Source organism: Roseateles sp. (assembly GCF_965229315.1).
In the GTDB taxonomy this organism is placed as follows: Bacteria; Pseudomonadota; Gammaproteobacteria; order Burkholderiales; family Burkholderiaceae_C; genus Pelomonas.
On record NZ_CBDDJA010000001.1, the window covers coordinates 843,018 to 898,494 of the forward strand.

Annotated in this window: 47 protein-coding genes and 1 riboswitch (2 of these 48 only partly in view); of the genes, 29 read left to right on the top strand and 18 right to left on the bottom strand. The window is 69.9% G+C overall.

Going from position 1 to position 55,477, the window contains the following annotated elements; translation table 11 throughout:
- A protein-coding gene (locus ACO07H_RS03920) for an FAD-dependent monooxygenase (RefSeq protein WP_422011322.1) crosses the window boundary here: on the bottom strand, positions 1–704 show its 5' portion. It extends 478 nt beyond the left edge of the window; only the first 704 of its 1,182 coding nucleotides appear in the window; it begins with the start codon at positions 702–704; its stop codon lies beyond the left edge, outside the window.
- Positions 705–817: 113 nt separating this feature from the next.
- On the opposite strand from ACO07H_RS03920, the gene ACO07H_RS03925 reads away from it, so the two are divergent.
- From ACO07H_RS03925 to ACO07H_RS03935, 3 genes are all read left to right on the top strand, one after another.
- Positions 818–1,798, top strand: coding sequence for a potassium channel beta subunit family protein (locus tag ACO07H_RS03925; protein WP_422011324.1), 981 nt, complete (start codon positions 818–820; stop codon positions 1,796–1,798).
- 72 nt (positions 1,799–1,870) lie between these two features.
- Entirely contained in the window at positions 1,871–5,011 is a 3,141-nt protein-coding gene (locus ACO07H_RS03930) for a ligand-binding sensor domain-containing diguanylate cyclase (RefSeq protein ID WP_422011327.1), read from the top strand.
- Between the two features lie 111 nt (positions 5,012–5,122).
- A complete protein-coding gene (locus ACO07H_RS03935; protein ID WP_422011329.1) occupies positions 5,123–8,263 on the top strand; it encodes a ligand-binding sensor domain-containing diguanylate cyclase in 3,141 nt (1,046 codons plus the stop codon).
- Between the two features lie 7 nt (positions 8,264–8,270).
- On the opposite strand, the gene ACO07H_RS03940 is transcribed toward ACO07H_RS03935, so the two are convergent.
- Entirely contained in the window at positions 8,271–8,885 is a 615-nt protein-coding gene (locus ACO07H_RS03940) for a hemerythrin domain-containing protein (protein WP_422011331.1), read from the bottom strand.
- Positions 8,886–9,013: 128 nt separating this feature from the next.
- Here ACO07H_RS03940 and tkt point away from each other — a divergent pair, with 128 nt between their 5' ends.
- The 3 genes from tkt to gap all read left to right on the top strand — a co-directional run bounded on the left by tkt (position 9,014) and on the right by gap (position 13,246).
- Positions 9,014–11,032, top strand: a complete 2,019-nt coding sequence (gene tkt / locus ACO07H_RS03945) for a transketolase (RefSeq protein WP_422011333.1) — start codon at positions 9,014–9,016, stop codon at positions 11,030–11,032.
- A gap of 150 nt (positions 11,033–11,182) precedes the next feature.
- On the top strand, positions 11,183–12,166 hold the full coding sequence (locus ACO07H_RS03950; RefSeq protein ID WP_422011335.1) for a hypothetical protein: 984 nt from the start codon (positions 11,183–11,185) through the stop codon (positions 12,164–12,166).
- 81 nt (positions 12,167–12,247) lie between these two features.
- Positions 12,248–13,246, top strand: a complete 999-nt coding sequence (gene gap, locus ACO07H_RS03955; RefSeq protein ID WP_422011337.1) for a type I glyceraldehyde-3-phosphate dehydrogenase — start codon at positions 12,248–12,250, stop codon at positions 13,244–13,246.
- A gap of 55 nt (positions 13,247–13,301) precedes the next feature.
- Here the strand turns inward: gap and selD are convergent, their stop codons facing one another.
- The gene (selD, locus tag ACO07H_RS03960) at positions 13,302–14,390 is read right to left on the bottom strand and encodes a selenide, water dikinase SelD (RefSeq protein ID WP_422011339.1); all 1,089 of its coding nucleotides are present in this window, start codon (positions 14,388–14,390) and stop codon (positions 13,302–13,304) included.
- Positions 14,391–14,514: 124 nt separating this feature from the next.
- Between selD and ACO07H_RS03965 the strand changes: the two genes are divergently transcribed.
- Genes ACO07H_RS03965 through ACO07H_RS03975 form a run of 3 tightly spaced genes read left to right on the top strand, consistent with a single transcriptional unit; the run spans position 14,515 to position 16,623 of the window.
- On the top strand, positions 14,515–14,868 hold the full coding sequence (locus ACO07H_RS03965) for a GntR family transcriptional regulator (protein ID WP_422011341.1): 354 nt from the start codon (positions 14,515–14,517) through the stop codon (positions 14,866–14,868).
- Positions 14,865–15,734 (top strand): ABC transporter ATP-binding protein, encoded by an 870-nt coding sequence (locus ACO07H_RS03970; protein WP_422011343.1) that lies wholly within the window; start codon positions 14,865–14,867, stop codon positions 15,732–15,734. The genes ACO07H_RS03965 and ACO07H_RS03970 overlap by 4 nt, the downstream gene beginning before the upstream one ends.
- Before the next feature lie 25 nt (positions 15,735–15,759).
- Positions 15,760–16,623, top strand: coding sequence for a hypothetical protein (locus ACO07H_RS03975; protein WP_422011345.1), 864 nt, complete (start codon positions 15,760–15,762; stop codon positions 16,621–16,623).
- Between the two features lie 65 nt (positions 16,624–16,688).
- On the opposite strand, the gene ACO07H_RS03980 is transcribed toward ACO07H_RS03975, so the two are convergent.
- From ACO07H_RS03980 to corA, 3 genes are all read right to left on the bottom strand, one after another.
- A complete protein-coding gene (locus ACO07H_RS03980) occupies positions 16,689–17,561 on the bottom strand; it encodes a ferritin-like domain-containing protein (protein WP_422011347.1) in 873 nt (290 codons plus the stop codon).
- A 13-nt stretch (positions 17,562–17,574) separates the two neighbouring features.
- Positions 17,575–18,498 (bottom strand): MerR family transcriptional regulator, encoded by a 924-nt coding sequence (locus tag ACO07H_RS03985; protein ID WP_422011349.1) that lies wholly within the window; start codon positions 18,496–18,498, stop codon positions 17,575–17,577.
- 487 nt (positions 18,499–18,985) lie between these two features.
- Positions 18,986–19,975 (bottom strand): magnesium/cobalt transporter CorA, encoded by a 990-nt coding sequence (gene corA, locus ACO07H_RS03990; protein ID WP_422011351.1) that lies wholly within the window; start codon positions 19,973–19,975, stop codon positions 18,986–18,988.
- 420 nt (positions 19,976–20,395) lie between these two features.
- Between corA and hpf the strand changes: the two genes are divergently transcribed.
- The 4 genes from hpf to ACO07H_RS04010 all read left to right on the top strand — a co-directional run bounded on the left by hpf (position 20,396) and on the right by ACO07H_RS04010 (position 24,118).
- Positions 20,396–20,737: a ribosome hibernation-promoting factor, HPF/YfiA family gene (gene hpf, locus ACO07H_RS03995; protein WP_373714942.1), complete on the top strand. Its 342-nt coding sequence runs from the start codon at positions 20,396–20,398 to the stop codon at positions 20,735–20,737.
- Positions 20,738–20,984: 247 nt separating this feature from the next.
- Positions 20,985–21,455, top strand: coding sequence for a PTS sugar transporter subunit IIA (locus ACO07H_RS04000; RefSeq protein WP_422011354.1), 471 nt, complete (start codon positions 20,985–20,987; stop codon positions 21,453–21,455).
- Positions 21,456–21,576: 121 nt separating this feature from the next.
- Complete coding sequence (gene hprK, locus ACO07H_RS04005) at positions 21,577–22,533, top strand: HPr(Ser) kinase/phosphatase (protein WP_422011356.1); 957 nt, start codon at positions 21,577–21,579, stop codon at positions 22,531–22,533.
- Between the two features lie 169 nt (positions 22,534–22,702).
- Entirely contained in the window at positions 22,703–24,118 is a 1,416-nt protein-coding gene (locus ACO07H_RS04010; RefSeq protein WP_422011358.1) for a nicotinate phosphoribosyltransferase, read from the top strand.
- Here ACO07H_RS04010 and fur read toward each other — a convergent pair whose 3' ends face one another.
- On the bottom strand, positions 24,119–24,568 hold the full coding sequence (gene fur / locus ACO07H_RS04015; RefSeq protein ID WP_422011360.1) for a ferric iron uptake transcriptional regulator: 450 nt from the start codon (positions 24,566–24,568) through the stop codon (positions 24,119–24,121).
- Between the two features lie 154 nt (positions 24,569–24,722).
- On the opposite strand from fur, the gene ACO07H_RS04020 reads away from it, so the two are divergent.
- The 9 genes from ACO07H_RS04020 to ACO07H_RS04060 all read left to right on the top strand — a co-directional run bounded on the left by ACO07H_RS04020 (position 24,723) and on the right by ACO07H_RS04060 (position 34,560).
- Positions 24,723–25,241 carry an outer membrane protein assembly factor BamE gene (locus ACO07H_RS04020; protein WP_422011362.1) on the top strand — a complete coding sequence of 173 codons (519 nt, stop codon included), beginning with the start codon at positions 24,723–24,725 and terminating at the stop codon, positions 25,239–25,241.
- Positions 25,241–26,005 carry a 4-hydroxy-tetrahydrodipicolinate reductase gene (gene dapB, locus ACO07H_RS04025; RefSeq protein WP_422011364.1) on the top strand — a complete coding sequence of 255 codons (765 nt, stop codon included), beginning with the start codon at positions 25,241–25,243 and terminating at the stop codon, positions 26,003–26,005. The genes ACO07H_RS04020 and dapB overlap by 1 nt, the downstream gene beginning before the upstream one ends.
- Before the next feature lies 1 nt (position 26,006).
- Positions 26,007–26,645, top strand: coding sequence for a MotA/TolQ/ExbB proton channel family protein (locus ACO07H_RS04030; RefSeq protein WP_422011366.1), 639 nt, complete (start codon positions 26,007–26,009; stop codon positions 26,643–26,645).
- 108 nt (positions 26,646–26,753) lie between these two features.
- On the top strand, positions 26,754–27,179 hold the full coding sequence (locus tag ACO07H_RS04035) for an ExbD/TolR family protein (protein ID WP_422011368.1): 426 nt from the start codon (positions 26,754–26,756) through the stop codon (positions 27,177–27,179).
- Between the two features lie 40 nt (positions 27,180–27,219).
- Positions 27,220–29,880: a leucine--tRNA ligase gene (gene leuS, locus ACO07H_RS04040; RefSeq protein ID WP_422011370.1), complete on the top strand. Its 2,661-nt coding sequence runs from the start codon at positions 27,220–27,222 to the stop codon at positions 29,878–29,880.
- 5 nt (positions 29,881–29,885) lie between these two features.
- Positions 29,886–30,374, top strand: coding sequence for an LPS assembly lipoprotein LptE (gene lptE, locus ACO07H_RS04045; RefSeq protein ID WP_422011372.1), 489 nt, complete (start codon positions 29,886–29,888; stop codon positions 30,372–30,374).
- Complete coding sequence (gene holA, locus ACO07H_RS04050) at positions 30,374–31,444, top strand: DNA polymerase III subunit delta (protein WP_422011374.1); 1,071 nt, start codon at positions 30,374–30,376, stop codon at positions 31,442–31,444. The genes lptE and holA overlap by 1 nt, the downstream gene beginning before the upstream one ends.
- A 50-nt stretch (positions 31,445–31,494) precedes the next feature.
- Positions 31,495–32,082, top strand: coding sequence for a methylamine utilization protein (locus tag ACO07H_RS04055; RefSeq protein WP_422011376.1), 588 nt, complete (start codon positions 31,495–31,497; stop codon positions 32,080–32,082).
- A gap of 84 nt (positions 32,083–32,166) precedes the next feature.
- Positions 32,167–34,560, top strand: a complete 2,394-nt coding sequence (locus tag ACO07H_RS04060; RefSeq protein WP_422011378.1) for a putative bifunctional diguanylate cyclase/phosphodiesterase — start codon at positions 32,167–32,169, stop codon at positions 34,558–34,560.
- 164 nt (positions 34,561–34,724) lie between these two features.
- On the opposite strand, the gene ACO07H_RS04065 is transcribed toward ACO07H_RS04060, so the two are convergent.
- The 3 genes from ACO07H_RS04065 to thiL are packed head-to-tail and all read right to left on the bottom strand — an operon-like array spanning position 34,725 to position 36,715.
- Entirely contained in the window at positions 34,725–35,222 is a 498-nt protein-coding gene (locus ACO07H_RS04065) for a CinA family protein (protein WP_422011380.1), read from the bottom strand.
- Between the two features lie 6 nt (positions 35,223–35,228).
- On the bottom strand, positions 35,229–35,768 hold the full coding sequence (locus ACO07H_RS04070; RefSeq protein WP_422011382.1) for a phosphatidylglycerophosphatase A: 540 nt from the start codon (positions 35,766–35,768) through the stop codon (positions 35,229–35,231).
- Positions 35,765–36,715 (bottom strand): thiamine-phosphate kinase, encoded by a 951-nt coding sequence (gene thiL / locus ACO07H_RS04075; RefSeq protein WP_422011384.1) that lies wholly within the window; start codon positions 36,713–36,715, stop codon positions 35,765–35,767. The genes ACO07H_RS04070 and thiL overlap by 4 nt, the downstream gene beginning before the upstream one ends.
- A gap of 99 nt (positions 36,716–36,814) precedes the next feature.
- Between thiL and ACO07H_RS04080 the strand changes: the two genes are divergently transcribed.
- The 3 genes from ACO07H_RS04080 to ACO07H_RS04090 all read left to right on the top strand — a co-directional run bounded on the left by ACO07H_RS04080 (position 36,815) and on the right by ACO07H_RS04090 (position 40,214).
- Entirely contained in the window at positions 36,815–39,112 is a 2,298-nt protein-coding gene (locus tag ACO07H_RS04080; RefSeq protein ID WP_422011386.1) for an NADP-dependent malic enzyme, read from the top strand.
- A 233-nt stretch (positions 39,113–39,345) separates the two neighbouring features.
- On the top strand, positions 39,346–39,768 hold the full coding sequence (locus ACO07H_RS04085) for a ribonuclease domain-containing protein (protein ID WP_422011388.1): 423 nt from the start codon (positions 39,346–39,348) through the stop codon (positions 39,766–39,768).
- Between the two features lie 50 nt (positions 39,769–39,818).
- The gene (locus tag ACO07H_RS04090; RefSeq protein WP_119039032.1) at positions 39,819–40,214 is read left to right on the top strand and encodes a barstar family protein; all 396 of its coding nucleotides are present in this window, start codon (positions 39,819–39,821) and stop codon (positions 40,212–40,214) included.
- Positions 40,215–40,447: 233 nt separating this feature from the next.
- On the opposite strand, the gene rsmA is transcribed toward ACO07H_RS04090, so the two are convergent.
- The 3 genes from rsmA to ACO07H_RS04105 are packed head-to-tail and all read right to left on the bottom strand — an operon-like array spanning position 40,448 to position 44,812.
- Positions 40,448–41,212: a 16S rRNA (adenine(1518)-N(6)/adenine(1519)-N(6))-dimethyltransferase RsmA gene (gene rsmA / locus ACO07H_RS04095; protein WP_422011390.1), complete on the bottom strand. Its 765-nt coding sequence runs from the start codon at positions 41,210–41,212 to the stop codon at positions 40,448–40,450.
- Positions 41,213–41,246: 34 nt separating this feature from the next.
- Positions 41,247–42,557: a peptidylprolyl isomerase gene (locus ACO07H_RS04100; protein ID WP_422011392.1), complete on the bottom strand. Its 1,311-nt coding sequence runs from the start codon at positions 42,555–42,557 to the stop codon at positions 41,247–41,249.
- A complete protein-coding gene (locus tag ACO07H_RS04105) occupies positions 42,554–44,812 on the bottom strand; it encodes an LPS-assembly protein LptD (RefSeq protein WP_422011394.1) in 2,259 nt (752 codons plus the stop codon). The genes ACO07H_RS04100 and ACO07H_RS04105 overlap by 4 nt, the downstream gene beginning before the upstream one ends.
- A 189-nt stretch (positions 44,813–45,001) precedes the next feature.
- On the opposite strand from ACO07H_RS04105, the gene ACO07H_RS04110 reads away from it, so the two are divergent.
- Positions 45,002–45,553, top strand: a complete 552-nt coding sequence (locus tag ACO07H_RS04110) for a hypothetical protein (RefSeq protein WP_422011396.1) — start codon at positions 45,002–45,004, stop codon at positions 45,551–45,553.
- A 60-nt stretch (positions 45,554–45,613) separates the two neighbouring features.
- On the opposite strand, the gene ACO07H_RS04115 is transcribed toward ACO07H_RS04110, so the two are convergent.
- Both ACO07H_RS04115 and ACO07H_RS04120 read right to left on the bottom strand, forming a co-directional pair.
- A complete protein-coding gene (locus ACO07H_RS04115) occupies positions 45,614–46,561 on the bottom strand; it encodes a LysR substrate-binding domain-containing protein (RefSeq protein WP_422011398.1) in 948 nt (315 codons plus the stop codon).
- Between the two features lie 11 nt (positions 46,562–46,572).
- Positions 46,573–48,048, bottom strand: coding sequence for a M20 family metallopeptidase (locus ACO07H_RS04120; protein ID WP_422011400.1), 1,476 nt, complete (start codon positions 48,046–48,048; stop codon positions 46,573–46,575).
- A 173-nt stretch (positions 48,049–48,221) separates the two neighbouring features.
- On the opposite strand from ACO07H_RS04120, the gene ACO07H_RS04125 reads away from it, so the two are divergent.
- The 3 genes from ACO07H_RS04125 (at position 48,222) to ACO07H_RS04135 (ending at position 51,568) form a co-directional block, all read left to right on the top strand.
- Complete coding sequence (locus ACO07H_RS04125) at positions 48,222–49,565, top strand: hypothetical protein (protein ID WP_422011402.1); 1,344 nt, start codon at positions 48,222–48,224, stop codon at positions 49,563–49,565.
- Positions 49,562–51,289: an MORN repeat-containing protein gene (locus ACO07H_RS04130; protein ID WP_422011404.1), complete on the top strand. Its 1,728-nt coding sequence runs from the start codon at positions 49,562–49,564 to the stop codon at positions 51,287–51,289. Before ACO07H_RS04125 ends, ACO07H_RS04130 begins: the two co-directional genes overlap by 4 nt.
- Positions 51,290–51,382: 93 nt before the next feature.
- Positions 51,383–51,568 carry a hypothetical protein gene (locus tag ACO07H_RS04135; RefSeq protein WP_422011406.1) on the top strand — a complete coding sequence of 62 codons (186 nt, stop codon included), beginning with the start codon at positions 51,383–51,385 and terminating at the stop codon, positions 51,566–51,568.
- Between the two features lie 167 nt (positions 51,569–51,735).
- On the opposite strand, the gene metW is transcribed toward ACO07H_RS04135, so the two are convergent.
- The 3 genes from metW to sppA all read right to left on the bottom strand — a co-directional run.
- Positions 51,736–52,311, bottom strand: a complete 576-nt coding sequence (gene metW, locus ACO07H_RS04140; protein WP_422011408.1) for a methionine biosynthesis protein MetW — start codon at positions 52,309–52,311, stop codon at positions 51,736–51,738.
- Between the two features lie 73 nt (positions 52,312–52,384).
- On the bottom strand, positions 52,385–53,569 hold the full coding sequence (metX, locus tag ACO07H_RS04145; RefSeq protein ID WP_422011410.1) for a homoserine O-succinyltransferase MetX: 1,185 nt from the start codon (positions 53,567–53,569) through the stop codon (positions 52,385–52,387).
- Positions 53,570–53,652: 83 nt separating this feature from the next.
- Positions 53,653–53,728: riboswitch (SAM riboswitch) on the bottom strand.
- 56 nt (positions 53,729–53,784) lie between these two features.
- Positions 53,785–55,477, bottom strand: partial view of a signal peptide peptidase SppA gene (gene sppA, locus ACO07H_RS04150; protein ID WP_422011412.1) — the 3' portion only. Its footprint extends 179 nt past the window's final position; only the last 1,693 of its 1,872 coding nucleotides appear in the window; its start codon lies off the right edge, out of view; the stop codon is at positions 53,785–53,787.

The following is a 55,477-nucleotide window of genomic DNA, read 5'->3' on the forward strand; positions in this document are numbered from 1 at the left end:
GCCTGCGGCAGGCACCACACCAACGCCGCGCGAGGGCCTTGCGCGTCGTCCGGCAGCGGCAGCAGCGCCAGCGGGCCGTTGCGCGTGAAGCGCTCGATGGCCAGGCCCTGCAGGCCCGGCGCGGCCAGGCGCACGGTGCCCACCCACGCGTTCTGGTGATAGTCCCGCGTGATGGCCTTGCGGTCCTGCTCGGCGAACACGCCGCCCTCGGCGACGACGGCCAGGTCGAAGCTGTCAACCACCGGGCCTTCGCCGCAGTCCAGCGCCACACCGCCGGCCTGCGAGCGGATGGCGTGCACCGGTGTCGCAAAGCGCGTGAACAGCTGCCTGGGCCGCTGCGCGGCGACGTCCAGCCAGCGCTGCTGCAGCGGCGCGACCAGCGCGCCATAGGGCAGCACCGCGCCGAGCTGCGGCAGGCCTTGCTCGGCCGCGCGTATCCACACCTCGCCGGCGATGGGCGCCGGCGGCGCCTGGCTGACGTGCACGGTCTGGATGGCCTGGGCCGCGTCGGGCTGCCAGGCGTGCAGGCGCTGCAGCAGCCGGATGCTGCCGAGGTTCAGCGCCAGCGTGCGCGCGTCGCCGCGGATGTCGCGGTCCAGCGCGCGGGTGTCGAAGAGATGGATGTCGGCGCCGGCCAGGCGCTCGGCGGCCAGCAGGGCGAGGGCGAGGCCGGCGGGGCCGGCGCCGATGACGGCGAGTTTCATGCCCTCAACGATACCGGGGCAAACGGCCCGGCCCGGCAAGCGCCAGCGCACGCGCTTAAGCTGCGGCCCCTCGCGCTGCGCTGCGGCGCCCTTTCTTCGTCACAGGACTCCCCATGCAATACCGCCGTCTCGGCCGCGCCGGCCTCCAGGTTTCCGAGCTCTCGCTGGGCTCCTGGGTCACGTACCACAACCAGGTCGACACCAAGGCAGCCACCGAGATGCTGGCCGCCGCCTTCGACGCCGGTGTCAACTTCTTCGACAACGCCGAGGTCTATGCCCAGGGCGAGAGCGAAGTGGTGATGGGCCAGGCCTTCAAGGCGCTGGGCTGGAACCGGCTGGACTACATCGTCTCCAGCAAGTTCTTCTGGGGCCTGGCGCGGGACGGCGTGACGGTCAACCGCAAGGACACGCTGAACCGCAAGTACCTGATGCAGGCCGTGGATGCATCGCTGAAGCGTTTCCAGCTCGACCACCTGGACCTGATCTACTGCCACCGCCCCGACCCGCACACGCCCATCGAGGAGACCGTCTGGGCGATGAGCGACATCATCCGCCAGGGCAAGGCGCTGTACTGGGGCACCAGCGAGTGGTCGGCCGGCGACATCCGCGCCGCGTGGGAGATCGCCGAGCGCCACCACCTGCACAAGCCGGTCGTCGAGCAGCCCCAATACCACCTGTTCCACCGCCGCAAGGTCGAGCAGGAGTTCGCGCGCCTGTACGACGACATCGGCCTGGGCCTGACCACGTGGAGCCCGCTGGCCTCGGGCCTGCTGACCGGCAAGTACCGCCACGGCGTCCCCGAGGGCAGCCGTGCGTCGCTGGAGAGCATGGCCTGGCTGCGCGACAACGTGCTGGACAAGGCCAAGAACGACGCCGTCGCCAAGCTGGGCGACATCGCCGCGGAGCTGGGCTGCAACACCGCGCAGCTCGCCATCGCCTGGGCCAACCGCAACCCGCGCGTGTCCACCGTCATCCTGGGCGCCAGCCGCATCGGGCAGCTGCACGACAACCTCGCCGCGCTGGCCGTCACGCCCAAGCTCACGCCGGCCGTCGTGGAGCGCATCGACGCCATCACCAAGCCGCTGTCGCAGTAAGTTTTTCCCGTTTCGGGACGCCTTGGGCGGGCGGTCCGGGATGGCGGCCTCCGGCTGGCTGAGAATGCCCCCATGAGGGTCGTCATCAGAAGAGGGTGGGCAGCCTTGCTGGTCGCCATGGGCCTGTCGGGCCTGGCGCAGGCTGTCACACCGAGGTTCGAAGCGGTGGGAGAGGTCGATTCGTTGCGGGACCGCGCCGTCTCGGCACTCGCCATGGACGCGCGCGGCTTCCTGTGGGTGGGCATGCCGGACGGGCTGCAGCGCTTCGACGGCTATCGGTTCCGCCGCTACCCGCTGCGCGACCCGGGCGACGGCGTCGCCGTCGACCAGTTCGTGCGCAGCCTGATGGCCGACCCGCGCGGTGGCCTGTGGGTGGCCGCCGGCAACAGCGGCCTGGCCTGGCTGGACACGGCGTCCGGCCAATGGACGCGCTGGGCGCGTGCCGAAGGCGCCCCCGTGGACGCCCGCGCGCCGGCCTCCAACGCCGTGCGCGCGCTGGCGCTGGAACCCGACGGCAGCCTGTGGGTGGGCACGCAGGGCGGCCTGTCGCGGCTGGACCCGCAGCGCCGCGGCTTCTCGCACCTGCGCGGCACCGCCTCGGGCCTGCCGGACGACCGCATCGCGTCGCTGCTGCTGGACCGCCACGGCACGTTGTGGATAGGCAGCTGGCGGGGCCTGGCCCGCAAGCGCGCCGGCAGCGAGCGCATCGAGCCGGTCGAACTGGGCCTGGCCCTGCCGCATATCACCCTGCTGGCCGAGACGCGCGATGGCCGCGTGCTCGTGGGCACCGGCCAGGGCGACCTGCGCATGCTGTCGGCAGACGACGGCCGCGCGCTGCCCTTCGCCGCGCGTGCCGGCGCCAGCGACGGCGCCTGGCCCGTGCTGTCCATGGTCCAGGCCGACGACGACGAACTCTGGCTGGGTGGGCGCAATGGCATCGAGCGCCGCAAGGCCGGCGATGGCGCGCTGATCGAGCGCCTGCCGCCCGAAGGCAGCAGCCCGGCGCCCGTGCCGCGCAGCGAGGTGCGCGCGCTGATGCGCGACCCCGCCGGCCTGATCTGGGCCGGCAGCTATGGCTCGGGCCTGATGCGCCACGTGCCGCCGTTGCCGGGCCTGGCCGTCGTGCAGAACGAGGGCGAGCGCTGGCGGCGCTTCGGCGACCTGGACGTGCGCAGCGTGCTGCAGCTGGACAACGGCCGCATCTGGCTGGGCACCCAGGCCGCCGGCGTGCTCGTGCTGGACGCCGCGCTGCAGCCCGTGGGCGAGATCCTCAACGCCGCGGGCCGCCAGGGCGCGCTGGGCCGCATCGGCGCGATGGCGCAGACCCCCGACGGCATCTGGCTGGCGGCGGAGTCCCAGCTGATGCGCTTCGACACGCAGGGCCGCTGGCGCCAGACGCTGGACGGCAGCCGCTCGACCGTGCGCCGCATGCTGGCCACGCGCGACGGCACGCTGTGGCTGGGCACCACCGACGGCCTGTGGCGTCTGCGCCGGGGCGCGACGGAACTGCAGCCCGTCATGCTGGGCAGCCGGCGCAGCAGCGGCGAAGTCAATGCCATCCTGGAGATGCCCGACGGCAGCCTGTGGGCCGGCGGTGCGGCCGGCCTGCTGCGGATCGCCGAGCCCGGCGCCGCGCAGCCCACGGCCGATGCGCCGCCCACGCCCGGCCTCGTCGGTCGCACCGTCGTGGGCCTCGGCGTGGACGGCCAGGGCCGGCTGTGGGTGGACACCAGCGCCGGCCTGCATCAACGCGTCGGCGAGGACGCCCAGGGCGTGCGCTTCGAGGGCTTCCCGGCCGCGTCGGGGGACGACGTCATCGGCGTCTTCGGCGCCAACCTGCTGGCCGACGCGCAGGGCCGCATCTGGACGCACCGCGGCTATTTCGACCCGAGCAGCGGCGAGCGGCTGGAACTGGGCGCCGTGGACGGCGCCGACATCGGCACCGGCTGGTTCCGCGCCTACACGCGGCTGGCCGACGGGCGCTTCCTGTTCGGCGGCGCGCATGGCCTGCTGGTGCTGCAGCCCGAGCGCTTCACGCGCTGGACCTACCAGCCGCCGGTCGTCGCGACCGAGCTGCGCCTGGGCGGCGCCAACCAGCCCGTGCCGGCCCAGGGCCAGCCGCTGGTGCTCGCGCCGGGCGACCGCAGCTTCAGCATCGGCTTCGCCGCGCTGGACTTCAGCCGCCCGGCCAACCTGCGCTACCGCTACCGCCTGGAAGGCCTGGACAGCGACTGGCTGGAGGCGGGCCCCACCGCCCGCCGCGCGGCCTACACCAACCTCGACCCCGGCCGCTACGTGATGCGCGTGCAGGGCAGCAACCGCCAGGGCGACTGGAGCCCGCGCGAGCTGCGGCTGGACGTGCAGGTGCAGGCCGCCTGGTGGCAGACGCGCTGGCTGCAGGTGCTGGCCGGCCTGGCCGTGCTGGGCCTGGTGCTGCGGGCGTTCCGGCTGCGCACGCGGCTGCTGCTGAAGCGCCAGCGCGTGCTGGAGGAGGCGGTGGCCTCGGCCACCGCCGCGCTCAACGCCAAGTCCGCCGAGCTGGAGGAAGCCAGCCTCACCGACCCGCTGACGGGCCTGCGCAACCGCCGCTTCCTGGAGCAGCAGCTGCCCGGGGACATCGCGCTGGCCGTGCGCCGCCACGAAGGCGGCGAGCTCTACGGCCACCCGTCGCGCCCCACGCCGCTGGACGCCAACGGCGAGATGCTGTTCTTCCTGATCGACGTGGACCACTTCAAGCGCATCAACGACGAGCACGGCCACATGGCCGGCGACGCGGTGCTGATGCAGATGCGCGGCCGGCTGGGGCAGGTCTTTCGCGCCTCCGACCATCTCGTGCGCTGGGGTGGCGAGGAGTTCCTCGTCGTCGCCCGCGACACGCCGCGCACGCGTGGCGCCGAGCTGGCCGAACGCGCCCGCCAGTGCATCGCCGGCCAGCCGTTCACGCTGGACGGCGGCGCGCAGCTGTCGCTGACCTGCTCGGTCGGCTTCATCGCCTTCCCGCTGTGCGTGAGCCTGCCGCGCGCGCTGGACTGGCGCGCCGCCGTGGACCTGGCCGACACCGCGCTCTACCAGGCCAAGCGGGATGGCCGCGACGCCTGGGTGGGCCTGCTGGACGCCAGCGCCGCCAGCGAGGCCGAGCTGCGCCAGGACGCCCGGCTGCCGCTGGCGGACTGGGCCGCCAGTGGCCGGCTGCGGCTGCAGCATTCGCGCTGACACGGCTTGAAGCCCCTCGCCCGGTTCCGGCCGGCGGGCGGCACCGGACTACTCGTTACCCCGTAGCCGCCGCGCCGCGGTGCTGACTTCATCAGGCGCCAGAATGTCTGCATGAAATTCGTGACGAGGTGGGGGGCCGCGCTGCTGGCTGCCGCGGGGTTGTGCACGGCCGCGATGGCGGTCGTGCCGCGCTTCGAGCCCATCGGCGATCCGGGTGCGGTTCGGGACAACGTCGTGTCGGCGCTGGCGCTGGACGCGCGCGGCCTGCTGTGGGCCGGCTCGCCCGAAGGCCTGCTGCGTTTCGACGGCTATGCCTTCCGCCGCTACCCGCTCAGCGCCCCGGACGGGCAGCTGCTGCCCGAGCAGTTCGTGCGCGCCATGCTGCCCGACCCGCGCGGCTGGATGTGGGTGGCCGCCGGCAACAGCGGCCTCGTGCGCCTGGACCTCGCCACCGGCCGCTGGGCCCGCTGGGCGCGCGACGGCAGCTCCGCCGACGACACCGCGCCCGCCGCCAACACGGTGCGCACGCTCGCGCTGGAAAAGGACGGCACGCTGTGGCTGGGCGGCAGCGGCGGCCTGGACCGCTTCGACATCAAGACGCAGCGCTTCACGCACCACCGCGGCCGCGAGGACGGCCTGCCCGACCCGCGCGTGCAGACGCTGCTCCTGGACCGGCAGGGCACGCTGTGGATAGGCACCTGGCGCGGCATCGCACGCAAGGCCGCCGACGGACCCATCGAGACGCTGGACGTGAACCTGGGCGACCAGCTCGTCACGCTGATCACCGAGACGCTGGACGGTCGCATCGTCGTCGGCACGGCGCAGGGGCAGTTGCGCGCGCTGTCGCCCGCGGGCGAGGCGCTGCCCTTCAGCCCCGGTGCCGAACCCGGCAAGGCAGCGGGTGCGACGTCCGGCGTCTCGCCCGTCATGGCGATGGCGCAGCCGGACGACGGCGAGCTGTGGTTCGGCGATGCGTCCGGCCTGTCGCGCCGGCGTGCGTCCGATGGCGAACTGATCGAGCGCCTGCCCGCCACCGGCGTGGCCGCGGCGCCGCGCAGCGACGTGCGGGCGCTGCTGCGCGACCCCTCCGGCACCATCTGGGCGGGCAGCTTCGGCGGCGGGCTGATGCGCCACGTGCCGTCGCTGCCCGGCCTGTCCATGGTGCGCGAGGCCATCGGCGCGCAGCCGCCCGCGCTGGACGTGCGCAGCGTGCTGCAGCTGCACAGCGGCGAGGTCTGGCTGGGCACGCTCAGCGGCGGCATCGAGCGGCGCGACCGCCAGCTCGACCCCATCGCCCGCATCGCGCCGGGCACCAACGGCCTGCCGCCAGGGCGGGTCAACGCGCTGGGGCAGTCCCGGGACGGCTCCGTCTGGGTCGCCATCGACACGCAGATGCTGCGCTTCGACCCTCAGGGCCACTGGAAGGAGACGCTGCGCAGCGGCAACGCCGTGCCGCGGCGCTTCCACCCGACCGACGACGGGGCGCTGTGGATCGCGACGCTGGACGGGCTGATGCGCTGGACGCCGGCGCACCCGACGATGCGCGCCATTGCGACCGCCGGCCTGGTGGGCGGCACCGGCGAGGTCAACGCCTTCGCCACCCTGCCCGACGGCAGCCTGTGGGCGGGCGGCGCGGCGGGGTTGTTCCGCGTCGCCAAGCCGGGCGCCGAGGAACCCGTGGCCGAGTGGGTGCCCGCCACCGGGCTGACCGGCCAGACCGTGCTGGGCATGGCCGTGGACGCCCAGGGCACGCTGTGGGTGGACACCGGCACCGGCCTGCACCGCCTGAAAAGCAGCGATGGCAAGCAGGCGCATTTCGAGGCCATCGTCGCGTCCGACGTGGGCGGCGCGTTCGGCGCCAACCTGCTGTTCGACAAGCAGGGCCGCATCTGGTCGCAGCGCAACATGTACGACCCGCGCAGCGGTGAACGCCGCGAGCTGGGCGCCGCCGACGGCGCGGACCTGGGCACCGGTTGGTTCCGCGCCTACGCCCAGCTGGACGACGGCCGCATGCTGTTCGGCGGCGCGCGCGGCCTGCTGGTGGTCGACCCGGAACGCTTCGCGCCCTGGGTCTACAAGCCGCCGCTGGTGGTCTCCGAGCTGCGCATCGACGGCGAGGAGCGCGCGCTGCAGGACGCCAGCCCCGTCGTGCTCGCGCCCGGCGAGCTGGCCTTCAGCCTCGCGTTCGCGTCGTTGGACTACAGCCAGCCCGGGCGCAACCGCTACCGCTACCGGCTCGAAGGCCTGGACACCGGCTGGATCGAGGCCGGTGCGCTGAGCCGCACGGCCACCTACACCAACCTCTCGCCGGGCCACTACAAGCTGCACGTGCAGGGCAGCAACCGTGACGGCGCCTGGAGCGAGAGGGCGCTGCAGATCGACGTGCGCGTGCAGGCCGCCTGGTGGCAGTCGCGCTGGGCGCTGGCGCTGGCCGTCATCGCCGGCTGCCTGCTGGTGGCCGGCATCGTCACGATGCGCACGCGGCTGCTGCTGCGCCACCGCCGCGTGCTCGAAGCCCGCGTGCGCGAGCGCACCCGGGCGCTGGAGGTCGCGACGGCCGAGCTGGCCGCCAAGTCCGTCGAGCTGGAGGAGGCCAGCCTCACCGACCCGCTGACCGGCCTGCGCAACCGCCGCTTCCTGGACCGCCAGATGCCCGCCGACGTGGCGCTGGCGCTGCGTCACTACGAGCCACCTGCCGTCATGCACGCCGGCGCCGAGAGCGAGCAGGACCTGCTGTTCTTCCTCATCGACATCGACCACTTCAAGCGCATCAACGACGCCCACGGCCACATGGCCGGCGACGCCGTGCTGACGCAGATGCGCGGCCGGCTGGAGCAGGTCTTCCGCGCCACGGACTACCTGGTGCGCTGGGGTGGCGAGGAGTTCCTCATCGTCGCCCGCGGCACGCCGCGCGGCCGCGCCGTCGAACTGGCCGAACGCGCCCGCCAGGCCCTGGCGTCGCAACCCTTCGACCTGGACGGCGGCTACCGCCTGGCGCTGAGCTGCTCGGTGGGCTTCTCGGCCTTCCCGCTGAGCCCACGCTGGCCGGCGGCGCTGGACTGGCGCACTGCCATCGACCTGGCCGACGCCGCGCTCTACCAGGCCAAGGAGCTGGGCCGCAACGCCTGGGTGGGCCTGCTGGAGGCCGACGCCGCCAGCGAGGACGAGCTGCGCCAGGACGCCCGCAGCCGGCTGGACGAGTGGGCCGCGACCGGGCGGCTCAAGCTGGCCACGTCCACGGCCATCGCGTGAACGGGCGCTAAGCCGCCACCAACGCCGGCGCCCAGCCCAGCGGCGCCGGCAGCACCGCCAGGATGCGCTGGCGCAGCGGCGCGTAGGCCTCGTCCACCGGCTGGCCGGCGCGCGGCGCGAGCGGGTCCTGGTGGCTGCCGAAGGCCTCGTCCAGGTCGGCCCAGTCGTCGGCGCTCAGCAGCTCGGCGGCGAGCGGCAGCACCTCGACTTCCTCGCGGCGCATGTGGCGCAGGTAGCGCGATGTGTAGACCTTGAGCTGCTGCTCGAACTTGTCGCGCCGCGGCTCACCCATCTGTTCCCACGCCAGCAGGCTGTGCTGCAGCTCGCGGATGGCCCGCTCGCCCTGGGCGTGGTCGGCATCCAGCGCGTCCAGCGTCTCGCGCAACTCGGGGGCGAGCGCGCGCAGCTTGGGGAACAGCAACTCGCTCTCCTTCCTGTGGTGCAGCCGCTCGGGAAACTCGTCGACATAGAACAGCATCGCCCGCAACGCGCCGAAGTCGGGCGGCGTGCCGGCGCGGCGCTGGGCGTCGAGCAGCAGCGGCAGCGTCCGCAGCATGGCGGCCAGCGCGTCGTGCTCGGCGCGGATGACGCGCACGGCCAGGGGCATTGGGGGCGTGGGCATGGCGCGAGCATGGGCTCCTGCCGCGCGCGATGCCTTGCGCTGGATCAAGGACAGGCGCCCGTGCGCCCGTGCGCGGCACCCCCCGTAAAATCCCTGGTTTTGCCCAACCGCCCAAGAAAGCCCCGGCCATGACTGCATCGACCGCCTCCCCCACTCTCATGGCCAACGCGATCCGCGCACTCGCGATGGACGCGGTGCAGGCGGCCAACTCCGGCCACCCGGGCGCACCCATGGGCATGGCCGACATCGCCGTCGCGCTGTGGGGCAGCCACCTGCAGCACAACCCGGCCAACCCGCACTGGGCCAACCGCGACCGCTTCGTGCTGTCCAACGGCCACGGCTCGATGCTGGTCTACGCGCTGCTGCACCTGACGGGCTACGACCTGCCCATCGAGGAGCTGCGCAACTTCCGCCAGCTGCACAGCAGGACGCCGGGCCACCCGGAGGTCGGCATCACCCCCGGCATCGAGACGACCACCGGCCCGCTCGGCCAGGGCGTGACGAACGCGGTGGGCCTGGCGCTGGCAGAGAAACTGCTGGCGCGCGACTTCAACCGCGACGGCCACACCATCGTCGACCACCACACCTATGTGTTCCTGGGCGACGGCTGCCTGATGGAAGGCATCAGCCACGAGGCCGCGTCGCTGGCCGGCGCGTGGAAGCTGAACAAGCTGATCGCCATCTACGACGACAACGGCATCTCCATCGACGGCCAGGTCGCGCCCTGGTTCGCGGACGACACGGCCAAGCGCTTCCAGGCGTACGGCTGGCAGGTCATCGGCCCGGTGGACGGCCACGACGTCGATGCCGTCGACGACGCCATCGGCCAGGCCAAGCAGAGCACCGACAAGCCCACCCTCGTCATCGCCAAGACCCACATCGGCAAGGGCTCGCCCAACCGCGCCAACACCGCCAAGGCCCACGGCGAGCCGCTGGGTGCTGAGGAGATCAAGCTGACGCGCGAAGCCCTGGGCTGGACGCACGAGCCCTTCTCGGTGCCGGCCGAGGTCTACGCCGCCTGGGACGCCAAGGACCGCGGCGGCAAGCTCGAAGCCGCCTGGGACGAGCGCTTCGACGCCTACGCCGAGGCGCACCCGGAGCTGGCCGCCGAGTTCCAGCGCCGCATGGCCGGCGTGCTGCCCGAGAACTTCGCGCAGATCGCCGTGGACGCGGTCGTCAAGTCGCACGCCGAGGCGCAGACCGTGGCCAGCCGCAAGGCCAGCCAGATCGCGCTGGAAGCCTTCACGCTGAAGCTGCCCGAGATGCTGGGCGGCAGCGCCGACCTGACCGGCTCCAACCTGACCAACACCAGCTCGACGCCCAACCTGCGCATCGCCGCCGACGGCACGCCCAACAACGGCCGCCACATCAACTACGGCGTGCGCGAGTTCGGCATGGCGGCCATCATGAACGGCGTGGCGCTGCACGGCGGCTTCATCCCCTACGGCGGCACCTTCCTGACCTTCAGCGACTACAGCCGCAACGCCATCCGCATGGCCGCGCTGATGAAGATCCGCGTCATCCATGTGATGACGCACGACTCCATCGGCCTGGGTGAGGACGGCCCGACGCACCAGTCCGTCGAGCATGTCGCGTCGCTGCGCCTGATCCCGGGCCTGGACGTCTGGCGCCCGGCCGACACCACCGAGACCGTCGTCGCATGGACGATGGCGCTGGGCAACGCGCAGCGCCCCAGCCTGCTGGCGCTGTCCCGCCAGAACCTGGCCTACTCGCCCAAGACCAACGTCGACGAGATCGCCAAGGGCGCCTACGTGCTGGCCGAGCCCGCCAAGGGCAAGCCCAAGGCCGTCATCATCGCGACGGGCTCGGAAGTGCAGCTGGCCATGGCCGCCAAGGCGCTGCTGGCCGAGGAAGGCGTCAAGGTGCGCGTGGTGTCCATGCCCAGCACCAGCGTGTTCGACCGCCAGGACAAGGACTACAAGAAGCACGTGCTGCCCAAGGGCCTGCCGCGCGTGGCCGTCGAGATGGGCGTCAGCGACTTCTGGTGGAAGTACGGCGTGGACGCCGTCGTCGGCATCGACACCTTCGGTGAATCGGCCCCGGCCGGCGTGCTGTTCAAGCACTTCGGCTTCACGCCGGAGAACGTGGCGGCGACCGTGAAGGCGGTGCTGAAGAAGCAGAAGTGATGCCGCGGCCTGCACGGGCCACGTGATGAACCAGGGCCGCTGTTGCGGCCCTGATCGTTTCTTGGCGTGAGGAGTACCCGAACACCACCGTCGGACGGCATCCGTCCTGCGTTACAACGCCGGCTGCATCAAAAAGCAGGGAGGCACAGGATGCGCAGATTCGGATGGGCCGTGCTGTGGGCGCTGGCGGCCTCAGGCGCGGCAGCGCAGACGGCAGTCGTGCAGAAGAGCGAGGCGCAGCGCCTGGCCTGTCTCGTCAAGCCGGCCCGGGAGCCGGCCTACCCCGCGCGTGACAAGCTGGACCGTGCCGTCGGCGGCATGCGCGTGCTGCTGAAGTTCACCCAGCCCGATGCGGCCCCGACGGTGGAGGTGCTGTTCAACGCCGCCCGCGAGGACATGCAGGACGCCGTGTACCGCTACCTGCGCGGCTACCGGCTGCCGTGCCTGACGGCGGCGGACGGCGCCGTCACGGCGGTGCAGGAATTCAGCTTCTCCAACACCGACCGCGATGCGACGCCGCTGGACGCCACGCGACGCGACGGCGACACGCCGATGTGCATCGTCATGCCGCGCCGCGACCCGCCCGGCTACCGCAGCTTCATCCCGCCGGACGTCGAGCATGTGGTGGCCGCCATCACCTTCAGCGGCGACGGCCAGCAGGCGCCGGAGGTCAGGTTCGTCTACTCGACCGGCAACGACCGCTTCGAGGAGCAGGTGAAGGCCTATGTGGCCGACTACCGCATGCCCTGTCGCAAGGCCGGCGCGGCGCCGCAGATGCTGCAGCAGCAGTTCAGCCTGTTCCCGATGGACCGGTCGCGCTACGGCTGGAAGCAGGAGGCCTTCGGCCTCGCGAAGTTCCTCGGCATGACGCGCGAACCCGGCAAGCTCCAGGCCCACCACGACTTCAACACCATGGGCTGCCCGTTCAAGGTGCGCTACTCGGTCTACGGCGGCTCGGTGCCCAACGAGGCCACGGTGGCCGGCAAGCCCGACCCGAACAAGCAGCCCTTCCTGGCCTGGCTGTCCAGCCTGGAACTTGCCTTCAAGAATGAGCGCCAGGCGCGGGATTTCTTCGGCACGCAGCTGCAGATCGATGTGCCGTGCACGGTGTTGAGCCTGACGGGCGACCGCTGAAACCGCCTCGGAACCAGCCCCTCCCGCGGATCGCCGAGAATGCCGGCCGACGAGAATTTTTCATCCTCCGGAGACTCTTCCATGACCATCAAGATCGGCATCAACGGCTTCGGCCGCATCGGACGCATGGTGTTCCGTGCCGCGCACGCCAACTTCAAGGACATCGAAGTCGTTGCGATCAACGACCTGCTCGAACCCGACTACCTGGCCTACATGCTCAAGTACGACAGCGTGCACGGCAAGTTCGACGGGGAAGTCTCGGTGGACGGCAACACGCTGGTGGTGGACGGCAAGCGCATCCGCCTGACCGCGGTGAAGGACCCGTCCGAGCTGAAGTGGGCCGAAGCCGGTGCCGACGTGGTCATCGAAGCCACCGGCATCTTCCTGGACAAGGCCGGCGGCGAGAAGCACCTGGCCGCGGGCGCGAAGAAGGTCATCTTCTCGGCCCCAAGCAAGGACGAGACGCCGATGTTCGTGTTCGGCGTGAACCACGCCAAATACGCCGGCGAAGCCATCATCTCCAACGCGTCGTGCACCACCAACTGCCTGGCGCCTCTCGCCAAGGTGCTGAACGACAAGTGGGGCATCAAGCGCGGCCTGATGACCACCGTGCACGCGGCCACCGCCACGCAGAAGACCGTGGACGGCCCGAGCAACAAGGACTGGCGCGGCGGCCGCGGCATCCTGGAGAACATCATCCCCAGCAGCACCGGCGCCGCCAAGGCCGTCGGCAAGGTCATTCCCGAGCTGAACAAGAAGCTCACGGGCATGAGCTTCCGCGTGCCGACCAGCGACGTGTCGGTGGTCGACCTGACCGTCGAACTGCTGAAGGAGGCCAGCTACGAAGAGATCTGCGCCGAGTTCAAGGCCCAGAGCGAAGGGGCGCTGAAAGGCGTGCTGGGCTACACCGAGGACAAGGTCGTCGCGACCGACTTCCGTGGCGACCCGCGCACGTCCATCTTCGACGCCGACGCCGGCATCGCGCTGGACGGCACCTTCATCAAGCTGGTGTCCTGGTACGACAACGAGTGGGGCTACTCGAACAAGTGCCTGGAGATGGTCCGCGTCGTCGCTAAGTGACGCGCTGACGTTTCCCCGATGACCTGCAGGGCGCCGCGAGGCGCCCTGTGTCGTTTCAGGCCTGCACCTGCAGCGCGTGACCCTGCCGGGGCAGCACGCGGCCCACGACGGCCGCCGCGTCGAAGCCATGGCGGGCGAATGTCGCCAGCACGGCGTCCACGGCCGACGCGTCGCACGACACCAGCAGGCCGCCGCTGGTCTGCGGGTCGGTCAACAGCGCGCGGTCCTCGGCGGCGAAATCGGCCGGCAGGCCCACGTCCTGGCCATAGCCCGCCCAGTTGCGCCCCGAGGCGCCAGTGACGAAGCCGCGCGTTGCCAGCTCACGCACGCCGGGCAGCAGCGGCACGGCGCGCCAGTCCAGTTCCACCGTGCAGCCGGCGCCACCACATGCGGCACGCGCCAGCTCCAGCCCGTGGCCGGCCAGGCCGAAGCCGGTCACGTCCGTCAGCGCATGCACGCCGGGCAGCGCGGCCAGGTCCGGGCCCGGCGTGTTGAGCTGGGTCGTCGTGGCGATCATGCGGGCATAGCCTTCGTCGCCGAGCTGGTCCTTCTTCAGCGCCGCGCTCATGACGCCCACGCCCAGCGGCTTGCCGAGGATGAGCACATCGCCCGGCTGCGCATCGGCATTGCGCTTGACGTGCCTGGGGTGCACCAGCCCCAGCGCGACGAGGCCGTAGATGGCCTCCACCGAGTCGATCGTGTGGCCGCCGGCGATGGGGATGCCCGCCGCGCGGCAGACCGACGCGCCGCCTTCCAGCACGCGGGCGATGGTCTGCGTGGACAGCACGTTGATCGGCATGCCCACCAGCGCCAGCGCCAGGATGGGCCGGCCGCCCATCGCGTAGACGTCGCTGATCGCGTTGGTCGCGGCGATGCGGCCGAAGTCGAACGGGTCGTCGACGATGGGCATGAAGAAGTCCGTCGTCGCGATCAGCGCCTGCTCGTCGTTGAGCTGGTAGACGGCCGCATCGTCCGAGGTCTCGATGCCCACCAGCAGCTCCTTGGGCACCGGCAGCGCCGTCGTGCCCTTGAGGATCTCGGACAGCACGCCCGGCGCGATCTTGCAGCCGCAGCCGCCACCGTGGGACAGCGAGGTGAGGCGGGGTTCGGTGCTCGGAGGGGGGGAGGCGGCGGGCGTGTTCATGCCCATCAGCATATCGACGCTGAACGGCTCATCCCCCGAAATCTGCAGCCTGTCGCGCCGCGCTGGGCCGGCCCCGGGGGAGGAGATATGGTGTGCTACATCAGCAACACACCCCGGAGCGCGCATGACTCCCACCTGGACTGACCAGGCGCCGATCTACCAGCAGTTGGCCGACCGCCTGGCCGTGCAACTGCTCGACGGCAGCCCCCTGGAAGGCGAGGCCCTGCCTTCGGTGCGGCAGCTCGCCAGCCAATACGTCATCAACCCGTTGACGGTGACGCGGGCGCTGCAGGCGCTCAGCGACCACGGGCTCATCGAGTCCCGCCGCGGCCTGGGCATGTTCGTCACGTCGGGCGCCCGCAGCCGGCTGCTGCAGCAGGAGCGCGAGCAGTTCCTGCAGAAGGACTGGCCCGCGCTGCGCGCCAAGCTCAAGCGCCTGGGCCTGAGCGCCAAGGATCTGAACTGGGAGTCGACATGAACCTCATCGAAGCCAAGAACCTGACGCTGCGCTACGGCAGCAAGATGGCCCTGAACGACGTTTCCATCACCGTGCCCCAGGGCCGCGTGGTGGGCTTGCTGGGGCACAACGGCGCGGGCAAGACCTCGCTGATGAAGGCCCTCGTCGGCCTGCTGCCGGTGCAGGGGGACCTCAGTGTGCTGGGCCACAAGCCCACGCGGGACCGCCAGACCCTGCTGACCGAGCTGAGCTACATCCCGGACGTGGCCGTGCTGCCGCGCTGGGCGCGGGTGCACGAGCTGATCACGCTGATGGCGCAGCTGCAGCCCAAGTTCTCGGCCGAGCGGGCGCGCGCGCTGCTCAAGCGCACCAGCGTGGGCGAGAAGGACAAGGTCAAGAGCCTGTCCAAGGGCATGGTGGCGCAGACGCACCTGGCGCTGATCGCCGCCATCGACGCCAGGCTGATGATCCTGGACGAGCCGACGCTGGGCCTGGACGTGGTGTCGCGCAAGAGCTTCTACGAGATGCTGATCGACGAGTGGTGCGACGGCGAGCGCAGCGTGCTGATCTCGACCCACCAGGTGGAAGAGGTGGAGGCGCTGCTGAGCGACGTGATCATGCTGGACGAGGGCCGCGTGGCGCTGGCGATCAGCCTGGAGGACATCGACCGCCGCTTCGTGGCACTGAACCACGACCCGGCGGCTGCCGACGCGATGGCCGCCGCCCACCCGCTGCTGCGCTACCGCGAGCAGGGCCGCACGACGGCGCTGTTCGACGGCGCGCCGCCGGACCACATCGCGAGCCTGGGCCAGCGCGTGCGCCCCAGCCTCGTGGACCTCTTCATGGCGCTGACCCGCAACCCGGCGCTCAACGGCAAGCAGGCCTGAGCCTCATTCAGAAGGAGAAGACGTCATGAACCACATCCCGACCCTGCTGCTGCGCGAGTGGATGCAGCACAAGCGCGGCTGGCTGATCGCCGCCTTTGCGCCGCCCCTGCTTTTTCTGGCCATGCTGCCGTTCGGCCAGGTCAAGGGCCTGCCGATGGAGCAGGCCGAGTTGCTGTCGCTGGTGATCCTGGTGGTCAGCGCGTGCGCGGGTTACGCGATCTGCCTGGTCGTCGGCCTGTTCCAGTTGCCGGGCCTGGCACGGCGCGACCAGCAGGACCGCTCCATCGAGTTCTGGCTGTCGCTGCCCGGGCGGCCGAGCGAAAGCGTGGCGGCGACCGTGCTGGCCCATGCCTGGCTGGTGCCGCTGGGCGGCGCGGTCGTCGGCATGCTGTTCGGCCTGCCGATCGCGGTGTCCGTGCTGGCGAGCAAGGCGGACCTGAACGCCGCGATGTCGGTGCACTGGAGCGAGGTGGTCACCGCCGCGGCGCCGCTGCTGGCGCGGGGCGTGATCGGCACGGTGCCGCTGATGCTGTGGCTGGCGCCCGTGATCTTCACGCTGATGGCGGCGTCGGCCTGGCTGAAGCGCCTGGGCGTGCCGGTGGTGCTGGTGGGGGGCACCGTGGCCGTGGCCGTGCTGCACAAGGTCTACGACTTCGACTGGCCGCTGGTGATGCTCCAGCGCCTGAACGAGAACATCAACCACGCGCTGGTCTACGACGGCCCGGGCCTGATGCGTGCGCTGAAGTCCGACGTCGGCCTGTGGAACTGGGCCCTGCATGACCTCGGCCAGACGCTGGCCGACCTGGCGACGGCGGACTTCTTCGGCTGGATGGTCGTGGCGGTCGCGGGCTTTGCGCTGGTGGTGGCCAAGCGCTCACGCGGGGGTTGACCGGGACAGCCGCCCGACAAGAAAAAAGGGGCCCAAGGGCCCCTTTTGTCATGCCGCCGGGTTCATCACACCGGCTTGCCGACCAGCGCGTCGGGCGACGCGGGCTTCACGAGGCGCGCAGCCACTTCCTTGCGGAAGCGGTTGAGCTCCTGCACGGTCGCGAAGCTGCGGTCCATCAGCAGGCTCATGTTGTGCAGGATGCGCTCGACGACCTTGTTCTCCCACACGGCGTCGAACTGGATCTGCTTGTCCAGCCAGTGCTCCAGCCATTCGGGGTCGGGCAGGCGGCTCTGGATGGTGTCGCGCGGGAACAGCTTGGCGTTCACGTGCAGGTTGGTGGGGTGCAGCGCCTGCGCGGTGCGGCGGGCGCTGGCCATCAGCACGCCGACCTTGGCGAAGGCGGCGCGCGCCTCGTCGCCGAACTTGGTCATCGCACGCTTCATGTAGCGCAGGTAGGCGCCGCCGTGGCGGGCCTCGTCGCGCGACAGCGTTTCGTAGATGGCCTTGATGACCGGCTCGCTGTGCCACTCGGCTGCGCGGCGGTACCAGTGGTTGAGGCGGATCTCGCCGCAGAAATGCATCATCAGCGTCTCGAGCGCCGGCGCGGGGTCGAAGTCGAAGCGCACCTCGTGCAGCTCTTCCTCGGTGGGCACCAGGTCGGGGCGGAAGCGCCTGAGGTACTCCATCAGCACGAGGCTGTGCTTCTGCTCCTCGAAGAACCAGACCGACATGAAGGCCGAAAAGTCGCTGTCCTCGCGGTTGTCGCGCAGGAACATCTCGGTGGCAGGCAGCGCCGACCACTCGGTGATGGCGTTCATCTTGATGGTCTGCGCCTGTTCATCGCTCAGCAGGCTGGCGTCGAACTTGTCCCACGGAATGTCGCGGTCCATGTTCCAGCGCACGGCTTCGAGTTGCTTGAACAGTTCGGGGTAAAGCATGTCGGGTCCTCGTTTAGAGGCGGGATTCTAAAAGTTCGCGCCAGCGTGCGAGCTCCGGCCCGACGTCTGAAAGGTCATTCAGCGGGCGCAAGCCCTGCAGACCGGGGGGTGGCCGCAGCACGCCACCGCGGGCGGCGGCCCAGATCTCGACGTGGCGGGGCAGCAGTTCGCGCAGCCCGGCCAGCCCTTCGAGCACGGCCTTGCCGGACAGGCGGCCACTGAATGTCAGGGCAACGATGTCGGCTTCGCGAGCGATGGCCGCGAGCGGGAGCTGGGCCGGCGGCAACTGCACGCCCAGCGGCAGGCAGGCGGCCCCCTCCAGGCACAACAAAGCGTGCAGCATCGCCAGGCCCGATGCGTGGTCGTCGCCAGGCAGCGTCGACAGCAGCACACGCGGCCCGCCCGCCTCAGGTGTCAACGCACCCACGGCTTGGCGCAGCACCAACTGCAGCGATTCACCGAAAAGGCGCTCCTGAAAAGGCTGCAGTTCGCCACTCACCACGCGATCGCCGATGCGCATCGCGAGTGGCGCGAACACCGCGCACACCGCGCCCGGCAGGCCTCGGCGCAACACCGCTCGCGACAACGCCTGCTGCAGCCCCTCGCCACCGTGGGCCTGCAGCAGCGCCATGCAGGCGGCCACCTCGGGCGCCTCGGTATCCAGGCCGGGCGCGAAGGGTGCCGGCGCCACCAGCGCCAGCAACTCCTGCAACGAGGCCGCGACAACGCGCCCCGGCCGGTGGCCTGCATCAAGCAGCCGCTTGACGAGGCGCAGCCGCTGCACCTGCTCGGGCGAGTACAGCCGCTCGCCGGACGCGTCACGCCCGGGTGCCGGGAAGCCGTAGCGGCGCTCCCAGACGCGCAGCGTCTCCTTGCCGATGCCCGTGTCGCGCTCGACGGCAGCGATGCCGACGCAGCCCGCCGGCGCGTCAGCCATGGTTGAGTGAACAGAATTTCGACAACATGGGCATGTCAGCGCGCTGAACACCAAATCTCGACTCTATTCGAATGGACAAACCTTCGACATGTTGCGCCCGCACGCCCGTCAACAGGGCGTTGGCGATACTGTTTGTAAATCGCATCGCGACCATCTAAAACAGATCGGCAGGCTGACACACAGCCTCAACAATCGTCGCCCAAACCCGGTACAGCCGCGTGGAACTTTGTGCGATTGGCGGACTCTCAGGGTACACACACAGTGAAAACCCGAGGAGCTCTGCCCCTCACCCGATTCAGGTCGCTCTACCTCTCTGAAACAAGAGCAGCAATCTCGGAGCCGTTCTCCTCCTCCTCCCTCCCTCCCTCGTTGGCTCCGGGGCGTTCAGCGACCGCTTTTATGAAGCAGGGCCTGCGTCACGCGACGCAGGCCCTTTTCTTCGGCCGTGCTGCACAACCGGCCGCGGGCGAGGCCCGGAGGGTGGGACTTACTTCAGCCAACCCTTGCGGCGGAAGTAGATGAACGGCGCCGCCACAGAGGCGACCATCAAGGCCAGCGCGAACGGGTAGCCCCAGGGATGATCCAGTTCCGGCATGTGCCGGAAATTCATGCCGTAGATGGACGCGATCAGCGTGGGCGGCAGCAAGGCAACGCTGGCCACCGAGAAGATCTTGATGATCTTGTTCTGGTTGATGTTGATGAAACCGACGGTCGCATCCATCAGGAAGTTGATCTTGTCGAAAAGAAACGCCGTGTGGGAATCCAGCGAGTCGATGTCGCGCAGGATCTGGCGCGACTCCTCGAACTGCTCGGCGTTGAGCATGCGGCTGCGCATCATGAAGCTGACTGCACGGCGCGTGTCCATCACGTTGCGGCGGATGCGCCCGTTCAAGTCTTCCTCGCGTGCGATGGCCGCCAGCACGCCGCCGGCCTCGGCGTCGGTCACGTTGCTCTTCAGCACGCGGGCGCTGACCGCTTCCAGCTTGTCGTAGATGCCTTCCAGCACGTCGGCCGAATACTCGGCATCGGCGTCGTAGAGCTTCAGCAGCACGTCCTTCGCATCCTCGATCAGCGCCGGGATGCGCCGCGCCCGCAACCGCAGCAGCCGGAACACCGGCAGGTCCTCGTTGTGGATCGAGAACAGCACCTTGTTGAACAGGATGAAGGCCACCCGCACGTTGCGCGCCGATTTGCCGTCCGGGCCATCGTCGCCCTCGATCAGGAAGTCCGAGCGGATGTGCAGCTCGCCGTTGTCTTCCTCGTAGAAGCGGGCCGATTCCTCCAGGTCCTCGTCGACGATGTCCTCGGGGATGGTCAGCCCGAAACGGTCGCGGATCCAACCCTTCTCCTCGGCGCTGGGGCTCTCCAGGTCCACCCAGACCGGGCGCGACTGGGCCAGGTCTTCAGCGGTTTCGATTTCTTCCTGGAACAGCCCGCCCTTCAGGCGGCCGTTGTCCAGTGTGAACACATTCAGCATGCATCGTCTCCAGCAGCGCTGGCACAGGGACGACGGCGTGCGCCGTCCGGGGTGGCGGGGGTCAGGTCAACCGTCTCACTCCGGGCGGGCGCGGTGCTCAGTTCTCAAGAGAAGAGGCCGTGCGGCGGGAGTGGACGGTCACCGAGGGTGATCGCTGTCCAAGAAGGGCTCCGTTGGGGGGATAGCTGAAGATTATTGCACCGCTGGGAGATGTGAAAGAAGCCGCAATATCAAGGCACCGAAGGGCACAAAACCTCACCGTCATCCTCTTGTCACGAGGTCACTTCGCGCGCAAACTGAGCCCGTCGATTCCCCACTCCCATCCCAACTCTGCTACCTGAAAAGACCCCCCTCTCCTCCCTCACCTTTCTCAGTTTTCTGGTTCCGTTTTCCCCGACCCATCCTCTGAAAGGAGGCTTTATGAATCTGACGATCAGTGGCCATCACCTCGAAGTCACGCCGGCTCTGCGCGAGTACGTGCTCACCAAGCTGGATCGTGTGACCCGCCATTTCGACCAGGTCGTTGACATCAACGTCCTGCTGACCGTGGAGAAGCAAAAGGAGAAGGAGCGCCGCCAGCGTGCCGAAGTCACGCTGCATGTGAAGGGCCGCGACATCTTCGTCGAGCAGTCCCACGAAGATCTTTACGCGGCGATCGATCAGTTGATGGACAAGCTGGATCGGCAGGTGTGCCGCCACAAGGACAAGGTGCAAGACCACCATCACGCCTCCGCCAAGCGCCTGGAGGTCCCGGCGCCCTGAGCCCACGCGGCTCACGCGATAGCGGCCTGCGGGCCGCTTTTGTTTTGCGATGCGCAATCCACGGTGATCGGCTGTTGCTGCGGTGCCGCAAAAACCCGCATTCGGGGGTCTGCAGGCGCGTTTTGCACGGGTCTAGGGTCAACCGCCCACCCCAAAACGCGTGACAGTTCCATAATCCGCGGCTCTGATTGACCCACGCCCGGTTCCGGCCGCGCCCCATGGCGCCCCCGACGCCCGGCCCCAACCCATGAACCGTCTCGCCGCCATCCTGCCCGCCGACAACGTGTCGGTGAATGTGGATGCGTCCAGCAAGAAACGCGCTTTCGAGCATGCAGGCCTGCTGTTCGAGAACCACCACCAGATGGCGCGCGCGCTGGTCACCGACAACCTGTTCGCACGGGAGCGTCTGGGCTCCACGGGCCTGGGGCACGGCGTCGCCATCCCGCACGGTCGCGTCAAGGGCCTGAAGAACCCGCTGGCCGCGGTGCTGCGGCTGCAGCAGCCGATCGGCTTCGATGCGCCCGACGACGAGCCCGTCAGCCTGCTGATCTTCCTGCTCGTGCCGGAAGCCGCCACGCAGCGGCACCTGGAAATCCTGTCCGAGATCGCCGAGATGCTGTCCGACCGCGAACTGCGCGAGCACCTCAAGACCGAGCCGGACGCCGCCACGCTGCACAAGCTGATCGCCGCCTGGGAACCCCTCAAGTCCGTCGCGTGATGCGCGGCATTTCGGGCCGAGCGCCGGGCCGCTCCCAAGCCGGCCCGTCTGGCGATGTGCTCGTGGCTCGACGCCGCGAGCATCGCCACCCGCTCGGTGTACCCGCAGGACCACGGCTCGCATGAAACCGACCTCCATCAGCGCCGAGCGACTCTTCGAGGAGCACCGCGAGGCCCTGCGCTGGGAATGGATCGCCGGCCACGCGCATCCCGAGCGCCGCTTCGACGAAGCCGCCGTGCGCGATGCGCAAAGCGCAGCCGACCTGGTCGGCTACCTGAACTACATCCACCCGTACCGGGTGCAGATCGTCGGTCGGCGCGAGGTGGCCTACCTCAGCCAGGAAAGTGCCGAGACCCAGGACCGCCGCATCTCGCGCATCGTCACGTTGGAGCCCCCGGTCCTGATCGTGGCCGACGACTCCGTGCCGCCGCCGCGCATGGTGGCCATGTGCGACCGCGCCGAGATCCCGCTGTTCCGCACGGCCGAGTCCGCCGGGCACGTCATTGACCTGGTGCGCGGCTACCTGTCGCAGCTGTTCGCCAACCGCACGACGCGCCACGGCGTGTTCATGGACATCCTGGGCCTGGGCGTGCTGCTGACGGGCGAGTCGGGCCTGGGCAAGAGCGAACTGGGCCTGGAGCTGATCTCGCGCGGCCACGGCCTCGTCGCCGACGACGCGGTGGACTTCTTCCGCATCTCGCAGACCGCCATCGAGGGCCGCTGCCCCGAGCTGCTGCTGAACCTGCTGGAAGTGCGCGGCATCGGCCTGCTGGACATCAAGTCCATCTTTGGCGAGACGGCGGTGCGCCGCAAGATGCGCCTCAAGCTCATCGTGCACCTGGTGCGCAAGGAGACGATGGAGCGCGACTTCGAGCGCCTGCCCTACGAACCGTTGTACGAAGACGTGCTCGGCATGCCGGCGCGCAAGGTCGTCATCGCGGTGGACGCGGGCCGCAACCTGGCCGTGCTCGTGGAAGCCGCCGTGCGCAACACCATCCTGCAACTGCGCGGCATCGACACGTACAAGGAATTCGTCGAGCGCCACCAACGCGCCATCGACAACGGTTCCATCGATTGAACGTGAGCCCCTCGCCCAGTCTTGCCGCGCTGAACGCGGGCACGCCTAGCCGGTCCCCCTGGGGGACGGCGATGTTTGCGGCATTGAGCCGCAAGCACATCGCCTGCGGGCCGGCTTGGGGCGGCCCGGCGCCAGTCCGCGGTTTCATGCATGGCGACATAGGCCTTTGATGGCGTTGAACGGATTCGGCGACATCGCCCGGCTGCTCATCCTCAACACGGACAGCTACAAGGCCAGCCACTGGCTGCAATACCCGCCGCACACGACCACCGTGTTCAGCTACATCGAGGCGCGCGGCGGCACGCTGCCCTACACGGTGTTCTTCGGCCTGCAGGCGCTGCTGAAGGAGTACTTCACCCGGCCGGTCACGGCCGACGACGTGGTGCTGGCCGCCGAGGTCTGCGCGGCCCATGGCGTGCCGTTCCATCGCGAGGGCTGGCAGCACATCGTCGACGCGCACGCGGGGCGGTTGCCGGTGCGTATCCGTGCGGTGCCCGAGGGCCTGGTCGTGCCGGTGGGCCACGCCCTCGTCACCATCGCGAACACCGACCCGGCCTGCTGGTGGCTGACCAGTTTCCTGGAGACGGCGCTGCTGCGCATCTGGTACCCGACGACCGTGGCCAGCCACAGCCATGCGACGCGCCGCCTCATTGCCGACGCACTGCAGCGCACCGGCTCGCCCGAAGGCCTGCCCTTCAAGCTGCATGACTTCGGCGCGCGGGGCGTGTCGTCGCTGGAGTCGGCGATGCTGGGCGGCATGGCCCACCTCGTGAACTTCCAGGGCACGGACACGATGACGGCGCTGCTGGGCGCGCGCGCCTACTACGGCGAGCCCATGGCGGGCTTCTCCATCCCGGCCGCCGAACACAGCACGATCACGGCCTGGGGCCGCGACGGCGAACTCGACGCCTACCGCAACATGCTGCGGCAGTTCGGCAAGCCCGGCGCGCTGCTGGCCGTGGTGTCGGACTCCTACGACCTCGACGCCGCCGTGACGCAGCTCTGGGGCGGCGCGTTGCGCGACGAAGTCATCGCCAGCGGTGCGACCGTCGTCATCCGCCCGGACAGCGGCGACCCGACCGCCGTGGTGCCGCGCACGGTGCAGTCGCTGGACGCGTCCTTCGGCAGCGACGTGAATGCCAAGGGCTACAAGGTGCTGCGGCATGTGCGCGTCATCCAGGGCGATGGCATCACGCGCCAGTCCATCGCCAGCATCCTGGCGGCGCTGCAGGGCGCGGGCTATTCGGCCGACAACATCGCCTTCGGCCAGGGCGGCGCGCTGCTGCAGCAGGTCAACCGCGACACGCTGGGCTTCGCCATGAAGGCCTCGGCCGCTGAAGTGAACGGCGAATGGCGCGATGTCTTCAAGGCGCCCGTCACCGACCCCGCCAAGCGCAGCAAGGCCGGGCGGCTGACGCTGCTGCGCCGCGACGACGCGTTCGCCACCGTCAGGCTGGATTCACCCGGCTGCCGTGAAGCGCTCGCCGAAGGTGCGACCGAGGTGCTGCGCACCGTCTTCGAAGACGGTCGCCTGCTCGTGGACGACAGCTTCGCGGCGATCCGCGCCCGCGCCGCCGGCCATTGATCAACCGGCCTTGTTCGGGCAGTTGACCTTGACGCAGCTGGCATAGAGCGCCAGCGAGTGCTCCTGCAACTGGAAGCCGCGCTCACTCGCGATCGCGTGCTGACGCTCCTCGATGCTGGTGTCGAAGAACTCCTCGACCCGTCCACAGGTCAGGCAGACGAGGTGGTCATGGTGGTGCCCCTCGTTGAGCTCGTAGACGGCCTTGCCGGTTTCGAAGTGGTTGCGGCTGATCAGCCCCGCCTGCTCGAACTGCTGCAGCACGCGGTAGACCGTGGCCAGGCCGATGTCGGCGCCTTCGCCCAGCAGCGACTTGTAGACATCCTCGGCCGTCATGTGACGCTGCTGGGTGCGCTGGAAGATCTCGAGGATCTTGATGCGCGGCAGCGTCGCCTTGAGGCCGCTGTTCTTGATGTCGCTGGACTGGTTCTTGGCGGAAGGGGTGCTGGGCATGGAGCGCGGGCCGGGGCCGGGAAGGGGCCCCGCTAGAATCCGCCGATCATAGCCAGCCGAGCCTTCGGCCGGTGTTACCCGTCCCCTCTCGAGCCGCCCCATGCGTCCCCTGCTTGCCTCTTTCCCGCTGCTTGCGCTGCTTGGCGGCTGCTCCATGCTCCCCTCCTGGGCCACGCTGCCCACCGTCACCGGCGAGAAGGTGCTGGGCGTGCTGACGCCCTACCGCGTCGAGGTCGTGCAGGGCAACGTGCTGACCAAGGAGATGGTCGCCAAGGTCAAGCCGGGCATGCCCAAGGCCCAGGTGCGCGACCTGCTCGGCTCGCCCCTGCTGACCGACGTCTTCCACGAGTCGCGCTGGGACTACGTCTTCACCATCCGCCGCCAGGGCGCCGAGCCGCAGCAGCGCCTCGTCGTCGCGCAGTTCGACGGCGACAAGCTGAAGTCGCTGGACGTGCCCGAAGACCTGCCGACCGAGATCGAGTTCGTGGCCTCGGTCAACACCTTCCGCCCCGCCAAGCGGGAGCTGAAGATGGCGCTCAGCGAAGCCGAACGCAACGCGCTGCCGCCGCCCAAGAAGAGCGCCGAGGCCGCGCCCACCGCAGCCGCCGAAGGCCCGGCGCCCGGCCGCACCTATCCGCCGCTGGACGCCGCGCCGGCCAAGACGGGGTCGTGATGCAAGTGGCTGCCAGCGGCACGGCGCCGTTGAAGGTCGCCATCACCGGCGCCTCGGGACGCATGGGCCGCATGCTGATCGAGGCCGTGCAGGTGGCCGGTGACGCCACGCTGCACGCGACGCTGGACAAGGGCGACGACGTGCGCACGGCGCTGGCCGGCGCCGACGTGCTGATCGACTTCACCCGCCCCGAGGCGACGCTGGCCCACCTGGCCGTCTGTGCCGACCTGGGCGTGAAGGCCGTCATCGGCACCACCGGCTTCGACGACGCCCAGAAGGCCGAGATCGCCCGCTTCGCCGAACGCACCGCCATCGTCTTCGCGCCCAACATGAGTGTGGGCGTCAACGTCGTGCTCAAGCTGCTGGACCTGGCCGCCCGCGCGATGGACGAGGGCTTCGACATCGAGATCATCGAGGCCCACCATCGGAACAAGGTCGATGCGCCCAGCGGCACCGCGCTGCAGATGGGCCAGGTCGTCGCCGATGCGCTGGGCCGGGACCTGAAGCAATGCGCCGTGTACGGCCGCGAAGGCGTCACCGGCGTGCGTGACCCGTCCACCATCGGCTTTGCCACCGTGCGCGGCGGCGACATCATCGGCGACCACACCGTGCTGTTCGCCGGCACCGGCGAGCGCATCGAGATCAGCCACAAGGCCAGCAACCGCGGCATCTACGCCCAGGGCAGCCTGCGCGCCGCGCGCTTCCTGGCCGGCCAGACGACGGGCCTGTTTGGCATGAACGACGTGCTGGGGTTCGGTCGCTGACATGCTGAGCACCTTCTGGGCCCAGAGCGACGTCATCGGCCGCGCCGTGGCCCTGGTGCTGCTGGTCATGTCAGTCAGTGCCTGGGCGCTGATCCTGTGGAAGACCTGGCTGCTGCGCCGCGCCCGCCACGGCCTGGCGCGCGCCGTGCCGGCGTTCTGGGCTGCAGCCGGCGTGATTGAAGGCCGCAGCGCGCTGCAGAGCTTCGACACCGAACAGTTGCTGCTGCCGCTGCTGGACGCGGCCACGGCCGAAACCCGCAACGCCACACTGGACGCCGCTGGCAAGCGGGAATCCCGCCTGACGCGCCGGCTGCGCGACGCGCTGCACGCCGTGCTGGCCCGGTTGCAGTTCGGCCAGGTCGCACTCGCGTCCATCGGCGCAACGGCGCCGTTCGTGGGCCTGTTCGGCACCGTCTGGGGCATCTACCACGCGCTGCTCAGCATCTCGGCGGCGGGCAACCTCACCATCGACAAGATCTCCGGCCCGGTCGGCGAGGCGCTGGTCATGACGGCCGCGGGCCTGGCGGTGGCCATCCCTGCCGTGCTGGCCTACAACGTCTTCGGCAAGCTGGTCGCGTCCTGCGAGGCCGACCTGGAAGGCTTTGCGCACGACTTGCGCGAACTCCTCGACCACGACTGAAGACATGAAGCCCCCACGCTCACTGCGTTCACTGCCCCAGGGCACCGGTAGGGGCCTCTTCGTGGCCCTTGGGGCGCATCGGCGCCTTCGGGCGGCCGGGCAGCGCTGATGGCATTCGGCCGGCTTGAACGCACCGACGCCGCTCGGCCGATGAGCGACATCAACATGACGCCGCTGATCGACGTGATGATGGTGCTGCTGGTCATCTTCATGATCGCGGCGCCGCTGATGACGGCCTCGCTGCGGCTGGACCTGCCCCGCAGCGAAGCCGCGACGCCGAGCGACGCGCCGAGCGCCGTCGCCGTGGCGATCACGCCCGACGGCAGGCTGCACCTCGGCGACGAGGAACTGGACGCGAAAGCCTTCCAGCAACGCATCGCCGAACTCGGCCGCGCCAACGCGCAGATGGAGGTGCAACTGCGCGCCGACCGCGCCGTGCCCTACGGCCAGGTGGCCGAGCTGATCGGCTGGGTGCAGGCCGCCGGGCTGAACCGCATCGCCTTCGTCGCGCAGGCGGCCGCCTCCGCCCCCTGAGCGAAAGGTCGCCACGGGGGCGACCCATACAATTTGGCGCATGAACGCCAAGACCGAAGCGCCCAGCTACAACCCGAACGAGATCGAAGCCGCCGCACGTGCCTACTGGACGGAGCGCGACGCCTACCGCGTCACTGAAGTACCGGGCAAGCCGCACTTCTACGCCTGCTCCATGCTGCCCTACCCCTCGGGCAAGCTGCACATGGGCCATGTGCGCAACTACACGATCAACGACATGCTGGCCCGCCAGCTGCGCATGAAGGGCTACAACGTCCTCATGCCCATGGGCTGGGACGCCTTCGGCCTGCCGGCCGAGAACGCCGCGATGAAGGGCAAGCTGCCGCCCGCGCAGTGGACGTACTCCAACATTGCCCACATGAAGGGCCAGATGCAGGCCATGGGCCTGGCCATCGACTGGAGCCGCGAGGTCGCGACCTGCCAGCCCAGCTACTACAAGTGGAACCAGTGGCTGTTCCTGAAGATGCTGGAAGCCGGCATCGCCGAGCGCCGCACCCAGGTCGTCAACTGGGACCCGGTGGACCAGACGGTGCTCGCCAACGAGCAGGTCATCGACGGCCGCGGCTGGCGCTCGGGCGCGCTGGTGGAGAAGCGCGAGATCCCGGGCTACTACCTGAAGATCACGCAGTACGCCGAGGAGCTGCTGTCGGCGGTGGCCGACCCGGCGGACCCGAACTACCTGAGCGGCTGGCCCGAGCGCGTGCGGCTGATGCAGGAGAACTGGATCGGCAAGAGCCAGGGCGTGCGCTTCGCCTTCCCGCATTCCATCGAAGGCGGTGGCGGGCGCCTCTGGGTATTCACGACCCGCGCCGACACCATCATGGGCGTGACCTTCTGCGCCGTGGCACCCGAGCATCCGCTGGCCACCATCGCCGCGAAGACGAAGCCCGAGGTGGCCGCGTTCATCGAGGAATGCAAGGCCGGCGGCACCACCGAGGCCGAGCTGGCCACGCAGGACAAGAAGGGCGTGCCCACGGGCCTGTTCGTCACGCACCCGATCACCGGCGCGCAGGTCGAGGTCTGGGTCGGCAACTACGTGCTGATGAGCTACGGCGACGGCGCCGTCATGGGCGTGCCGGCGCACGACGAGCGCGACTTCGCGTTCGCGCTGAAGTACCAGCTGCCGATCAAGCAGGTCATCGACGTGGAAGGCCAGGCTTATGACGACAAGACCTGGGCCGAGTGGTACGGCGACAAACAGAAGGCGCGCTGCATCAACTCCGGCGTGCTCGACGGCCTGGGCCATGTGGACGCGGTCAACAAGGTCGCCGAGCTGCTGGCCGCGCAAGGCCTGGGCGAGAAGAAGACCACCTGGCGCCTGCGCGACTGGGGCATCAGCCGCCAGCGCTACTGGGGCACGCCGATCCCCATCATCCATTGCGACGATTGCGGCGTGGTGCCCGTGCCCGAGAAGGACCTGCCGGTCGTGCTGCCGGACGACCTGATTCCCGACGGCAGTGGCAACCCGCTGAACAAGCACGCCGCCTTCCTGAACGTCGCCTGCCCCACCTGCGGCAAGCCCGCCAAGCGCGAGACGGACACGATGGACACCTTCGTGGACTCGTCGTGGTATTTCATGCGCTATTGCGATCCGACCAACGAGCAGGCCATGGTCGCGGACGGCACCGAGTACTGGATGGGGGCTGACAAGGCCAACCCTGGCCGGGTTGGCATGAACCAGTACATCGGCGGCATCGAGCACGCCATCCTGCACCTGCTGTACGCGCGCTTCTGGACCAAGGCGATGCGCGACCTGGGGCTGGTGACGATCAGCGAACCGTTCGAGAAGCTGCTGACGCAGGGCATGGTGCTCAAGGGCGCTTTCTTCCACAAGCCCGAGGGCGGTGGCAAGGACTACTACTGGGACCACGAGATCGACGTCATCCACGACGACAAGGGCGGCATCGCCGGGGCGACGCTGAAGAAGGACGGCACGCCGCTCGAGTACGAGATGACGACCATGTCCAAGTCCAAGAACAACGGCGTGGACCCGCAGGCGCTCATCGACCAGTACGGCGCCGACACGGCCCGGCTGTTCGTCATGTTCGCGAGCCCGCCGGAGCAGACGCTGGAGTGGAACGACGCGGCCGTCGAAGGCGCGCACCGCTTCCTGAAGCGCGTGTGGAACTTCGGCGTGCGCAACGCCGACGCGATCAAGACCGGTGGCAAGGATTTCGCCGCGCTGAATGGCGACGGCAAGGCGCTGCGCCGCGAGGTGCACAACGTGCTCAAGCAGGTCAGCTACGACTACGAGCGCATGCAGTACAACACCGTCGTCTCCGGCGCGATGAAGCTGCTGAATGCGCTGGAAGGCTTCAAGGCTGAGGGGCAATCGGCCGCCATCCGCGACGGCTTCTCGGTGCTGCTGCGCGTCCTGTACCCAGCCACGCCGCACATCGCCCACCAGCTCTGGCAGGACCTCGGCTTTGCCGCCGAACTCGGCGACCTGCTCGACGCGCCCTGGCCCACGGTGGACGAGGCCGCGCTGGTGCAGGACGAGATCGAGCTGATGCTGCAGGTCAACGGCAAGCTGCGCGGCTCGGTCAAGGTGCCGGCCGGCGCCGACAAGGCCGCCATCGAGGCCGCCGCGCTGGCCAACCCCGAGTTCGCCAAGTTCAGCGAAGGCCGGGCGCCCAAGAAGGTCGTCATCGTGCCGGGCCGCCTCGTCAACGTCGTCGTCTGATCGCAATGCAACGCCGACATCTCCTGCTGCTCGGCAGCGCGGCCCTCGCCGGCTGCGGCTTCGAGCTGCGCAAAGAGCCGGAACTGCGCTTCCAGACGCTGGCACTGACGGGCTTCGCGCCCGACTCGCCGCTGGCCGCGGGCCTGAAGCGACAGATCAAGCGCACGCCGGTGCAGCTGGTGGAAGATCCGGCGCGCGCGCAGGTCGTGCTGGAGGCCACGCATGAGGTGCGCGACCGCACCGTCGTCGCGTCCACCAGCGTGGGCCAGGTGCGCGAATGGCAGCTACGGCTGCAGTTCGACTACCTGATCCGCACGGCCTCCGGCGAACTGCTGGTGCCCAAGGTGGAGCTGCGCCTGAACCGCGACATGAACTACACCGAGAGCGCCGCGCTGGCCAAGGAGCAGGAGGCCGCCAACCTGTACGGCGCGATGCACTCCGACGCCATCGCGCAGGTCATGCGCCGCCTGGCCGCGGTGAAGCCGCAGAGCTGATGCAACTCCGCACCGAGGCGCTGGCGGCCCATCTGGGCAAGGGCCTGGCCCGCATCTACACCGTCCACGGCGACGAGCCGCTGCTCGCGCAGGAGGCGGCCGACCAGGTGCGCGCCGCGGCACGCGCGCAGGGGTTTGGCGAGCGGCAGATCTTCACCGTCGCCGGCGCCCACTTCGACTGGGCCCCGGTGCTCGCCGCCGCGCAGGCGATGAGCCTGTTCTCCGAACGACAGTTCATCGAGATCCGCATCCCGGGCGGCAAGCCGGGCAAGGACGGCTCCGAGGCGCTGCAGCGTTACGCACAGGCCGCGCCCGAGGACGTGCTTACCCTTGTCACGCTGCCGCGGCTGGACAAGACCCAGCTCTCCAGCGCCTGGTTCACCGCGCTGGACGGCCACGGCGTGTCGCTGCGCGTGGAGCCCGTCGAGCGCCGCCTGCTGCCGGCCTGGCTGGCCCAGCGGCTGCGCGCCCAGGGGCAGTCCGTGCCCGAAGGCGAGGACGGCCAGAAGGCGCTGGCCTTCTTCGCCGACCGCGTGGAGGGCAACCTGCTCGCCGCCCACCAGGAGCTGCAGAAGCTCGCTTTGCTGCACCCCCGGGGCGAACTGACGCTGGCGCAGATCGAGGCTGCCGTGCTGGATGTCGCGCGTTTCGACGTCTTCAAGCTCAGCGAGGCCGTGTTGTCGGGCGGCGTCCCGCGCCTGCTGCGCATGCTGGACGGCCTGGAGGCCGAGGGCGAGGCCGCCGTGCTGGTGCACTGGACGCTGTCCGAGGACATCCGCGCGCTGGCCCGCGTGCGCACGGCGCTGGACGCCGGCAAGCCGCTGCCGCTGGCGCTGCGCGAAGCGCGCGTCTGGGGCAACAAGGAAAAACTGCTCGAACGCGTCGCGCCGCGCCTGAACGCCGCGCAGGCCGGCATGCTGGTGCAGGCGGCGCAAGTCTGCGACGGGCTGGTGAAGGGCCTGCGCCACCCAGACTGGCCCAGCGCCCCCTGGGCGGCACTGCGGCGGCTGGCGCTGATGCTCGCCGAGGCTGCAAGCGGTAAAACTGGGGTGGTTCTGGCCGCTCGCTGAGTCCGCGCGGGCCTGATTCGGCTATCGTCTGGGGCAGGAGCCTTGCCGCCATGCCGACCATCCGCCCCCTCTGCCTCATCGTCCTGTCGTTGAGCCCGCTTGCCGCGCTCGCCGTGCCCGTGACCGTGCAATTGCGCGGCCCCGGTGGCCAGCCGCTTGCGAACGCCGCCGTGGCCGTGGAGGTCAAGGGCCGCACCGGCAAGACGACCACGGCCAAGGCCGACATGGGCCAGCGTGACCGGCAGTTCACGCCGCAGCTGCTCATCGTGCAGACCGGCACGGCGGTGAACTTCCCTAATTTCGACACCGTGCGACACCACGTCTACTCGATCTCGCCGATCAAGGTCATCGACATCAAGCTGTACTCCGGCACGCCGACCGAGCCCATCGTCTTCGACAAGCCGGGCGTCGCGGCGCTGGGCTGCAACATCCACGACCGCATGAGCGCCCACGTCATCGTCGTCGACACGCCGCTGTTCGCGCGCACCGATGACAAGGGCCAGGCCACGTTCGACCTGCCGGTCGGCGAGCACGTTGCCAAGGCCTGGCATGACGGCCAGAAGTCGCAGACGCTGCAAAGCCTCAAGCTCGACGTGCACGCGGGCGGCGGCACCAGCGTGCTGACGCTGGCCGACTGACATGAGTCGCCCCGCACGCCCGCTTCGCTCACAGCCCGCCGAGGGGTCGCTTCAGCGGCTGCGGGCGGCCGGGCCCCACTGACGATGCACTGGCCGGTCTGGCTGAACCTGCGCCACCTGCAGGGCCGCATCGTGGCCCTCTTCCTGGCCTTGCTGCTGGTCGTGCAGATCATCAGTTTCAGCGCCATCCGCGCCAGCATCACGCACAACGCCGAGGAATCGCTGGCGGCCGAGCTGCAGACCGGCGAACGCGTGCTGCGCCGCCTGCTGGACCAGCGCGCCGGCAAGCTGCGCGACGCGGCCGAGCTGCTGGCCAAGGACTACGGCTTTCGCACGACCATCGGCCTGTCCGTGGCCGAGGCCGACACCGTCGAGACGATCAAGGACGCCCTCGTCAACCAGGGCGAGCGCGTGGGCGCCTCGGTCGTGGCCTACTTCGACGACCAGCTCCACCTCGTGGCCGCCACGCGCGGCGATGCGGCCCCGTTCGGCACGGCGCTGCAGCAGCTCGTCAACAGCAAGGACGGCAGCGCGCTGGCGGTCCAGGGCGACCATGTCTACCAGGTCGTCGCCGTGCAGGTGCGCACGCCGGCACCGGTGGGCTGGGTGTTGATGGGCTTCGCGCTGGACCGCGAGGTGCTGGACGACCTGAAGGCGCTGTCGGAGCTGGACAGCGTCGCGCTGCTGCAGACGCAGAATCAGCCCTGGCTGGCGCTCGTCGGCAACCTCGGCCCGGACGCCTCGGCTGCGCTGAAGGCGCGGCTGGACACGGCCCCACCTGCCGGCGGCGTGCTGGAGCTGGCCGGCGAGCGCATGCGCGCTCGCTTCGTGCCGCTGCTCGCAGGCGAGCAGCGGCTGGGCGTGCTGCTGCTGCGCTCGCTGGATGCGGCGCTGGCGCCCTACCAGCAACTGCAGCTCATCCAGCTCGGCCTGACCGTGCTGGGCGTGGCGGTCTTCGCCCTCGTCAGCGTGCTGCTGGCACGCGGCATCAGCGGCCCGATCACGGCGCTGTCGGGCTCCGCGCGCCGGCTGGAGGAGGGCGACTACGACACGCCCGTGCCCGCGTCGTCGCAGCTCGAAGAGGTGCACAAGCTCGCCGTGGCGCTGGAGAGCATGCGCGAAGGCATCCGCCGCCGCGACGCGCTCGTCAACAACCTCGCCTATGTCGACCAGCTCACGCTGCTGCCCAACCGTGCGCGCTTCGCCGAGTTCCTGCAGCACCACCTGACCAACAGCGACACGCCGGGCGCCGTCCTGATGCTGGACCTGGACCGCTTCAAGCATGTCAATGACGTGCTGGGCCACGAGGTCGGCGACCGGCTGCTGCAAAGCGTGGCCGAACGGCTGCAGGCGCTGTGCGCGCCGGCCCATTCGGTGCTCGCGCGGCTGCTGGGCGACGAGTTCGCCATCCTGCTGGCGCAGACCGACGCGCGCGAGGCCAGCGAGGCGGCGCTGGCCATCCTGAAGGACTTCGAGCGCCCGCTGCAGATCGACAACGAGACCATCGACCTGGGCGCCGGCATCGGCATCGCGCTGTTCCCCGAGCACGGCCACGACGTCAACCTGCTGCTGGGCCGGGCCGAGCTGGCCATGTACGCGGCCAAGACCCGCCAGTGCGGCAGCCTCATCTACCACGCGCAGCTGGATGCCGGCAGCCAGGAGTCGCTGTCGTTGCTGACGGAACTGCGCCAGGCCGTCGAGAACGACGAGTTGCGCCTGTTCCTGCAACCCAAGATCGACCTGCAGCGCGGGCGTGTGGTCGGCGCCGAGGCGCTGGTGCGCTGGCAGCACCCGACGCGGGGTCTGGTGCCGCCGATGCAGTTCATCCCGTTCGCGGAGCAGACCGGCTTCATCCGCATGCTGAGCGCGTGGGTGTTGTCGGGTGCCGCCAAGTTTTCGCGCGAGGCCCTGGACGCCGGACTGGCCCTGCGGCTGTCCGTCAACCTGTCCACGCGCGACCTGATGGACCAGGACCTGCCGGGCAAGATCGAAGCCATGCTCGCGCCGCTGGAAGTGCCGCCCGCGGCGCTGTGCCTGGAGATCACCGAGAGCGCCATCATGGACGACCCGGAACGGGCGCTGTCGACGCTGGAGCACCTGCACGCGATGGGTTTCAAGCTGTCCATCGACGACTTCGGGACCGGCTACTCGTCACTGGCCTACCTGAAGCGGCTGCCGGTGGACGAGCTGAAGATCGACAAGAGCTTCGTGCTGGCGATGGAGCGCGACCTGGACGACGCGCGCATCGTGCGCTCCACCATCGAGCTCGCGCACAACCTGGGCCTGAGCGTCGTTGCCGAGGGCCTGGAAACCGCCAAGGCCTGGGCCATGCTGTCGCGGCTGGGCTGCGACGAAGGCCAGGGCTATTACATCTGCAAGCCCATGCCGCAGGAGCAGTTCATCGCCTGGGTGCAGTCCTGGCAGGCGCCCGACATCTCCGCGGTCACCGCGGAGAGCCTGATGGCCAAGCTCGGCTGACCTGGACAGCCCCTCGCCCAGTTTTGCGCCGGCTGGCCGCCGGCAAGCCTGATCGATCTCCCCTGGGGACGGCGATGCTTGCGGCATCGAGCCACAAGCACATTGCCAGAGTGTGCCGGCTCGGGAGCGACCCGGCGCTCGGCCCGCGAGCGACGAGGTCGCAGTCAGTTATCTCTGTCTTCCAGCGCTTCGCAAAGCGCCGCCAGCCCCGCCGTCACCGTCTGCACGCGCACCGCATGGCGGTCGCCGCCGAAGTTCTCGCGCCAGACCCGGGCCGGCCGGCCCGCGTGCACCAGCGCCAGCCACACGGTGCCGACCGGCTTGGCCTCGCTGCCGCCCGTGGGCCCCGCGATGCCGGTGACCGACAGGGCCCAGTCGATGGGCGCATGCGCCAGCAGGCCGCGCGCCATGTGCTCGGCCACCTCGGCGCTGACCGCGCCGTGCAGCGCGATCAGGCCCTTGGGCACGCCCAGCAGTTCGGCCTTGGCCTCGTTGCTGTAGCTGACGACGCCGCGCTCGAACCACGCGCTGGAACCCGCCAGGCTGGTGCACGCCGCCGCGATGAGGCCGCCGGTGCAGGACTCGGCCGTGCCGATGCGCTCGCGCCGCTGCATCAGCGCCACGGCGATGCGGTCGATCAGTTCATGGTCGTCGGCCCACATGGCATCTCACCCCATCAAGACCCGGTACAGCGCGATGACCACCAGCGTACAGCCCGCGGCCACGAAATCGTCGAACAAGATGCCGAAGCCCTGCGCCCAGCCGATCCGGTAGCTGCCGTCGGCACCGCGCCCGGGCTTGAACAACCGGTCCGCCCAGCCCACCGGCCCGGGCTTGGCCGCGTCGAAGAAGCGGAACAGCCCGAAGGCCACGGCCTGGCCGACGAACCCGGTCGGCGCGATCAGCCACAGGATCAGCCAGAAGGCCACGATCTCGTCCCAGACGACGGCGCTGGGGTCTGGCGTGTGCAGGTCGCGCGCGGTGACCGTGCAGGCCCACCAGCCGACCAGCGTGCCGCCGCCGATCAGCAGCGCCCAGGCCACGTCGCTCATCCACGGCGCGATGAGGGCGAACGCGGCCCAGGCCCACAGCGTGCCGACGGTGCCGGGCGCCTTGGGCGCCAGGCCGCTGCCGAAGCCCAGCGCGATCCAGCGTGCCGGGTGGCGCCACATGAAGGCCATGGTCGGCCGAACGGGTGCGGTGCTCATGCGCTGAAATGGTCGAAGCTGCGCAGGCCGTGCTCGACCGCAGCGCCGCGCCCATCCACCACCCGCAGCCCCGGCTGCGCCTCGATGACGCCGATGCGCGTCAGCCGCACGCCCACGTCAGGCAGCACGGCGCCGGGTGGCGCGGTGAAGACGAGTTCGTAGTCGTCACCGCCGGCCAGCAGGCATTCGCGCTGCAGCGCGGGCGACTGCGCGGCCAGCACGGCGCTGCGCGGCAGCGCGTCCACATCGAGGCGCGCGCCCACGCCGGACGCCGCGAGGATGTGGCCCAGGTCGCCCAGCAGGCCGTCCGAAAGGTCGATGGCGGCCGTGGCGATGCCGCGCAGCGCCTGGCCCAGCGCGAGCCGCGGCGCCGGACACTCCATGGCTGCGCGCACCGTCTCCAGGCCCAGGCCGTCCAGCGCCACCGTGCCGCGGAAGACCTCCAGCGCCAGGCGCGCATCGCCCAGCTTGCCCGACACCCAGATCTCGTCGCCCACCCGCGCGCCACGGCGCAGCAGCGCCTGCCCGGCCGGCGCTTCGCCGAAGACCGTGACGCACAGGTTCAGCGGGCCCTGCGTCGTGTCGCCACCGATCAGCGGGCAACCGCTCGCATCGGCCAGCGCCAGCAAGCCGCGCGAGAAGCCGGCCAGCCAGGCCTCGTCCGCGCGCGGCAGCGCCAGCGCCAGCGTGAAGCCGCGCGGCGTCGCCCCGCAGGCGGCCAGGTCGCTGAGGTTGACGGCCAGCGCCTTGTGGCCCAGCCGCGCCGGATCGACGGTGGACAGGAAATGCCGGCCCTCGACCAGCATGTCGCTGGACACCAGCCAACGCGCGCCCGGCGTCGGCACGAGCACGGCGCAGTCGTCGCCGATGCCGACGTCCACGCCGGCTTCGGCACCATCAGCCGCAGGGCGCTGGAAGAAGCGCCGGATCAGATCGAACTCACCCATGCCGCGATTGTCTCTGTCCATGCGCTGTGGACATCCACAGCGACCCTGGCGGGCTGCGGTGGCATCATCCCAACCCCGTCGGCCTTTGTGACCCCCGCCATGTCCAGCTCAGAAGAAAAACGCGCCCAGCTCCGCCAGGCCGCCCTCGAATACCACGAGTTCCCGACGCCGGGCAAGATCGCGATCGCACCGACCAAGTCCCTCGTCAACCAGCGCGACCTGGCGCTGGCCTACTCGCCCGGCGTGGCCGCCGCGTGCGAGGAGATCGTGGCCGACCCGGCCAACGCCTTCCGCTACACCTCGCGCGGCAACCTTGTCGCCGTCGTCTCCAACGGCACGGCCGTGCTGGGCCTCGGGAACATCGGCCCGCTGGCGTCCAAGCCGGTGATGGAAGGCAAGGGCGTGCTCTTCAAGAAGTTCGCCGGCATCGACGTCTTCGACCTGGAAGTGGCCGAGAACGACCTGGACAAGCTGGTGGACTGCATCGCCGCGCTGGAGCCCACGTTCGGCGGCATCAACCTGGAAGACATCAAGGCGCCGGACTGCTTCTACGTCGAGCGCAAGCTGCGCGAGCGCATGAAGATCCCGGTCTTCCACGACGACCAGCACGGCACGGCCATCGTCGTCGGCGCGGCCTTCCTGAACGGCCTGAAGGTCGTCGGCAAGGACATCAAGGACGTCAAGCTCGTCACCTCGGGCGCGGGCGCGGCGGCGCTGGCCTGCCTGAACCTGCTCGTGAAGCTGGGCCTGCCGCGCCAGAACATCTGGGTGACGGACCTGGCCGGCGTCGTCTACGAAGGCCGCACCGAGCTGATGGACCCGGACAAGGCCGAGTTCGCGCAGAAGACTGAAGCGCGTTCGCTGCGCGACGTCATGAAGGGTGCCGACGTGTTCCTGGGCCTGTCGGCCGGCGGCGTGCTGAAGGCCGACGTGGTGGCGACGATGGCCGCCAAGCCGCTGATCTTCGCGCTGGCCAACCCGACGCCGGAGATCCTGCCGGAAGAGGTGCAGTCGGTGCGCAGCGACGCCATCATGGCCACCGGCCGCACCGACTACCCGAACCAGGTCAACAACGTCCTGTGCTTCCCCTACATCTTCCGCGGCGCGCTGGACTCGGGCGCCACGACGATCAACGTCGAGATGGAGATTGCCGCCGTCCACGCGATCGCCGACCTGGCACAGGCCGAGCAGAGCGAGGTGGTCGCCGCAGCCTACGTGGGCGCCACGCTGAGCTTCGGGCCTGAGTACCTGATCCCCAAGCCGTTCGACCCGCGGCTGATGATGCGCATCGCACCGGCCGTGGCCAAGGCGGCCGAGGATTCGGGCGTCGCGGCCCGTCCGATCACCGACTGGGACGCCTACCGCGAGAAGCTGCAGAGCTTCGTCTACGCGTCGGGCAACACCATGAAGCCCATCTTCTCCGCGGCCAAGCGCGCGCCCAACAAGCGCGTCGCCTATGCCGAGGGCGAGGAGGAGCGCGTGCTGCGCGCCGCGCAGGTCGTCGTCGACGAAGGCCTGGCGCGCCCGACGCTGATCGGCCGCCCGGGCGTCATCGCCGAGCGCTGCGAGCGCTTCGGCCTGCGCCTGCAGCAGGACCGGGACTACGACGTCGTCAACGTCGAGAACGACCACCGCTACCGCGACTACTGGCAGACCTATCTCAGCATGACCGAGCGCAAGGGTGTGACCCAGCAGCTCGCCAAGATCGAGATGCGCCGCCGCCTGACGCTGATCGGCGCCATGCTGCTGCACAAGGGCGAGGTCGACGGCATGCTGTGCGGCACCTGGGGCACGACGGCCACGCACCTGCAATACATCGACCAGGTCATCGGCAAGCGCGCCGGCGTGAAGACCTATGCCTGCATGAACGGGCTCATCCTGCCGGGCCGCCAGGTCATGCTGGTGGACACCCACGTCAACTACGACCCCGATGCCGCGCAGCTCGCCGAGATCACCGTCATGGCCGCTCAGGAGATGTGCCGCTTCGGCCTGGCGCCCAAGGCCGCGCTGCTGTCGCACAGCAACTACGGCACCAGCAACTGCCCGTCGGCCGTGAAGATGCGTGACACGCTGGCGCTGCTGCAGCAGCTCGCGCCCTGGCTGGAAGTCGACGGCGAGATGCACGGCGACACGGCGCTGGACGCCGCCTACCGCAAGCAGATCATGCCCAACAGCCCCCTCAGCGGCGAGGCCAACCTGCTCGTGCTGCCCAACATCGACGCCGCCAACATCTCCTACAACCTGCTGAAGACGGCCGCCGGCGGCGGCATCGCCATCGGTCCGGTGCTGCTCGGCGCGGCCAAGCCGGTGCATGTGCTGACGCCGTCCGCCACCGTGCGGCGCATCGTCAACATGACGGCGCTGACGGTCGCCGACGCCAACGCGGCGCGCGGCTGAGCCAGGCGAGCGACGCGGATGAACACTCCGAAAGCGCCCGGACTCCCCCAATTGACAGAAGTTTTCATCTCGGAAACTCCGTCATGAAACCGTCAAGAACGGCCTGAAACAAGCACTTGGCAAGATGTGAGCGCAGGCTCACATGGCCCTGGTCCAGGGGTGGACGGCCGTTGCCGGCTTGAGCTTTTTAGGGGGTTTCGGTACCATATCGGTTTTCGAAACAGGGTAAACCCGTGTTTTTGTTCTCGTGGCTTGCGCGCTCTGGCGCCTCGGCGGCACTGTCCGCCCTGCTGCTCACCGGCCTGGCCGGCGGTGCGCTGGCCAAGGAAGCAGCACCCACCGCAACGCCCGCTCTGGCCGAAGTTTCGCTGAGCGAGCTGCCTGTCCAGGCTCAGGAAACGCACCGGCTCATCAGGTCCGGCGGTCCGTTTCCTTATGCCAAGGACGGCGTGGTGTTCGGCAATCGCGAGCGCCTGCTACCCGGCAAGGCTCGCGGCTTCTACCGCGAATACACGGTCAAGACCCCTGGCGCACGCACGCGGGGCGCCCGCCGCATCATCTGCGGCGGCACGCCGCCGACAGCGCCCGAGGTCTGCTACTACACCGGCGACCACTATGCCAGCTTCAAGCGCATCCGCGCCGGGCTGGCACCGTGAGCGCCGCAGGAATCGAAACCGTTTTGTGACTTGAAAGGAGGAACGCGACCATGCTTTTGCAGACCGTCCGTCCCAATATCGTGCAGGCCATTCGGGCCTACCGGGTCGAGGACTTGATGCAGGCCGCCCACGAAGCGGGCCAGCATTTCCTGTATGCCAACCTGTCGGAGGCGCAGTCCAAGCAAGACGTGCTCGATGGGATCGCGCAGGCGTTCCTCTTTCCGGCGCATTTCGGCAAGAACCTGGACGCGCTGCATGACTGCATGACCGACCTCGTGCACAAGTCGGGCAGCCAGCCCGGCTTCGTCGTCGTGCTGGAGCAGTTGCCAGACAACGTGCGCTTCGACCGGGAGGCGCGCGAGCAGTTGCTCGATGTCTTCCGCGACACGGCCGACTACTGGGCCGACAGGAAGATCGCCTTCCGCTGTTTCTATTCTTTTCAGTAGCCCGCTCCCAAGAAAACGGGTCATGGGAGCGGGCTACTGAGGTGGCCCCGGTGATTGAAAAGCCTGCGCCGAAAAGCGCCAAGGCGGCAATTGGCAACCCCAACTTCGGCATGAACATGCCGATGATGTGCAGCGCCTTCGACACGTCGATGTGGCTCAACGCAGCCTGAACATCCGCGTGTCCAAAGAGAACGGGACCCTCGGGTCCCGTTTTTGTTGAGCGCGCCCAGTGCTCAGCCTTTGACTTCCAGCGCCAGCGCGACGAACTCGGCCACAGGCACTTCCTCGGCGCGGCGCTGCAGGTCGAAGTGGCCTGCGTAATTCCGCTCGGCGAGCCAGCGGCCCAGGCTGTGGCGCAACAGCTTGCGGCGCTGCGAGAAGGCGCTGGTGACGAGCGCGCCGAGCAGCTTGGCATCCAGCGCCGGCGGCGTTGTCAGCGGCACCATGCGCACGATGGCCGAGTCCACGCGCGGCGGCGGGTCGAACGCCTGCGGCGGCACGTCCAGCACCGACTCGATGTCGTAGCGCCACTGCAGCATGACCGACAGCCGCCCGAAGTCCTTGTTGCCCGGCGCTGCGGCCATGCGGGCCACGACTTCCTTCTGCAGCATGAAGTGCTGGTCCACCACATCGTCCACCGCGTCCAGCAAGTGAAAGAGGATGGGCGTGGAGATGTTGTACGGCAGGTTGCCGACGACACGCAACTTCGCGCCCTTGGCGGCGGCCAGCGCCTTGAAGTCCACCTTCAGCACGTCCGACTCGATGACTTCGACGTCGTCGCGCTGGCGCAGCCGTGCGGCCAGGTCGCGGTCCAGTTCGATGACGGTCAGCGGCTGGTGGCGCTTGAGCAGCGGCAGCGTCATCGCCCCCAGGCCCGGGCCGATCTCGACCAGCGTCTCGCCCGCGCGCGGGTCGATGAGGTCGACGATGGCTTCGATCAGCGCCTTGTCGGTCAGGAAATGCTGGCCGAAACGCTTGCGGGGGATGTGCTGGCTCATGCCGGCCTGCGCGGCTGCGGCTGCGGCCGGTGCATCAGTCCTGCCATTCCCGGACTTCGACGAAAGCCTTGTTGCGCAGGTCCTTGACCCACTCCTGGTAGGCCTCGTCATACTTCTGCTCGCGCAGTGCGCCACGCGCCTGTTCGCGCAGCTGCTTCAACTCCACCTCAACGGAGCGGCGCTCCAGCACCTGGATGAGGTGCACGCCGAAACGCGACATGACCGGGCCGGAGATGCCGTTCAGCGGCAGCGCGTTCATCGCTTCCTCGAACTCCGGCACGAAACCACCGGCGCCCATCCAGCCCAGGTCGCCACCTTCCGGGGCGCTGCCGTCCTCGGAGTTGGCGCGGGCCAGGTCTTCGAAGCGGGCCTGGCCGGCTTCGATCTGGCGCTTCATCTCGGCCAGGCGGCGCGCGGCGACTTCAGCCGTCAACTGCGCCGACGGGCGCAGCAGGATGTGGCGGGCATGGGTCTGCAGGCTCTGCGTCAGCGACGCCGCGCCCTGGCGCTCGACGACCTTCAGGATGTGAAAGCCCGCGCCGCTGCGCACCAGTTCCGGCGCGACCTCGCCGGTCTTCAGCTTCTGCACGGCGGCCACGAAGATGTCGGGCAGGCGGTCGGCCGGGCGCAGGCCGATTTCGCCGCCCTTGGCCTTGTTGCCGTCCTCCGACACCTCGCGCGCCACCTTGGCGAAGTCCTCACCCGCCTTGACGCGGGCCAGCGCGGCCTCGGCGCGCGCACGCCGCTCGGCCACGACGCCGTCCGGCGCGCCTTCGGGCACCGTCACCAGCACCTGGGCGAGGTTGATCTGGCCGCCCTGCTCCAGCGCCGCGCGCTTCTTGTCGAGGTAGTCGTCGATCTCGGCGTCGGTGATCTTGATGCGGCCCTGCACTTCGCGCTCGCGCACGCGCTCGGTCATCATCTGGTCACGCAGGTTTTCGCGAAAGCTCTTGAAATCGGTGCCGTCGGCTTTCAGCCGCTCGCGCAGCTTGTCCATCGTCAGCTTGTTCTGTGCAGCGACGTTGGCCACCACGCGGTCCAGCTCCGCCTCGTCGATGCGCGGGCCGTTCTCGCGGGCGTAGGTGACGAGCACGCGGTCCTCGATCAGCGCGTCCAGCGCCTGCTTGCGCAGGCCGCTCGTCTCGGGCATGACCTCGCCGCGCTGGCGGGCCTCGGCGCGCAGCCGCTCGGTGCGCTGGACGACCTCGCTGGCAGCGACGACGTCCTGGTTGACGACGGCGGCAATGTAGTCCCCCGGCTGCAGCGTGGGCGTCTGGGCTTGGGCCTGGAAGGCGGCCAAGGCCAGCGTCACAGCAAGGATGAGGGGGTCGAAGCGATGCATCATGGTAGGAAATCAGAACTCGGCGAGCGGTCGGAGCTCAGCGCCCGGTAGCCGGGCACATTGTCCTTCAAGACCTTGAGGGCGTTCGAGCCGAGCTGGGACAGGCCGACCAGCTCCAGCTGCAGCATGAGCCGCGTGTTGGTTTCGGCCCGGCCCGTGGACAGCCGCTCCAGGCCGAAACGCAGCACCCAGCAGCCGGCGTCGTACTCGAAGCCGGCCACCGAGTCGGTCAGCCGCTTGTCGCGCAGCGAATACTGCACGCGCCCGGCGCTGTACCAGGCGCCGCCGCAGCTCGCCTGCGAGCGCTGCGTCACCGGCTGGCCGTAGATCGGCCACTGCCAGGCCAGCTCGACCTGCTCGCTCTGCGCCCGCGCGTAGCGGTAGGCGACGCTGACGGTCTTGAACGGCCCCGGCGCATAGCGCGCCCGCATCACGGAGCGCACGGAGCGGTTGGTTTCCGGGTTGAACTCCAGCGTGCCGTCCGCCCACCAGCGGTCCTGCAGATGGGCGGCGGCCGCCAGCAGCAGGTCGGAGAAGCGCTGCGTGACGGGCTGGCCGTCCGGCGTGATGAGCTGGTCGCGGAACAGGAAGCGCTGCACCACGCCCAGCCGCAGCACCTCTTCGCCCTGCGTCGTGTTGACCCAGCGGCTGGTGGCGCCCACGCTCAGCGCGTGCAGGTCCGACACCCGGTCCACGCCCGAAAACGGGTTGTCGGTGTAGATGGAGTCGAAGTTGAAGTCCTTGGCCGCCGCGTCGAAGTTGGGCAGGTTGGACTGGTCGCGAAACGGTGTGTTCACGTACAGCAGGCGCGGCTCCAGGCTCTGGCGCATGTCGCGGCCGAACAGCGTCGTGTCGCGCTCGAAGACCCAGCCATGGTCGATGCTCAGCGTCGGAATCACGCGGCCCATGCGGGTGCGGCCATCGGCCTGCGGGCGATCCAGGTCGTAGGCGGCCGCGTTGACGGCCACGCGCGGGATCAGCCACCACGCCTCGCCGCCCAGCGGCGCGGACACATGGCCCAGCGCATGCACGCGCTGGCCGCCACGCGGCTGCCCGGCCAGCGCCGAGCCGGGCAGGTCGAAGCGGTTGTATTCCAGCTCCAGCCCGCCCTCCAGCCGCGCCTTGCGACCCCAGGGGCGGAAGCTGTCGAGCACCGCTTCATCGGCCGCCGTCGTCACGCGCATGCCGATCTGCGGGCTGCGCTGGTAGGGCGAATCGAACTGCGCGAGCGGGTCGGCGCCCTGCAGCGTCTGCCAGTGCTGCAGGCGCGCGTAGGTGTCGATGACGCCCCACGACAGCTCGCGCTGGCGGCTGATGTTGAGGTCGCTGGACAGCAGGCGCGGCGTCTGGCTCTCGACGCGGCGCGACATGTCCTTCCAGTAGTCGTCGTCCGAGACCCGCTCGCTCTTCAACCGGTAGCGCCAGTCGCCCAGCTTGCCGTCGTTGTTGAACTTCAGGCTCCAGCGCGAACTGCCGAAGACGCGGTCGCTGGGCAGCAGGTCGACGTTGATGCGGCCGGCGTGGTCGGGCTCCAGGTAGCGGAACTCGCTGTCCAGGCCCACGCCGCGCTTGGTCATGACGAAGGGCGTGACGGTGGCATCGCGCTGCGGCGCGATGTTCCAGTAGTAGGGCACGCCGAACTCGAAGCCGCTGCGGTTGTCCAGGAAGATGTTGGGCGGCAGCCAGCCCGACTTGCGCGCCGAACTCAGCGGGAAGGTCATGGACGGCGCGGCCAGGATGGGCACGCCCAGGAAGCGCAGCACCGCGCCCTCGGCCTGGCCCTCGTTGGCGGCCAAGTCCATGCGCAGCTGCCGGGCCGACATCTGCCAGGCCGGCTCCTGGTTGTCGACGACCGGGCAGCTGGTGTAGGTGCCGTTCGTGGCGCTCAGGTGCTCGCTGTCCTGGAACCGGATCACGTCGGCCTTGCCATGCCCACCGGTGGCGGCGAGCGTGAAGCTCGGCGACAGGAACTCGCCCTCGAAGCGGCTCACGTACAGCTGCAGCAGCGGGCCGGTGAAAATGTTGCCGTTGTGGGCGACGCGCACGTTGCCTTGGGCCTTGGCCAGGTCGTCGACGACGCGGTAGTTCAGCTGGTCGGTGTTCATCACCAACTCGCCGTAGCGCAGCTCCACACCTTCGGTACCCTCGGCCTGCTGGTCCACCTGGGCCGACAGCTTGCCGGCGGCGATGACCAGCGCCGGCTTGATGCCGGACGACTTGGACGTCGCGCCCAGCACACGGCTGCTGCGCAATGTCACCGAATCGTCGGGCGGTCCCTGCTGTGCCGAAGCGCCACCCCAGGCGCACAGGGCCAGGGCGACGAAAGTGGGCAGCGGGGCGGGGCGGGGGTTTGGAAGCGCGCGCGGCACGGGCGGCAAAGGCTCGATGAGGAGGGGTGCCGGGACCGGCGATTCTTAGAATTTCATTATCCACGAGGGCCTTGCGCAATGCCGACACCGACTCCCCCACTGATCGCCGACCTGCAGGCCCACCCCGCCGAGGCCGACCGGCTGATGCTCGCCGCCTGCGCCGAGCTGCGCGCGCACCCCAGTGCACCCACGCCGCCCGATCCGGCAGCCCTGCGCGCCGGGCTGGCCCGCATCGCCGACTCGAGCCAGGAGGTGGTGCTGCAGCGCCTGCTCGACGATGCGCCGCTGGGCGCCGCCACCGACGGCCTCGCCGCCTTGCTGCGCCCGCCCGAGCTGGCCTGGGACGAGGCCCAGGAGATCGACTGGGCGGTGCGCCACTGGCAGGCCTGCCGCGCCGCGGGCCTGCTCGACGAGGACCTGGCCGCCGACTTCGGCGACTACTGGCGGAGGCTCGAATGGAGCGCGGTGCGGCAGCACCTCGCGCTGCTGGGCCAGGGGCACGCGGAAGAACGCCGGCTGCTGGCCCGCATCGCCAAGACGTCGAGCCGTTACGTCGCCCTGGGGCTGCTGAAGCGGGCGATGGAGGCGCGCTATCCGGAATTCTTCGACCTGGGCTTCAGCTTGAGGTGAGGGGCGCCCGCCGCCGCGGCAGGCCGGACAACGGCCCGCATGTGCCCAGGTCGCCCGCGCTCACGGCCGGGTCGCGCAGCCCGCGGCCACCAGCCACGGGTCCTTGTCCTCGCCGCCGAAGATCTCCAGCAGGAAGTCCAGGAAGGCGCGCGTGCGGGCCGGCACGTACTTGCGCGTCGGCATGCCTGCCCAGAGCGTCACGCCGAAGAGACGCCACTCCGGCATGACCCGCTCCAGGGCCTGCTCCATCAGCGCATCCTCCACGATGAAGCTGGGCAGTCCGGCCACGCCCAGTCCATGCAGCGCGGCGGCGTAGTTGGTGTCCATGTGCGTCGTCGACAGCGCGGCGCGCGACGGCACGATGGGCAGCGTGATCTCCTCGGAACCGTCGCCACGCTGCAGCGTCAGGCCGCGCATCATGGCGGGCGTGGGGGGCAGCAGCGCATCGTGCAGTTTGAGGTCGTGCGGGTGCTGGGGGCGGCCGCGCTGGTCGAGGTATTCCGGCGAGGCGCACATGATGAATTCGCTGCGCGCCAGGCGGCGGGCGATGAAGTCGCCGTCGACCAGCTCACGGGACAAGAAGATGGTCAGGTCGTAGCTGTCGTCCACCGTGTCGACGGGGCCGGGCGACGTGATCTCCAGCGTGACCAGCGGGTACTCGCGGTGGAACTTGGGCAGGTGCTTGGCGAGCTGGTGCACCGCGATGGCCGGCGGGCACAGGATGCGCAGCAGGCCCCGCACCTCCTGCGTGGCCGACGCCGCCAGCGCCGCGGCCTCGTCGACGTCGGCCAGGATGCGCCGCGCCCGTTCGAGGTAGGCCTCGCCGATCTCGGTCAGCGACAGCCGCCGCGTGGTGCGGTTCAGCAGCCGCGTGCCGAGGTGCTCCTCCAACTCGGCCACCAGCCGCGTGACGACGGCCGGTGCCAGGTCCAGTGCGCGCGCGGCGGCCGCGAAGCTGCCCTCGTCGATGACGCGGACGAAGACCTTGATGGCGCGGAGCTGATCCATCCGTCGTCAGGTCACGGGTGCGCGGCCATCACCTGCGCGACCGCGGCGGTCAGCCGCTTGCCGTAGGGCACGTGCAGGAACTCGTTCGGGCCGTGCGCGTTGCTCTTGGGGCCCAGCACGCCGCAGACCATCATCTGCGCCTGGGGGAAGCCCTTCTGCAGCATGCTCATCAGCGGGATGGTGCCGCCCTGGCCGATGTAGCCGACTGGCGCGCCGAAATGCGCCAGGCTGGCGTCGTTCAGCGCCTGGCTGAGCCAGGGCGACAGGTCCGGCGTGTTCCAGCCCGTGGCGCCGAACGCGCCGGCACGGCCGTCGGGCGTGAATGTGACCTTGGCGTTGTAGGGCGCGTTGTCCTCCAGCAGCGCCTTCAGGCGCAGCGCGGCCTCGTTGCCGTCCACCAGCGGCGGCAGGCGCAGGCTCAGCTTGAACGCCGTGTACGGCCGCAGCACGTTGCCGGCGTTCTTCAGCTCCGGGAAGCCGTCGGCACCGACGACCGACAGCGTCGGCCGCCAGGTGCGGTTCAGCAGCACTTCGACCGGGTCGGTCGTGACCGGCAGCACCGGGCCGCCATCCGCGCCGCAGGCCCAGGGCATGCGCTTGTAGACCTCGTCCTTCAGGATGGCCGCCGTCGCCCGCACCTGCTCCAGGCGCGCGCCCGGGATCTCGCAGTGGAAGCTCTCGGGCAGCAGGCGGCCGGTCTTGCTGTCCTCCAGCCGGTCCAGCACCTGGCGCAGCACGCGGAAGGAGGACGGCACCACACCCGACGCGTCGCCGCTGTGGATGCCCTCGGTCAGGATCTCGACCTTGAGCACGCCCGACACCATGCCGCGCAGCGAGGTGGTCAGCCACAACTGGTCGTAGTTGCCGGCGCCGGAGTCCAGGCAGACCACCAGCGACACCCGGCCCAGGCGGTCGTTGAGCACGTCCAGGTAGGCCGGCAGGTCGAAGGAGCCGGACTCCTCGCAGGTCTCGATCAGGCCCACGCAACGCGGCCGCGGGATGCCCTGCTGGTCCAGCGCCATGATGGCCGTCAGCGACGCATAGACCGCATAGCCGTCGTCCGCGCCGCCACGGCCGTAGAGTAGGCCGTTCTCGTACTTGGGCGTCCAGGGGCCGAGGTCGTTGCGCCAGCCGCTGAACTCGGGCTGCTTGTCCAGGTGGCCGTACACGACGATGGTGTCTTCGCTGCCCACCTTGGTGGCCGGCACCTCGAAGAAGATGACCGGCGTGCGGCCGGGCAGGCGGATGACCTCCAGCTTCAGGCCGGCGACCTTCTTGCTTTCCACCCAGGCGGCGGCCTGCGTCAGCACCTTGTCGATGTGGCCGTGCGCCGCCCAGTCGGCGTCGAACATCGGGCTCTTGGCGGGGATGGCGATGTAGTCGGTCAGCGCCGGGACGATCTCTTCGTCCCAGACACGTTCGGCGAAGGTGCCGAGCGCGCTCGCCTCGTCGGCTTGCAGCGGCAGGTGGGGATCACGGGCATTCATGGCGGACTCCGGGTGTCTGTGACACAGGCGGCCAGTTTAGGCTTTTCGATGTGCGGCGATGCGTGCGGCGAAGGCGCGCCGCGACAGCGCGGCCGATGTCACGATTCCCCGTGCCCCATCGGGGAAAACGACGTCCTGGGCCGCTGAGCCCTGCCCTTAGGCTCGACGCCACGATGCCCCGCCTGCCCCTGTTCGCCTTCCTTGCCGTGGTCGCGCTGCTGACCGGCTGCGCGTCCGGCCCCAAGTTCACGGTGGACGACGGCCGCAAGGTCAACGAGGAGCTGCTGGCCGGCATGCGCGCCTACGGCGCCGGCGAGCGGCTGATCCGCCCCGCCATCGCGCGCAGCGCGGCGCTCAACGACAAGGACTGCGACAAGCAGTGGGAGCTGCCCTTCGCCGTCGCCACCAGCGCCGGCTGGGACGCCGACGACCGCGTGGCCTGGGCGCGCGCGCTGCTGGTGGACGAGCGGCTGACCGTCATCGCCGTCACGCAGGACTCGCCGGTGGCTGCGGGCACGCGCATCAACCGCGTCGGCTCCCGTGCCGACGACGACGGCGAGAAGCTGCTGGAGTGGATGGCCGAGGCACGCGACGAGGGCAAGCCCTTCCAGATGGGCGTAGCCGGCGGCAAGGCCGTGCTGGTCAAGCCGTTCCAGGTCTGCCGGGGCTACACGCGCTTCGCGCCGCCCAACACGCCCAGGCTGCAGGACTACCACTGGCTGCTCAGCCTGCACCCGCTGGAGGTGACGCAGGCCGAGCCCACGCCGGACGAGGCGCTGTGGATGGTGCTGTGGACGCAGGGGCTGTCCGAAGAGGGTGGCGCCCGCATGAAGACCTACCACTACGCGGTCAAGATTGCCGGCACGCTCTACAACCTCGCCACGCTGGCCTCCGGCGTGAAGGCCGCCGCGCTCGCGGCCGACGCGGCCATCAGCGCGGCCAGGAACGCGGCGGCCAGCGCGGCGACCGAGTTCCTGAAGCAGCAGCTCATCGAGCAGGGCAAGTCGCTGGCCATGCAACGGCTGCGCGAAGGCGTCACCGACGCGGCGCAGCAGCTCACGCGCCAGCAGGTCGTCAGCGTGATGCAGGCCGCCGCCGCCAACCGCGGTTCGCTGGGCGGCGTCTCGCGCATCGCCGCCACCACGTTCGACTACGCCGACACCTGGGCCTTCGCGCGCATGGCCGCGCTGGGGGCACCGCCGGTTGCCGGCTTCACGCTGCACCAGAAGCTCATCCAGCACAACCTGTTCTCCAACGCCTTCCTGTTCGACGCCGACCGGCTGGCGGCGCTGAACAAGGTGGCGGCGGCGCGCGGCTTCGAGGCCGAGGTCGTCGCCATCCTGGGCGGCCTGCGCGCCGACGCGCTGCTGGCCGAGATCGGCTCGATGCCGCTGGCCTCGGCGCAGGCCGGCTTCGCCTTCGAAAGCCCGGACGACCCCGGCGCCGGCGGCCGCTTCTCGCGCGGCCTCATCGACGCGATGCTGGAACTGCCGGCTGAATCCGGGTCAAGGAGATGAAGCGGGCCGCCACCCTCGCCCTGCTGCTTGCAGTGGCAGCCGCGCTGGCGCAGACGCCGCCGCCCGTGCCGACGCCGTTGCCGGACAGCGCGGCCAGCGCCGCCAGTGCCCCGGGGGCCACCGCGCCACCACCGCCCAGCTGCGCGCAGCTGAGCAGCCGCGCGCTGTCCGCCGACCTGCGCGCTGCCACGGCCCAGTCGCAGAACCAGCCGCTGCAGGCGCTCGTCAAGCTGTACGACGAGGCCATTGACCAATGGGGCGGCGCCATCCTCAGCTGCGACGGCCGCGCCCGCGAGCGCGCCCAGCGCAACATGGCCGACAGCCAGAAGACGCGCGACGCGCTGGCCGAACGCATGCAGGCCGGCAGCCAGTGCGAGAGCGCCCACCGCGACGCCGCCGCACTGCAGGAGCTGGCCCGCGGGGCGTTCGGCGAGCGGCGCTTCGCCGAGGCGGCCAGCCTGTACCGCAAGGCCGAAGGCATGTGGGACCTGGCCGTGGAGCAGTGCAACGGCAGCCAGCAGCAGACCGCCCAGCGCCGCCGCGAGCAGAGCGAGATCGACGGCCACAACGCCGAGTTCTGCGCCGTGCCGTTCGAGCGTGCGCGCGAGTTCTCCACCAAGCTGCGCAACAGCGGCGCGGCCCTGCCGCTGGCCGAGCGCCAGGTGCAGAGCCAGATCGCCGAGACGCTGTGGCGCGACACCGCCAAGCTCTGCAAGGGCAGCGCGCAGGAGCTGGCGCTGAACAACGCCCAGGCACTGGCCCGCGAGCGCGGCACGCCATGGGTGGCGACGGCGCTGCCCGCCGCGCCCGCGCCCCCGCCGGCCCCCGCTGCCGTGGCAGCCACCGCCGTGGCAGCCGCCCCAAAGGCCGGCGCCGCTGCGGCCGTCGCAGCGGCCAGGCCTACCGCCGCACCGGCACCTGCCGTCACCGCGCCCGCCCGGCAGGCCGCAGCCGCCCCGGCCGCGGCGGCGCCAACGGCCGCGCCGGCCGAACCCAGGCTCTTCGACCGCACGGCCGGCGACACGCACTACGTGGGCCAGTTCGTCCGCGAGGACGACGACACGGTCAGCGGCACCGGCCGCGTCGAATGGAAGAACGGCGATGTCTACGAAGGCATGCTGGACCACAGCCGGCGCCGCGGCACGGGCGAGATCCGCTGGGCCAGCGGCCAGCGCTACAAGGGCGAATGGGCGGACGACCGCGCCACCGGACGCGGCGTCATGGCGTTCGCGAACGGCAATGTGTTCGACGGCACGCTGATCGACGGCCAGCCCGAGGGCGAGGGCAAGCTGACCTACTCGTCCGGCGACGTCTACACCGGCCAGATCCGGCACGGCCTGCCGCACGGCAAGGGCAACTATGTCTGGATGAGCGGCCAGCGCTACGAGGGCGACTGGATCGACGACAAGCCGCACGGTCGCGGCAGGATGCGTTTCGCCAACGGCAACCAGTACGAGGGCCAGATGGTGGCCGGCCTGCCGCAGGGCCAGGGCCGCATGGTGTTTCCCAGCGGCGACATCTACGAAGGCCAGTTCGAGGCGGGCAACCCGCACGGCCAGGGCAAGTACCAGTGGAAGAGTGGCGAGCAGTACGAAGGCGCCTGGGCCCGCGGGCGCAAGCACGGGCAAGGCGTCTTCTTCTGGCCCAGCGGCGACCGCTGGGAGGGCATCTTCAAGGACGACGAGCGCACCGACGACGGCTACACGGTCCGCAAGGGCAACTGAGTGCGCGACATCGCTGTGCCGCCGACCGGCATGTCAGGCTTGAGACTGCCCCGCAAGTTAACCTCCGCGCGTTCCAAACAGAGGAGATGTCCCATGAAAACATTGCTCACCGCCGCCGCGCTCGCCATCGCCTTTGCCGCCCCGGCCGCCGAGGCACGCACCGTCAAGCACCAGCCCGGCAGCCACGTCAGCAGCGGCATCCAGGCCAAGGCCGGTGCCAAGAAGGTCACCAAGACCAAGAAGAAGCACGCCAAGAAGGGCCACAAGAAGACGGCCTGACCGCGCGTCTGAGCGGGCCGAGCGCCGGGCTGAACACCGGGCCGCTCTCAAGCCGGCCCGCCTGAGGCGATGCGCATGCGGCTCTACGCCGCATCATCGCCGTCCCCGCGGGGGACCGACCCAGCCGGCCGGCGTTCAGCAGGGCCAGTTGGGGCAAGAGGCTTCAATCATTCGCGTTCGAATTTGAAGACCGCGACGCTGGCGCGCAGGTTCGGCAGCCGGCGCACGACGCCCCCGTCCTGCAGCCCGAAGCTGTCGAGGATCTTCAGACGGTTCTTGCGCGCCAGCACACCGAAATCGGCGAAGGTGCCGACGCGGATGTTGGGCGTGTCGTACCACTCGTAGGGCAGCGCCCGCGTGACCGGCATGCGGCCGAACAGCACCTGCAGCCGGTTGGGCCAGTGGGCGAAGTTGGGGAAGCTGACGATGCCCAGCTTGCCGACGCGCGCGGTCTCCTTGAGCATCTGCTCGGCATTGCGCAGGTGCTGCAGCGTCTCCAGCTGCAGCACCACGTCGAAGCTCTGGTCCTCGAAGATGGACAGGCCCTCTTCCAGGTTGCGCTGGATGACGCTGACGCCGCGCTTCATGCAGGCCAGCAGGTTGGCGTCGTCCAGCTCCACGCCGTAGCCGCTGCAGCCCTTGTGCTTGATGAGGTGCTCCAGCAGCTCGCCGGTGCCGCAGCCCAGGTCCAGCACGCGCGAGCCGGGCGGCACCAGCGCCGCGATGGCGGGGTCGAAGCTCATGGATGCCCCCTTCGGCCTGCGGCCTGTGCCCCCGGGGCGGCACGAGCGGGTGTGGGTCGGCCCTGCGCTGCGTTCATACCGCCACCCCCTTGAATTGCACCGGCCGCGCCGCCGGGCACAGGCTGCCGGCAATGCGCTCGAAGTAGGCGCGCAGCACGCCGTGGTAGCGCGGGTCGTCCAGCAGGAAGGCGTCGTGCCCGTGGGGCGCATCGATCTCGGCATAGCTCACGTCCAGCCGGTTGTCGAGCAGCGCCTTGACGATCTCGCGCGAGCGGTCCGGCGAGAAGCGCCAGTCGGTCGTGAAGCTCGCGACAAGGAACTTGGCGCGCGCCGACGCGAACGCGCGGGTCAGGTCGCCGCCATGCTCGCGCGCGGGGTCGAAGTAGTCCAGCGCGCGCGTGATGAGCAAATAGGTGTTGGCGTCGAAGTAGTCGCTGAACTTGTCGCCCTGGTAGCGCAGGTAGCTCTCGATCTGGAACTCGATGTCCTGCGTCGAGTAGCCCAGCGCGCCGTCCTTGCCCGACTTCAGCTCGCGGCCGAACTTCTCGGCCATGACGTCGTCGCTGAGGTAGGTGATGTGGCCGATCATGCGCGCCACGCGCAGGCCGCGCTTGGGCACCACGCCGTGTGCGTAGAAGTGGCCACCGTGAAAGTCCGGGTCGGTCACGATGGCACGGCGGGCGACCTCGTTGAAGGCGATGTTCTGCGCGGACAGGTTGGGGGCCGTCGCGATGGCGATGCAGTGGCCCAGCCGCTCGGGGTAGCGCAGCGCCCAGTCCAGTGCCTGCATGCCGCCCAAGGACCCGCCCAGCACCGCCGCCAGCTTCAGGATGCCGAAGCGCTCGACGACGCGGGCCTGCGCGTCCACCCAGTCGTGCACGGTGACGACGGGGAAGTCCGCGCCCCAGGCCCGGCCGGTCGCCGGGTTGACGTGCATCGGCCCCGTGGAGCCGAAGCAGGACCCGAGGTTGTTGACGCCGATGACGAAAAACCTGTCAGTGTCCAGCGGCTTGCCCGGGCCGATCAGGTTGTCCCACCAGCCTTCGCTCTTCGGCTGGCCCGCGTAGGTGCCGGCGACATGGTGGCTGGCGTTCAGCGCATGGCACACCAGCACGGCGTTGCTGCGCTCGGCATTGAGCTGGCCGTAGGTCTCCACCATCAGCTCGTAAGGCCCGAACGACGCCCCGCTGCGCAGCGGCAGCGGTTCGTCGAAATGAAAACTCTGCGGCGACACGTCGCCGACGCTTCGGCCCGTCATGGCCCTACTCCAAAACATCAGACGCTTTGCGCCGTTCAGGCGCGAAGGGTCAATAAAAAAACCGGCGGCCACTGTTGCGGGACGCCGGTTGATCGGAGCCCTGTTTAGCGGCATTTGTAGAGCGCCCGCAATCCGGAACAAATCGGCGCTTGATGGCGCGGAGTTTAACGGACGCGCGGTGGGGGATCACCCCTCATGGAAGCGTCGCCCCTGGCCTAAGGCGCCCCGCACAGGCAGTGCACCACCGCCGCCCGCTCCCACTGGCCCCGCGCCGACATGCGCGCCAGGTCCCTCAGCACTGCCAGCTCCTGCATGACGGGTGCCGGCAGGCCGTCCAGGCCCAGCGCCTGGATGAGCGACGGCGCCAGCACGTCGCCCAGCGACGCCAGCAGCCGCTCGCTGCGGCTCATGTCGCGCTCGACGTACACCAGGCGCGGCTTCTCGCCGGCCTTGACCTCCAGCTTGGCGAGCTGCACGGCCGTCTGCACTGCGTCGTCGAAGCTGCCGATGCGGTCGACCAGGCCGCGCTCCCGGGCCTGGTTGCCGGTCCAGATGCGGCCCTGCGCGACGGTGTCGATCTTCTCCGGCGTGCTCTTGCGCGCCTGGGCGGCCAGGCCGGTGAAGCGCGCGTAGATGTGGTCGATGCCCGACTGCACCGCCGCCTGCATGCGCGGGTCCAGGGGGCGGCGCGGGTCGTAGCCGCCGCCGGCCAGCCAGGTCGTCGTGACGCCACCGGTGTGCAGCGACAGCTTGTCCATCAGCCCTTCGGCGGTGGGCAGCATGCCGAACACGCCGATGCTGCCGGTGATGGTGCCGGCGTCGGCGATGACGGCGTCGCTGGACAGGGAGATCCAGTAGCCGCCCGAGGCCGCCACGTCGCCCATGGAGACGACGACGGGCTTGCCGGCCTGGCGCGTCAGCTCCAGCTCGCGGCGCACGATCTCGGACGCGAACGCGCTGCCGCCCGGCGAATTCACGCGCAGCACGACGGCCTTGATGCCCTCGTCCTCACGTGCCTTGCGGATCAGCCGCGCGGTGGAGTCGCCGCCGATGCGGCCCGGGCCTGCGTCGCCATCGACGATCTCGCCCTCGGCCACGACGATGCCGACGCCTGGCTGCAGCGTGTTCGGTGCGCCCGCGTCCTTCACGTGGGCCAGGTACTCGCCCAGCGACACCTGGCGAAAGCTCTTGCTCTGCTCGTCCCGCGCACCCTTGGAAATGAGCAGTTCGCGCATCTGGTCGCGCGTCTTCAGGCCGTCCACGAGCTTGCCCTGCAGCGCGAGCTGGGCCGCGTCGCCGTTCACGGCCGCCAGCCGCTGGGGCAGCTCCTCGATGCCCTGGGCGATGCTGCCCGCCTGCAGCTTGCGCGCGGCCTCGATGCTGCCGGTGAAGCCCTGCCACAGCTCGCCGTAGACCAGGCCCTCGGCCTCCAGCGTCGCGGGGCTGGGGCCGGTCGAGGTGTAGGGCTCGGCGAAGCTCTTGTACGTGCCGACCTTGATGAGGTTGGGTTTCACGCCGATGCGGTCCAGCGCGTCCTTGTAGTAGGTGCGGTAGCGGCCGAAGCCTTCGATCATCACCATGCCCATCGGGTGCAGGTAGACCTCGCTGGCCTGCGCCGCCAGGAAGTAGCCGCGCTGGCTGTAGTTGTCGCCATAGGCCAGCACCGGCTTGCCGCTCTTCCTGAAGCGCTGCAGCGCGGCGCCGACCTCGTGCAGGCCGGCCAGGCCGGCGCCGCCGAGCTCGTCGGTGTCCAGCAGCACGGCGCTGATCTTGTCGTCCTTCGCCGCCTGCTCCAGCACGGCCAGCACATCGCGCAGGCGCGTCTGGCGCGCGATGCCGCGGCCCTGGGCCTCGGCCAGCAGCTGCTCGCGCGCGCTGCCCGAGAACTGCTCGACGAGGCTGCCGTCG

What these genes read in the sequence shown, in the direction of transcription:
- ACO07H_RS04130 (WP_422011404.1), top strand. Translation starts at nt 49,562, where the DNA reads ATGAAGCGGGCCGCCACCCTCGCCCTGCTGCTTGCAGTGGCAGCCGCG.
- ACO07H_RS04120 (WP_422011400.1), bottom strand. Translation starts at nt 48,048, where the DNA reads ATGAATGCCCGTGATCCCCACCTGCCGCTGCAAGCCGACGAGGCGAGC.
- ACO07H_RS03970 (WP_422011343.1), top strand. Translation starts at nt 14,865, where the DNA reads ATGAACCTCATCGAAGCCAAGAACCTGACGCTGCGCTACGGCAGCAAG.
- ACO07H_RS04125 (WP_422011402.1), top strand. Translation starts at nt 48,222, where the DNA reads ATGCCCCGCCTGCCCCTGTTCGCCTTCCTTGCCGTGGTCGCGCTGCTG.
- ACO07H_RS04110 (WP_422011396.1), top strand. Translation starts at nt 45,002, where the DNA reads ATGCCGACACCGACTCCCCCACTGATCGCCGACCTGCAGGCCCACCCC.
- ACO07H_RS03975 (WP_422011345.1), top strand. Translation starts at nt 15,760, where the DNA reads ATGAACCACATCCCGACCCTGCTGCTGCGCGAGTGGATGCAGCACAAG.
- ACO07H_RS04090 (WP_119039032.1), top strand. Translation starts at nt 39,819, where the DNA reads ATGCTTTTGCAGACCGTCCGTCCCAATATCGTGCAGGCCATTCGGGCC.
- ACO07H_RS04030 (WP_422011366.1), top strand. Translation starts at nt 26,007, where the DNA reads ATGCTGAGCACCTTCTGGGCCCAGAGCGACGTCATCGGCCGCGCCGTG.
- thiL (WP_422011384.1), bottom strand. Translation starts at nt 36,715, where the DNA reads ATGGGTGAGTTCGATCTGATCCGGCGCTTCTTCCAGCGCCCTGCGGCT.
- lptE (WP_422011372.1), top strand. Translation starts at nt 29,886, where the DNA reads ATGCAACGCCGACATCTCCTGCTGCTCGGCAGCGCGGCCCTCGCCGGC.
- ACO07H_RS04100 (WP_422011392.1), bottom strand. Translation starts at nt 42,557, where the DNA reads ATGATGCATCGCTTCGACCCCCTCATCCTTGCTGTGACGCTGGCCTTG.
- ACO07H_RS03950 (WP_422011335.1), top strand. Translation starts at nt 11,183, where the DNA reads ATGCGCAGATTCGGATGGGCCGTGCTGTGGGCGCTGGCGGCCTCAGGC.
- selD (WP_422011339.1), bottom strand. Translation starts at nt 14,390, where the DNA reads ATGAACACGCCCGCCGCCTCCCCCCCTCCGAGCACCGAACCCCGCCTC.
- leuS (WP_422011370.1), top strand. Translation starts at nt 27,220, where the DNA reads ATGAACGCCAAGACCGAAGCGCCCAGCTACAACCCGAACGAGATCGAA.
- ACO07H_RS04060 (WP_422011378.1), top strand. Translation starts at nt 32,167, where the DNA reads ATGCACTGGCCGGTCTGGCTGAACCTGCGCCACCTGCAGGGCCGCATC.
- ACO07H_RS04010 (WP_422011358.1), top strand. Translation starts at nt 22,703, where the DNA reads ATGGCGTTGAACGGATTCGGCGACATCGCCCGGCTGCTCATCCTCAAC.
- ACO07H_RS04055 (WP_422011376.1), top strand. Translation starts at nt 31,495, where the DNA reads ATGCCGACCATCCGCCCCCTCTGCCTCATCGTCCTGTCGTTGAGCCCG.
- hpf (WP_373714942.1), top strand. Translation starts at nt 20,396, where the DNA reads ATGAATCTGACGATCAGTGGCCATCACCTCGAAGTCACGCCGGCTCTG.
- rsmA (WP_422011390.1), bottom strand. Translation starts at nt 41,212, where the DNA reads ATGAGCCAGCACATCCCCCGCAAGCGTTTCGGCCAGCATTTCCTGACC.
- ACO07H_RS03965 (WP_422011341.1), top strand. Translation starts at nt 14,515, where the DNA reads ATGACTCCCACCTGGACTGACCAGGCGCCGATCTACCAGCAGTTGGCC.
- holA (WP_422011374.1), top strand. Translation starts at nt 30,374, where the DNA reads ATGCAACTCCGCACCGAGGCGCTGGCGGCCCATCTGGGCAAGGGCCTG.
- fur (WP_422011360.1), bottom strand. Translation starts at nt 24,568, where the DNA reads ATGCCCAGCACCCCTTCCGCCAAGAACCAGTCCAGCGACATCAAGAAC.
- ACO07H_RS04020 (WP_422011362.1), top strand. Translation starts at nt 24,723, where the DNA reads ATGCTCCCCTCCTGGGCCACGCTGCCCACCGTCACCGGCGAGAAGGTG.
- ACO07H_RS04080 (WP_422011386.1), top strand. Translation starts at nt 36,815, where the DNA reads ATGTCCAGCTCAGAAGAAAAACGCGCCCAGCTCCGCCAGGCCGCCCTC.
- metW (WP_422011408.1), bottom strand. Translation starts at nt 52,311, where the DNA reads ATGAGCTTCGACCCCGCCATCGCGGCGCTGGTGCCGCCCGGCTCGCGC.
- ACO07H_RS03980 (WP_422011347.1), bottom strand. Translation starts at nt 17,561, where the DNA reads ATGCTTTACCCCGAACTGTTCAAGCAACTCGAAGCCGTGCGCTGGAAC.
- corA (WP_422011351.1), bottom strand. Translation starts at nt 19,975, where the DNA reads ATGCTGAATGTGTTCACACTGGACAACGGCCGCCTGAAGGGCGGGCTG.
- tkt (WP_422011333.1), top strand. Translation starts at nt 9,014, where the DNA reads ATGACTGCATCGACCGCCTCCCCCACTCTCATGGCCAACGCGATCCGC.
- ACO07H_RS03935 (WP_422011329.1), top strand. Translation starts at nt 5,123, where the DNA reads ATGAAATTCGTGACGAGGTGGGGGGCCGCGCTGCTGGCTGCCGCGGGG.
- dapB (WP_422011364.1), top strand. Translation starts at nt 25,241, where the DNA reads ATGCAAGTGGCTGCCAGCGGCACGGCGCCGTTGAAGGTCGCCATCACC.
- ACO07H_RS04000 (WP_422011354.1), top strand. Translation starts at nt 20,985, where the DNA reads ATGAACCGTCTCGCCGCCATCCTGCCCGCCGACAACGTGTCGGTGAAT.
- ACO07H_RS04070 (WP_422011382.1), bottom strand. Translation starts at nt 35,768, where the DNA reads ATGAGCACCGCACCCGTTCGGCCGACCATGGCCTTCATGTGGCGCCAC.
- ACO07H_RS04065 (WP_422011380.1), bottom strand. Translation starts at nt 35,222, where the DNA reads ATGTGGGCCGACGACCATGAACTGATCGACCGCATCGCCGTGGCGCTG.
- ACO07H_RS03925 (WP_422011324.1), top strand. Translation starts at nt 818, where the DNA reads ATGCAATACCGCCGTCTCGGCCGCGCCGGCCTCCAGGTTTCCGAGCTC.
- ACO07H_RS03940 (WP_422011331.1), bottom strand. Translation starts at nt 8,885, where the DNA reads ATGCCCACGCCCCCAATGCCCCTGGCCGTGCGCGTCATCCGCGCCGAG.
- ACO07H_RS04035 (WP_422011368.1), top strand. Translation starts at nt 26,754, where the DNA reads ATGGCATTCGGCCGGCTTGAACGCACCGACGCCGCTCGGCCGATGAGC.
- hprK (WP_422011356.1), top strand. Translation starts at nt 21,577, where the DNA reads ATGAAACCGACCTCCATCAGCGCCGAGCGACTCTTCGAGGAGCACCGC.
- ACO07H_RS04135 (WP_422011406.1), top strand. Translation starts at nt 51,383, where the DNA reads ATGAAAACATTGCTCACCGCCGCCGCGCTCGCCATCGCCTTTGCCGCC.
- ACO07H_RS03985 (WP_422011349.1), bottom strand. Translation starts at nt 18,498, where the DNA reads ATGGCTGACGCGCCGGCGGGCTGCGTCGGCATCGCTGCCGTCGAGCGC.
- ACO07H_RS04115 (WP_422011398.1), bottom strand. Translation starts at nt 46,561, where the DNA reads ATGGATCAGCTCCGCGCCATCAAGGTCTTCGTCCGCGTCATCGACGAG.
- gap (WP_422011337.1), top strand. Translation starts at nt 12,248, where the DNA reads ATGACCATCAAGATCGGCATCAACGGCTTCGGCCGCATCGGACGCATG.
- metX (WP_422011410.1), bottom strand. Translation starts at nt 53,569, where the DNA reads ATGACGGGCCGAAGCGTCGGCGACGTGTCGCCGCAGAGTTTTCATTTC.
- ACO07H_RS03930 (WP_422011327.1), top strand. Translation starts at nt 1,871, where the DNA reads ATGAGGGTCGTCATCAGAAGAGGGTGGGCAGCCTTGCTGGTCGCCATG.